Genomic DNA, 57671 nt, shown 5'->3' on the forward strand with positions numbered 1-57671 from the left:
CGGAGACAATGATGCGACATACAAGGGGTTAGGGGAGAGGGCAGGAGGTTCTGCTTGCCGATTGTCGAAATTGGAACCGCTGGCCCTCTCCCCCGCCCCTCTCCCACTGCGCGGGAGAGGGGAGAAAACAAGTAGCAAGCCGGAAGCCTCAACCCGCCTTGGCGTGCGCAACCCCCGTGGACCCAAACCCACCGGCCCCACGCTCCGAATCCTCAGAAAACTCTTCAACCGTCGTGAACACCGGGCGCAGCACGGGCACGAACATCATTTGAGCGATGCGCTCGCCGGGCTGGATGACGATCGGCTCGGTGCCGGGTGCATTGCGGTTCCAGACGCTGACCATGATCTGGCCCTGGTAGTCGGCATCGATCACGCCGACGCAATTGCCGAGCACCAGACCTTTCTTGTGGCCCAGGCCCGAGCGCGGCACGATGGTCGCGCACATGAACGGGTTGCCCATATGCACGGCGATGCCGGCGGGGACGAGTTGCGCGGGCGAGCCGGGTGCAATCGTCACGGGGCCGTCGACGCAGGCGTGCAGGTCGATGGCGGCGGCCATGTCGCTCTGGTAGGCGGGCAGGCCCCAGTCGTTGAGGCGGGCGTCGAGGACCTTGATTTCGACGGTGGGATTCGCGGCTACGGTCATGGATTCGGAGAGTGGTCAGAGCAAGGCGGCATGATACCGCGCCGCCCATGCTTATCCGCCACCCGGGAACATCAACCGCGCAGGTCGAACGCTTCGGCCAGCAGTTCGTAAGTGCGCCGGCGCGCGGCATAGGACGCCGCCACGCTGAGCACCACCAGTTCATCGGCAGCGAAACGGTCGCGGATTGCCAGCATGCGCTCGGCCACCTGGTGTGGCGTGCCGCAGATCGTGCGTGGGCGCTCGCGCTCGATGATGACCCGGTCGCGTTCGGTGGGCGTGTAGGTTTCCGCCTGTGCCAGCGAGGGAATCGGCGCGTTGACGCCATAGGCCATCTGCAGGCGGCGGATATCCACGGCCTGCTCCAGCGCAGTGGCTTCCGCTTCCGTATCGGCGCAGATCACGAAGATCGCGGCGGCGCTGTACGCGTGGTCGTGATAACCGGTCTCGAAATCGTCCCGATACTGCTGCGCCACGGCGTGGCCGCCATGGGCGCTGATGAAGTGCGCAAACGCAAAGCGCAGCCCCATGCGCGCCGCCAGTGCACCACCGAAATCGCTCGATCCCAGTACCCAGAGTTCAGGCCTTGTGTCGATGTCAGGCTGCAGCAGGACGCCTTCGGCCAGATGGTCGGGCGGCACCTCGCCACGCAGCAGGAAGGACAGGTCCTGCACCTGCTGCGGGAACTGGTCGCCACGGTTGTACTGGCCCATGGCGACGGCCTGCGCCGTGCGCATGTCGCCACCGGGCGCGCGGCCCACGCCGAGGTCGATCCGGTTCGGAAACAGCGCTTCGAGCATGCGGAACTGCTCGGCCACCTTGAACGGGCTGTAGTAGGGCAGCATCACGCCGCCCGAACCCAGCCGAATCCGCTTGGTGACGCTGCCGAGCCGCGCCAGCATGACTTCGGGCGCCGGATTGCAGACGCCGTGCAGCCCGTGGTGCTCGGCGCACCAGTAGCGCGTGTAGCCGAGATCGTCGGCCATCTGGGCCAGTTCGACCGTGGCGGCGATGGCGTCGCGCGCAGTGTGACCATGGATGACCGGGCTCTGGTCGAGCACGGACAGGCGCAGCTTGGGGCGGGTATCGCTCATGATGGGCGGTCTCGGGCAGTCTCAGACAGGCTTGCGCGGCAGGCGTTGGCCGATGGCGCCGATCAGTTCGCGGGCCAGTGACAGCTTGTCGGCGCGCGGCAGGCGCGTCATGCCGTTGGCGTCGAACAGGACGATCTCGTTATCGTCGAGGCCGAACGTGTGATGGCCGATGTTGCCAACGAGTAGCGGCACGCCCTTGCGCTGGCGCTTCTGCTCGCCGTACTGCTCCAGATTCTCGCTTTCGGCGGCGAATCCCACGCAGTAAGGCGCATCGGCGCGAGAGGCCACCGCAGCCAGGATGTCGGGGTTCTGCACGAACTGAAGGGCTGGCGTATCGGAATCGTTGGCTTTCTTGAGCTTCTGCTGCGACACCTCGGCAGGCCGCCAGTCGGCCACGGCGGCCACGGCCACGAACACATCGACATCGCGCAGTTGCGCCATCACGGCGTCGTGCATCTGCAGTGCGCTGCGCACGTCGGTGCGCACCACGCCACGCGGCGTCGGCAGTGCGGTCGGGCCGGAAACGAGCAGCACGTCGGCGCCGGCTTCACGCGCGGCACGCGCAATCGAGAAGCCCATCTTGCCCGACGAGAGATTGGTGATGCCACGAACCGGATCGATGGCCTCGAAGGTTGGCCCGGCTGTAATCAGTACGCGCTTGCCGGCCAGCGGCTTGGGCTGGAAGAACGCGATCAGGTCTTCGACGAGTTCTTCGGGTTCGAGCATCCGCCCATCGCCGATCTCGCCGCAAGCCTGATCGCCACTGCCCGGGCCGAGGATCGTCACGCCGTCCGCACGCAGTTGCGCCGCGTTGCGTTGAGTGGGCGCCGCGGCCCACATCTGGCGATTCATTGCCGGTGCCACGAGCAGCGGACATTCCCGCGCGATGCAGAGCGTGCTCAGCAGGTCGTCGCAGAGGCCATGGGCCAGCTTGGCCAGAAAGTCCGTGGAAGCGGGCGCGATCAGGATGGCATCGGCTTCGCGGGAGAGGTCAATGTGCGCCATGTTGTTGCCAACGCGCGCGTCCCATTGCGAGAGAAACACCGGGCGTCCGGACAGCGCCTGCATCGTGACCGGCGTGATGAAGTGCGTCGCCGCCTCGGTCATGGCCACCTGCACGGTGGCGCCGGCCTTGGTCAACAGCCGAACCAGCTCGGCCGACTTGTAGCACGCAATGCCACCGGTCAGGCCAAGGACGATGTGCTTGCCGCGCAGATCCATGGGGAAGGACTCTTCAGAATTCGGAGGTTCCGCATGATACCGCTGGCGGGGGAGGTGTGTCTTTGCTCCCCTCTCCCGCGAGCGGGAGAGGGGAGAAAACAAGCAGGAGAGCAAAGGCTCAGTGCCGCCGCACCCTTCTCAACTCATCCACGATCAACAGCACCGCACCCACCGTGATCGCGCAATCCGCCACGTTGAACGCCGGGAAGTGCATGTTGCGCAGGTGGAAGTCCAGGAAGTCGATCACGTGACCGTGGAGGATACGGTCGATCACGTTGCCGATGGCGCCGCCGAGGATCAGCGACACCGCCAGGCAAAACATCTTCTGTCCCGTGTGGCGATACAGCAGCCAGATGATGAAGCCGCCCACCACGACGGCCAGCAGCGTGAAGAACCAGCGTTGCCAGCCGCCCGCGTCAGCCAGGAAGCTGAACGCGGCGCCCTTGTTGTAGACCAGCACAAGGTTGAAAAAGCTGGTAACCGGGCGCGACTCGCCGTAGGTGAACGACCGCGAGATCACCACCTTGAAGAACTGGTCGAGCAGCACGACCAGCGCGGCAAAGGCCATCCACAGCAGTGGCGTGACGTTGGTGCTGCCTTTCTTCTTGCTGCGGGCCGGAGTGGTGCGCGTGGGACGCGTGGAGGACGATGCCATCAGGCGTGGCTCCTGTGTTCACCGGCGCCGAACAGGTTGCTGTCGCAGCGGCCGCAGAGGGTGGGATGGGCGGGGTTGTGGCCCACGTCGGCGCGGTAGTGCCAGCAGCGCTCGCACTTGGCGTGCTGCGACGGCGTGACCGTCACCAGCAGGTCACCGCCTTCGGGAGCCGGCGTGACCTTGGCGGCCGACGTCAGCAACACGAAGCGCAGGTCGTCGTCCAGGCTCTGCAGCGCAGCCAGCACAGGGCCACCGGCCGCGATCGTGACTTCGGCCTGCAGCGAAGAACCGATCTCGCCTTCCACGCGCACAGCTTCGAGCTGGCGCGTGACCTCGGCGCGGACCGTACGGATGTCGTGCCACTTCTGCAGCAGGTTGTCCGCATCGTCCACACTCGGCACGTCGTAGTACGTGCTCGTGAAGATGGTGTCCGTGTGCTCGGTGCCGTGGGCAAAGATCTGCCACGCTTCCTCCGCCGTGAACGAGAGGAACGGGGCCATCCAGTGCAGCATGGCCTGCGTGATGTGGTAGATCGCGTTCTGCGCCGCGCGGCGGTCCTTCGAATCAGGCGCCGAGGTGTACAGACGATCCTTGAGCACGTCGAGGTAGAAGCCGCCGAGGTCCTCGGAGCAGAACGTCTGCAGCTTGGCCACCACCGGATGGAACTCATACTGCTGGTAGTGCGACAACACTTCCTTCTGCAGTCGCTCGGTCAGCGCCACGGCGTAGCGGTCGATCTCCAGCCATTCCGACGCCGGCAGGGCATGCTTGCCGTGGTCGTAGTCGGTCAGGTTGGCCAGCAGGAAGCGCAGCGTGTTGCGGATGCGGCGATAGCCTTCCACCACGCGCTTCAGGATCTCGTCGGAGATCGACAGCTCGCCCGAATAGTCGGTCGAGGCCACCCACAGGCGGATGATCTCGGCGCCCATCTTGTTCGAGATGTCCTGCGGCGCCACCGTGTTGCCCACCGACTTCGACATCTTGCGGCCTTCGCCATCGACCGTGAAGCCGTGCGTCAGCAGTGCCTTGTACGGCGGCTTGCCATACAGCATCGACGCGGTCAGCAGGGACGAGTGGAACCAGCCGCGGTGCTGGTCCGAACCTTCGAGGTACAGGTCAGCCAGGCGGCCATCGGGCTGGTCGGCGGATGCGTCGTACAGTTCGTCGCGATGCGAGCCGCGGATCACGGTCCAGTGCGTGGTGCCGGAGTCGAACCACACGTCGAGCGTGTCGCGGTTCTTCTCGTACAGGGCGGCTTCCTCGCCGAGCAGTTCCTTCGGGTCGAGCGATTGCCACGCCTCGATGCCGCTCTTTTCCACGCGCTTGGCCACTTCTTCCAGCAGCGCGGGCGTGTTCGGGTGCAGCGCGCCGGTTTCCTTGTGGATGAAGAATGCCATCGGCACGCCCCACTGGCGCTGGCGCGAGAGCGTCCAGTCCGGGCGGTTGGCGATCATGTTGTGCAGGCGCTGCTTGCCCCAGGCCGGGAAGAACTCGGTGTTGTCGATGCCGGCCAGCGCGGTCTCACGCAGCGTTGCCGAATTGTCCACCGGGGTCACGTCCATGCCCGCGAACCACTGCGACGTGGCGCGGTAGATGATCGGCGTCTTGTGACGCCAGCAGTGCATGTAGCTGTGCTCGTACTTGTGCGAGTTGAACAGGTTGCCCGATTCGCGCAGCACTTCCACGATCTTCGGGTTAGCGGCCCAGATCGACAGCCCGCCGAACAGCGGCAGCGTGCTGGCGTAGACGCCATCGCCCATCACAGGGCTGATGATGTCGGCGTCGGCCATGCCATGCGCCTTGCACGACTGGAAGTCTTCCACGCCGTAGGCCGGTGCCGAGTGGACGATGCCGGTGCCGGTATCGGTGGTCACGTAGTCGCCCAGGTACACGGGCGAGGTGCGTGCGTAGCCGGCATCCATCTTTGCCAGGGGATGGTGGAAGCGCACCTCGGTCAGCGCATCGCCGCGTGCGGTGGCAACGATCGAACCTTCCAGCGCGTACGTCTTCAGTTGTTCTTCGACACGATCCTTCGCCAGGATCAGGAAGCCGCGCGGCGTATCCACCAGCGCGTACTCCACTTCCGGGTGCATGTTCAGCGCCTGGTTGGACGGGATGGTCCACGGCGTGGTGGTCCAGATCACCACCCAGCCCGGCTTGCCTTCGAGCGTGGCCAGCGGCACGTGGAATGCGTGGGCGATCTTGTCGGCTTCGGCAAACGGGAAGCCCACGTCGATCGACAGGTCGACCTTGTCCTTGTATTCCACTTCAGCTTCGGCCAGCGCCGAGCCGCAGTCGAAGCACCAGTTCACGGGCTTGAGGCCGCGGAACACGTAGCCTTTCTCCATGATCTTGCCCAGCGCACGCAGCTCGTCCGCTTCGTTGCTGAAGTTCATGGTCAGGTACGGATTGTCCCAGTCGCCCAGCACGCCCAGGCGCTCGAAATCCTTCTTCTGGCGGGCGATCTGCTCGGTGGCGTAGGCGCGCGCCTTGGCCTGGACTTCCTGCACGGGCAGGCCCTTGCCGAACTGCTTCTCGATCTGGATTTCGATCGGCATGCCGTGGCAGTCCCAGCCCGGCACGTAGACCGCGTCGAGGCCGGTCAGGCCGCGCGCCTTGATGATCATGTCCTTGAGGACCTTGTTCACGGCGTGGCCGATGTGGATGTCGCCGTTGGCATACGGAGGGCCGTCATGCAGCACAAATTTCTTCGCGCCTTTACGGGCGGCACGGATCTTCTTGTAGAGCTGCTTGTCCTGCCACTGCTTGACCCACAGCGGCTCGCGCTTGGGCAGATCGCCGCGCATCGGGAACGGGGTATCCAGCAGGTTGACCGGATACTTGCTTTTTTCAGGCTTGGCGCGTTTGTCGTCGGACATGTTCGATTCTCGGGGCAATTCGTGAGGCGCGGCGCAGGGAAGCGCGCCGCGCGCGTGTCATTTCGGATGAGGCAGGGCGGGTCCGGCGGCGATGCATCAGGTGCACACGCGCTGCCGGCCGCTAGCTAATTCGGTCGGTGGCGGACGTGGCGAAGTCGCGCCGGCCACCCCCTGCCTCGGGCGCGCTCAGGCCGAAGAACGCACGCGCGTCCTCGGCGTCCTTGGCGATGGCGGCGGTCAGTGCGTCCAGCGAATGGAAACGCTCCTCGTCGCGTAGCTTCTTCATGAACTCCACGCGCACGAGCTTGCCGTACAGGTTCTGGTTCACGTCGAACAGATGCACTTCCAGCAGCACGCGGCCCGCATCCTCGACGGTCGGCCGCACGCCGATGCTGGCCACGCCGGGCAGCGGGTGGTCGGCAATGCCATGCACCTGCACCACGAAGATGCCGTTCACGGCAGGCCGCTTGTGCGAGATCTTGAGGTTCAGCGTGGGGAAGCCGAGGTTGCGCCCCAGCTTGCGGCCGTGAATCACGTGCCCGCTGATGGCGTAGCCGTGGCCCAGCAGCCGGCGTGCGTGTTCGAGATCGCCGTCGGCCAGCGCCTGGCGTACGGCGGAGCTGGAGATGCGGATGCCGCCTTCGGACACCGAACCCATCTGCTCGACATCGAAGCCGAATTCGCGACCGGCTTCCTTCAGGTAGCTGAAGTCACCGGCACGACGGGCGCCAAAGCGGAAATCGTCGCCCACCAGCACCCAGCGCGCGTGCAGGCCGTTCCACAGCACGTTCTCGACGAACTGTTGCGGCGACTGCGCGGCGAAATGGGCGTTGAAGTGCTCCACGACCACCCGATCCACGCCATTGCTACGCAGAGCGTCGAGCTTGTCGCGCAGCAGGGCGATGCGGGTAGGGGCGTGCTCCGGCGCGAAAAATTCGCGCGGATGCGGCTCGAATGTCATCACGCACAGCGGCAGGCCACGCGCATCGGCGGCCGCACGGGCGCGCGCGAGCAACGACTGGTGGCCGCGATGCACACCGTCGAAATTACCGATGGTGAGCGCGCAGGGCGCCCGGCTTTCGGCGTTGGGCAGGCCGCGGAAGACTTTCACGAGGACGGCGGACGAGCGTTTTAGGGAAAGCGAGCATTATAAGGCGAATGGCCCGCGTTGCCCCCTGCCTGGCCGAATTGCCGACTCGACGCCGATGGGGGTGTGGGCAAGCTGCCAAAAATGGCGAATTTATGGCGAATTGCACCGCCGGGCGATGGCGTGAGGCGGAGAAAGGCGGCATGATATGCGCCATTCGGAACATGAACCGCACGATTCCTGCAACGGTCAGCCCCGTCCAACCCTGTTCGCGGGAAGCTTTTTGCAGTGGGCTGTCGTCGCCACGATACCGGGCCACTCCACTCTTGAACGCGCTGCTCAACAAGCTCCTGCCGCCCCCCGGACCGCAACTGGACACCGAGACCCGGGCCAAGCTGCTGGTCACCGTCCATCGGGTTTCGCCCACGGCCATTGCGTCCTCGGTGCTGCTCCCCGGCCTGACCGCCTGGACGTTCTGGTACGAAGCCAACCAGGTGGCGCTGCTGCTCTGGTGCGCCATCATGCTGGTGCTGACCGTCGCCGGTAGCTGGTTTTACGTAGGCTTCAAACGCGACAGCGGCAAGATGAGCCGCTCGGCGCACACGCGCAAGTGGTGGAACAACATGCGCGCCATCGCCTTCCTGACAGGCCTGACCTGGGGAAGCTCCGCGCTGCTGCACCTCTACACCAGTTCGATGGTGTTCTCCGCCGTGCTCTACCTGCTGACGCTCGGCGTGCTGGCGGGGGGCGCCACATCTCAATCGCCCATTCCGTCGAATCTTGTCTTCGCCGGGGTGCCGATCCTGGTGCCGAATATCCTGCTGGCCGATTTCGCCTTCCCCGGCCATGGCGGGTACGTGCAGATCCTGCTCGTGATCTACGCGCTGATGCTGGCGCGCCACTCGTTGAATCTGCAGCACACGCTGGTGCGCGCCATCCAGCTGGAATCGGAAAGCCGGCGGTTGGCCAAGCAGTTCCAGGAGGAAAAGGAGCGGGCGCTTCATGCCAGCGAGGAAAAATCGCGTTTCCTGGCTGCGGCAAGCCATGACTTGCGCCAACCCGTGCATGCGCTGGTGATGCTGGTGGAGGCACTGCGGGCCCGGAACCAGTCAACTGCGTTACACCCCTTGGTGGAGCAGGTGGCCGCCGGCACGCAAACCATCGACCTGCTGTTCCGCTCGCTGCTGGATCTGTCGAAGCTCGAAGGCCGCAAGGTGCTGCCCACGATGGAACCGTGCGAACTCAATGCACTGGTGAACGACGTGATGAGCCAGTTTGCTGCCGATGCGCGCGAGAGCGGCCTGACGCTGACGCCGCGCGTGCCTGACGAACTCTACGCGATGGCCGAGCCGGTACTGCTGCGCCGGGCGCTCTTCAACCTTGTGCAGAACGCGCTGCGGTACACAAAGCGCGGCGGCATCCTGGTGACAGCACGGCAGCGCCGCAAGCACGTGCGCGTGGAGGTGTGGGATACCGGCGCGGGCATCACGCCCGAGCATCTGCCGGAAATCTTCTCGCCGTACTACCAGGTTCACAATCCGCAGCGCGATCCGTCGCAAGGGCTCGGCCTGGGCCTGGCGATCTTCAAGGAATGCGTGCGTCTGATGCGCGGAACCTACGGCGTGCGTTCGGTGCCCGGCAAGGGTTCGGTATTCTGGTTTGCATTGGCGCCCGTGCCGGACGAGACCGTGGCCAGCGTGCGCGCGATGCGCAAGAATGCGCAGGCCGAGGAGGCGCGGCAGGATCGGCTGCGCGGCACGGTACTGGTCGTCGATGACGACAGTCAGATCCGCAAGGCGTGGATTGCGCTGATGGAGGCGTGGGGAATTCGTGTCGCGTGTGCCGCGCACGGGCAGGAGGCCGACGCGTTGTTCGCCAAGGGGCTGAAGCCGGACATCATTTTCTGCGACCTGCGCCTGCCCGGCAACGAAAACGGACTGGATCTGCTGGAACGCTGGCAGACCACGCAACCGCAGGCGCGCAGCGCGCTGCTGACGGGCGACCTGAAATCCGCGGCGCTGTTGGCGGCCGAGGACGCGGGCTACTTCGTGCTGCCCAAGCCCGTGGACCCCGCCAACCTGCGCATGCTGCTGCGCCGCTGGCTGACTGCGGTCTGAGAAGCGCTGGACGAGGAGCCGGCGCTTACTGGCGCAGGCGGAACCGCTCCATTCGCGACATCACCTGCATGCGCGTGCGTACGCCAAGACGTTGCAGGATGGCGGATACGTGTTCCTTCACCGTGTTCTCGGTCAGGCCGAGCTTGCGCGCGATGACCTTGTTCGGCAGTCCTTCCAGCACCAGTGCCAGCACGGAGCCCTGACGCGGCGTCAGGCCCAGTTCGGCGGGCGTGACCGGAATGCCGTGGGCGGGTCCGAAGGCCTGCGAGCGGCCCGACAAGGCTTCATCGGTCGGAAAACTCGTATCGCCAGCCAGAACCTTTCGCACGGCGGCCGTGAAGGCGTTGGCATCGAGGTGCTTGCCAACGAAGCCGCAAGCGGACAGCGCGCGTGCACGGCCCACGATCTCGGGCGTGGCTTCGGCGGACATGAAGATGAAGCGCGCGCCGGGAATCACGGTCTTGAATGCCTGCATGGCGTCGAAGCCAGTGCCGTCATTCAGCCAGATATCCAGCAACACGATATCGGGACGGAGTCCCTGGTTCAGCGAGTGGAGAGCTTCCTTGGCGCTACCGGCAGCATGTACTGCAACGTCGGGCATCACCTCCGCGAGGAACGCGGTGGTGCCGGAAAGAGCCATAGGATGATCATCGACCACCAACAGAGTCGGTGCAGCGTTCGACATGCGTATTCCCGTCTAATTTCCCATTTCGCCCTTGTTGTCACCGTTTTCCTAGAAATCGGCGCGTGGACGTAAAGCCCACTCTAACAGAGCGGGGTGCGCGTCACAATCGGTCGCAACATGGTGTTTCTTGTTGCATACGTCCCCAAAAGCGTTGTCCCGTGCGCGTTTCGCGGTAATTAAGTGCCTAATGTGCATGCTTTACAAGCGTTTGCACCACAGCTTGGTAGAATCGCGGCGATGAAAAATATTGTCATATTGATTTCCGGGCGTGGCTCCAATATGGAAGCGATCGTCCGGGCCTGCGCAGCCGAGCGATGGCCGGCGCGCGTGGCTGCTGTATTGTCGAACCGGCCCGATGCGTCGGGGCTCGCGTTCGCTGCCGATCACGGTATCGCCACAGGCGTGGTGGACCATAAGCTGTTTGCCGACCGTGCTGCATTCGATGCCGCGATGCGCGACGCCATCGAGGCGTACCAGCCCGATATCGTTGTGCTGGCGGGGTTCATGCGCATTCTGACGACGGAGTTCGTCGAGCACTTTGCCGGCCGCATGCTCAACATCCATCCCTCGCTGTTGCCGAGTTTTCCGGGCATGCATACGCATCGCCAGGCGCTGGACGCGGGGGTCAAGTTGCATGGCGCGACCGTGCACTTCGTCACGCCGCAACTCGATCATGGCCCGATCGTGATACAAGCTGCACTCGATGTACTGCCAGGCGACACACCCGAGTCCCTGGCCGATCGTTTGCTCGATAGCGAACATGTCATCTACCCGCGCGCTGTGCGCTGGTTTGTCGAAGACCGCCTGCAATTGCAGAACGGCGTTGTTCAAGTTCAACCGGCCGAACCCCAATGGTTCATGGCCATCTCGCCCGAAGCGGCAGGAAAACAGCCATGAGTCGTAATCCCTCTTCCACCCCGGACAATCGCCAGCGCCCCCGCACCAACAAGGGCAAGGGCAGCCCGATTCGCATGGCGCGCCAGCCTGGCACCGATGGCCCGCGCAATCCGGGTGGCCTGCAGGCCTTCCACTTGCAGCACATCGAGCGACTGCTCGGCAAGGTGCTGCTTTTCGCGCGTCCTTCGGATGCCGTGGTCAGCTACTACTTCCGAGAAAATAACAAACTTGGCCATCGTGACCGCGGAATCATTGCGGAAGCGATTTTTGCAGTGTTGCGTAGACGCGTCGAATTTGGTCAATTTGCGGAAAGCGGCACAGGCTCCGCCACCCGCCGCCTTGGTCTGCTGGGACTGGCCTCGACGCTTGGCCGCGACGTGCTGACGCCGTTCCTGTATCCCGATGAAGCCGAGTGGCTGGATCGCCTGACGACGATCGAACGCTCGAGCCTGGCGCCGCGCGTGCGTGCCAACTTGCCGGAGTGGCTTTACGACGATCTGGTTGCGCATCATGGCGAGCCGTTCACGGCTGCCATCGGCGATGCCTGGCTGCGTCCGGCGCCGCTGGACCTGCGTGTGAACACGGCCAAGCTGTCCCGCGAGGAAGCGCTGGCCGAACTCGAAACCGCCGGGATTGCCGCGGAACCTGCACCAATGGCGCCGGCCGGTATCCGCCTCAAGGGCAAGCCCGCGCTGAACCAGCTGCCGCTGTTCATCAACGGTGGCGTGGAAGTGCAGGACGAAGGCAGCCAGTTGCTGTGCCATCTGGTGGCACCGAAGCGTGGCGAAATGGTGGTGGACTTCTGCGCAGGCGCGGGCGGAAAGACGCTGGCGCTGGGCATGCAAATGCGTTCGACCGGCCGGCTCTATGCCTTCGACGTTTCCGAAAAGCGACTGACCAACCTGAAGCCGCGTCTGGCACGTAGCGGCCTGTCCAATGTGCATCCCGTGCTGATCGATTCGGAACGCGACGCCAAGGTCAAGCGGCTGGCTGGCAAGATCGATCGCGTGCTGGTGGATGCACCTTGCAGCGGCCTCGGCACCCTGCGTCGCAACCCCGATCTGAAATGGCGCCAGTCGCCAGAGTCGATCATCGAGCTGACCGCCAAGCAGGCAGCCATCCTCGAAGCAGCCGCCAAGCTCGTGAAGGGTGGCGGACGGGTCGTGTACGCCACTTGCAGCGTGCTCGAAGCGGAAAACGAAGCCATCGTCCGCGATTTCCTCGCCAAGAACGAGAATTTCCGACTGGTGCCGGCCGCCGAAATCTTTGCCGAACAGAAGATCGAGGTGCCCAACTTGCCGGCAGAAAGCGGCATGTTGGCGCTTTATCCGCACGTTCATCAGACCGACGGTTTCTTCGCTGCCGTGCTGGAACGCACGCGTTGATATCCCGTTGAACGCTGATCCGTGCCGATGAACCCTACCACGCTGGCCGAGCTGACGAACTCGCATTCCGTTCTGGGCAAGTTGCTCGACGATCTGATCCACGATGCCGGAGGGCCGGGTTTCTTCTGGCAGATCGGCGTGCTGGTCGGCAGCCTTGCCGTGGCATGGCTGCTGGCGCGATTCGTCGTGCGGCGTCTGGAATCGCGCCACGAAGACGCGAGCTTCGCCCTGCGGCTGGCCGCTGTCAGTCTCGAAAAGGCGATGTTCCCGCTGTTCGGCTGGCTGCTGGTGCTGGTGGCGCGTTTTGCGCTGGCGCCGTTCGTTTCGGTCAGCGTGCTGCGCCTCGCCCTGGTACCGCTGTTTGGCATCACGTCGCTCTATATCGCCTTCTACGTCCTGCGCCGCGTGATATCCGCCAACGGCCAGTTGCACGGCATGCTTGTGCTGGTCGAGAAAGTGCTGACGACGCTGGTGTGGGTGGGCATGGCGCTGTACGTCACCGGCGTGCTGCCCGACGTGATCCGCTGGATGGAGGAGATGCGCTTCCCGGTGGGCGGTAAGCACCCGATCAGCGTGGCCGATGCACTGATGGGCGTGGTCTGGATTCTGCTGACCGTGCTGGTGGCGATGTGGTTCGGCTCGTGGCTGGAGGAGCGTCTGATGCGCGCTCGCAGCCTCGATGCCAATCTCAAGGTGGTGCTGACGCGCGTGGCCAAGGCGCTGCTGCTGCTGGTTTCGCTGCTGCTCAGCCTGTCGCTGGTGGGAATCGACCTGACGGTGCTGTCTGTGTTCGGTGGCGCACTGGGTGTCGGTCTTGGCCTGGGTTTGCAGAAGATCGCCAGCAATTACATCTCGGGATTCATTATCCTGCTGGACCGCTCGGTGACGCTGGGTGACCAGATCACCGTAGACAAGTACACAGGCATCGTCTCGCAGATCCGCACGCGCTATACCGTAGTGCGCAACGGCGATGGCGAGACGCTGGTGCCAAACGAGCAACTCGTCGCCCAGGCGGTGCAGAACCATTCGTTCTCGGGCACCAATGTCCGCGTGGCGGTGCGCGTGCAGGCCGACTATGCGACCGACCCGGAGACTGTGATCGGCCTGCTCGAGACTTGCGCGGCCGATATCCCGCGCGTTCTGGTGGAACCGAAGCCGGCGGCGTTCCTCGTCATGTTTGGCGATAGCGGTATCGAGTACGAATTCGCGGTCTACATCGCTGATCCTCAGAACGGCAAGCTGGGCGTCCAATCCGCAATGAATCGTGCAATTTGGCGGACCTTCCAGGCAAATGGCGTGTCTATTCCCTATCCGCAACGTGAGTTGCGTGTGCTTAACGACACTTCTTTGCCCACGGCGGCAGTCATTGCATCCAGCTAGGTAGCCTCTGGGCCACCTTCGGGAACATTTGGCAGATTGGGTTATCGAAGTCGGGGAAATAGCGGATGTCCCCTCCGCGCCAATCCGGTAGAATGCCGGGTTGTCGTGGGTATACGAACTTCGATATCCGCCACCCCCACACCAGACAACCGCCAGATTGCAGCGGTTCGTGCCTCGGCCTGGCGCCCCTCAAGGTTCCGCCCGCGCCAGAAAGCTATCGCAATCGATGATTTTGCAGTCTTTTTTCTGCGCGACAGGTGCGCCGCACAGTGGTGCCGCGCTGCAAACACTCGTTTTACGACGGAGAACATAGTTTGTTCGACACAATTCTTGACTGGGCCGCCAACGGCCTCGCCAACTGGTCCTGGTGGGAGATCGTGATCTACACGCTCGTGATGACCCACATCACGATCGCAGGCGTGACCATTTTCCTGCACCGCTGCATGGCGCACCGGTCGCTGGATCTGCACCCGATTGCCCAGCATTTCTTCCGATTCTGGCTGTGGATGACCACGGGCATGGTGACGAAGGAATGGACCGCCATTCACCGTAAGCACCACGCCAAGTGCGAGACCGAGGACGATCCGCACAGCCCGCAGACGCGAGGTATCCGCAAGGTGCTGCTGGAAGGCGCCGAGCTGTATCGCGCCGAGTCCAAGAACAAGGAAACGATCGCCAAGTTCGGTCATGGCACGCCCAATGACTGGGTCGAGCGCAACGTGTACTCGCGCTTTGGCTGGCAGGGCGTTGGCCTGATGCTGATCATCGACCTCGCGCTGTTCGGCGTGATCGGCATGACCGTGTGGGCCGTGCAGATGCTCTGGATCCCGATCCATGCCGCCGGCATCATCAACGGCCTGGGTCACTGGTGGGGCTATCGCAACTACGATTGCGAGGATGCTTCGACCAACGTGTCGCCGTGGGGCTTCATCATTGGTGGCGAGGAACTGCACAACAACCACCACACGTACCCGACGTCGGCCAAGTTCTCGATCAAGTGGTACGAAATCGATGTGGGCTGGTGGTACATCCGCGCGATGCAGTCGGTTGGCCTGGCCAAGGTCAAGAAGACTCCGCCGAAGGCTCGCCTCGTGGAAGCGCGCGAAGTGGACCACAACACGCTGGAAGCCATCATCGCCAACCGCTACGACGTGATGGCGCGCTATGCCAAGGCGCTGAAGGCCGCGTACCGCGACGAACTGCGCAAGCACAAGGAAGGCGGCTCGCCGGAATACACGCACTACAAGCCGGCGCGCAAGTGGTTCCATCGTGAAGAGATGAAGCTGGGTGTGCCGCAGCGTCAGCAGTTGGCCACCATCACCGAGCAGAACAAGATGCTGCACACGTTCGTGGAAATGCGTCGCGAACTGGCCGTGATCTGGGGCCGCTCGAACATGACGCGCGAGCAGTTGCTGGCGCAGTTGCAGGCCTGGTGCCATCGCGCCGAAGCCAGTGGCATCCAGGCGCTGCAGGAGTTTTCGCTGCGCCTGCGCCGATACGCCTGATACAATCGGCAGCACGCCCGTCATGGCTAGAAAGCCCCGCCCTCGGCGGGGCTTTTTCTTTTTGCTGCACGCCCCATGTTGTTGGCAATAGACCGCGTGATGCAAAGCGCGGCGGCAACTGGGTGCCCCGAGGAGTATGTGAAGAGATGACCCCCCAAACGATCAAGACCGTCGAGTTCGAGAAGCCGAACCTGACGGATGCCGAAAGCGCTGCCAGCGGCAGTTGTGTGGCCCATGCCTGGGCCAAAGTGCCTCCCGCGATCACCCCGGACGAACGTGCCGCGCTGAAGGACCGCATTCGCAGACTGCTCAAGGAGCGCAACGCGGTGCTGGTTGCGCATTATTACGTCGATGCCGACTTGCAGGATCTGGCAGAAGAGACGGGCGGCTGTGTGTCGGACTCGCTGGAGATGGCTCGCTTCGGCCGCGATCACGCCGCACAGACGCTGGTGGTGGCCGGGGTCCGCTTCATGGGCGAGACCGCCAAGATTCTGAGTCCCGAGAAGACCATCCTGATGCCTGACCTTGATGCGACATGCTCGCTCGATCTCGGCTGTCCGGCGGATGAGTTCACCGCGTTTTGTGACGCTCACCCCGATCGCACCGTGGTGGTCTACGCGAACACCAGTGCCGCGGTGAAAGCTCGCGCGGACTGGATGGTGACGTCGAGCATCGGCCTGAAGATCGTCGAGCACCTGCATGCGCAGGGCAAGAAGATCCTCTGGGCGCCGGACAAGCATCTGGGCAGCTACATCCAGAAGGAAACCGGCGCCGACATGCTGCTGTGGCAGGGCTCGTGCCTGGTGCATGACGAGTTCAAGGGCATCGAACTGGACCTGCTGCGCCGCGAGCATCCGAAGGCGAAGATCCTCGTGCATCCGGAGTCGCCGGCCAACGTGGTGGAACAGGCCGATGTCATCGGCTCGACGAGCCAGTTGATCGCCGCCGCGCAGAATCTCGATGCCAATGAGTTCATCGTGGCCACCGACAACGGCATCCTGCACAAGATGCGGATGGCCGCGCCAGGCAAGGTCTTCATCGAAGCCCCGACAGCGGGCAACAGCGCAACGTGCAAGAGCTGCGCGCACTGCCCGTGGATGGCGATGAATGCCCTCACGAATCTGGCGGAAGTGCTGGAGACGGGGCGCAACGAGATCCACGTCGATCCAGTCATTGGCCGCAAGGCGGTGGTCTGCATCGATCGCATGCTCGATTTCGCCGCCGCGCAGAAGGTCAATGTACGTCCCGCTGCCGACCTCGCCACGGAAGGCGCGCTGTTCCAGGGAGTGGGTCCGGCATGAGCGTGAATCCGATTTTCGATAGTTACGGTCCCGCGCTGGCGGTGGCGCTCGACGCCAATGTGAAAGCGGCCATCGCCGAGGATGTGGGTTCCGGTGACTTGACCGGTCTGCTGGTGCCGGCCGACAAGCTGGTGCAGGCGCGCGTGATCGTGCGTGAATCGGCAGTGCTGTGCGGACGGCCATGGTTCGAGGCCAGCATGATAGCCGTGGACGAACGGCTGCGCGTGACGTGGCACAAGGAAGAGGGCGCGCGGATGTCGCCCGACGAACTGGTGTGCGAAATCGCGGGTCCGGCGCGCGCGCTGCTGACCGCCGAACGTCCGTCGCTGAACTTCCTGCAACTGCTCTCCGGTGTCGCCACGGCCACGCGTCGTTATGCAGATCTGATTGCCGGCACGCGCGCACGCGTGCTCGATACCCGCAAGACCCTGCCGGGCCTGCGGCTCGCACAAAAATATGCGGTGAAGGTGGGCGGCGGCGAGAACCAGCGGCTGGCGCTCTATGACGGCATCCTGATCAAGGAAAACCACATTGCCGCTGCAGGCAGCATCACGGCGGCGGTGCAGGCTGCGCTAGCACTGGGCGCCGATGCCTCGATCCAGGTCGAAGTCGAATCGATTGCCGAATTGCAGGAAGCGCTGGAGGCTGGTGCGAGATCCATCCTGATCGACAACTTCACCGTGGACATGATGCGCGAAGCCGTAGCGGTCAATCGCGAACGTGCATTGCTGGAAGTGTCGGGTGGCGTGAACTACGAATCGATCCGCCAGTTCGCCGAAACCGGCGTGGACCGTATCTCGGTGGGCGCGCTGACGAAGGATGTCAGGGCGACGGACTACTCGTTGCGGGTGGTGGGGTAGGTAGTTTCTTCCCCTCCGCAGTTTTGGCTCCCCTCTCCCGCCGTGCGGGAGGGGGGAGAAAACAATTGGTGGGGCGAAAGGTTAACGCCGGCTCGCCCGTCCCGCTCGCCCACTCAACGGCTGCAACACCGAAGGCAGCGCCTTCGGCAAGGTGTCCGGATAGTCGCGGCTGAAATGCAATCCGCGACTTTCATGGCGTGAATACGCGCTTTCCACGATCATCGACGCCACTTCCACAAGATTGCGTAGCTCCAGCAGGTCGCGCGTCACGCGGAAGTTCGCGTAGTACTCGGCAATTTCCTCACGCAACAACCCGATGCGATGTTGCGCACGTTCCAGCCGCTTGTCCGTGCGCACGATGCCGACGTAGTTCCACATCATCCGGCGCAGCTCATCCCAGTTGTGCGACACCACTACTTCCTCATCCGCATCGGACACGCGGCTCTCGTCCCAGGCGGGCAAGGCGATGTCCGGCGCGCCTGCCTTGCCATGCGCAGCGATGTCGACGGCCGCAGCCTGGCCGATTACCATGCATTCCAGCAGGGAGTTCGATGCGAGCCGGTTGGCCCCGTGCAGGCCGGTGCAACCGGTTTCGCCCACGGCATACAGGTTGCCGATGTCGGTGCGGCCCGCCGTGTCGGTCACCACGCCGCCGCAGGTGTAGTGCGCAGCCGGTACGACGGGAATGGGCTGTTTCGTGATGTCGATGCCCAGTTCAAGGCAGCGCGCGTGAATCGTCGGGAAGTGTTCCTTCAGGAACGATTCGGGCTGATGTGTGATGTCGAGGTAGACGCAATCGAGGCCGCGCTTTTTCATCTCGAAGTCGATGGCGCGCGCCACCACGTCGCGCGGCGCCAACTCTGCGCGGTCGTCGTGGGCAGGCATGAACCGCGTACCGTCAGGCAGCTTGAGCAGGCCGCCTTCGCCGCGCACCGCCTCCGAAATCAGGAAAGACTTTGCGTACGGATGGTAGAGGCAAGTCGGGTGGAACTGGATGAACTCCATGTTCGCCACGCGGCAGCCCGCGCGCCACGCCATGGCGATGCCATCACCGGTAGCGGTATCGGGGTTGGTCGTATAGAGATAGACCTTGCCGGCGCCGCCAGCAGCCAGCACGGTTTGCGTGGCGGTGATCGTGTGGACTTCGTCGGTCGCCGCGTCGAGTACGTAAAGACCGTAGCAGCGGTTGCCGGGCAGGCCCAGTTTTGCCGACGTGATGAGATCGATCGCGAACTGGTCTTCGAGGATCGTGATGTTCGGATGCTTGCGCGCCTGCTCGGTGAGCGTGGAGACCACGGCGTGACCGGTGGCATCGGCGGCGTGGATGATGCGTCGATGGCTGTGGCCGCCTTCGCGCGTCAGGTGGAAACCAAGTTCGGCCTGGGCGTCGCGCGTGAACGGCACGCCTCGGTCGATCAGCCACTGGATCGCATCGCGGCCATGTTCGACGATATAGCGCGTGGCCTCCTCATCGCAGAGTCCTGCGCCAGCGACCAGCGTGTCCTGCGTATGCTCGGCGTGACTGTCGCCGGAGTCCAGTACTGCAGCGATTCCACCCTGCGCCCAGTCGCTCGCCCCGGCTGTCATGCTGCGCTTGCTCAGGATAACTACCTTGTGGGTATCGGCAAGTTGCAGCGCGACGGTAAGGCCGGCCAGACCGCTGCCGACAATCGCGACATCGAAGTTCATGGTGCGGGGGATCGCCTGGGGCGAATGGGCGTGTGGGGACCGGGAAGTCTACACCCGACTGCCACAATCCTGACATCTTTCCCTTGTACGACAAGGGTTGCAGGGTGCGGCAGGCTCGGAAAGCGCGTCCCCACAATGCAAAAAGCCTCGCGGATGCGAGGCTTTCGGCTGGATACCACGGATCAATTACTTGATCTTGGTTTCCTTGTAAGGCACGTGCTTACGGGCGACGGGATCGAACTTCGAGATCTCCATCTTTTCCGGCATGGTGCGCTTGTTCTTGGTGGTCGTGTAGAAATGACCGGTACCTGCGGTCGATTCCAGCTTGATCTTGTCGCGTCCGCCTTTGCTGGCCATGGTGTACTCCTAATTAGACTTCGCCACGTGCGCGCAGATCTGCGAGCACGGAGTCGATGCCTTTCTTGTCGATCAGGCGCAGACCGGCGTTCGAGACGCGCAGGCTCACCCAGCGGTTTTCCGATTCAACGAAGAAGCGGCGGTTCTGCAGATTGGGCAGAAAACGGCGCTTGGTCTTGTTGTTTGCGTGGGAAACGTTGTTGCCGACCATCGGCGCTTTCCCGGTCACTTGACAGACGCGTGCCATGAAGCACTCCTAAATCTTATTCGTGGACAATGTTCGCAACAGATCAACAAAAGGCGCGCGGGCCCGGACTGCAGCGGATTGGTAATTCAGCAAGACGAACATTATAGACCGGAAACAAGCGGCGAATCAATGCCTTCCGATGGGTTCGGAAGAAGACTGTTGCGCTGTGCCGCCAGCATCACGTTGCAAGTGGTGCGTCGGAAAGCCGGTCTGGTTCTGGACATCGCACTGACTGATGCGTACTGCGATGCGGGCCACACTGTAATAGGGGAACCGGGCAATGTCCAGCGCCAGAGCGCCGGAGTCGCATACAATGGCGGCTGTTGACTGGTTGACTCACATGACTCTGCAAACTGCTGCACCGGCCGCGGCCCCCAGCGGCACCGCCGCACGCAAGACCGTACAGGTCGATTCCTTCCTGACGCTTCACTACAGCATCTCCCTCGAGAACGGTACCGAAGTTGTCAGTACCTTCGAGGAAAAGCCCGCCACGCTGTTGCTGGGCCAGGGGCAGTTTGCCCCGACGCTCGAACAGGCATTGCTCGGCATGCCCGAGGGCGAGCGCATGACTTACCGTCTGGCGCCGGAGTTGGCGTTTGGCCCGCGCAATCCCGAACTGCTGCAGTGGGTCTCGCTGGCCACGCTGCGCGAGAACAGCTCGTTCGAAGAGGAATACAGTCCCGGCGATCTCGTCGAATTCAATGCACCCGGCGGCGGCAAGTACGCTGGCGTGCTCAAGGAATACGGCGACACTGCGGCACTCTTCGACTTCAATCACCCGCTGGCCGGACAGACGATTCTGTTCGACGTCCAGCTGATCGGAATACTCTGATGTCTGCCGTGGCAATGGAACGCAGCATGACCGATACCACCACCTCCGCCGATGCGGAGATCCTCATGGCGCAACCGCGCGGCTTCTGTGCTGGCGTGGACCGCGCCATCGAGATTGTCGAGCGCGCGCTGGCGCTGTTCGGTGCGCCGATCTACGTGCGTCACGAGATCGTGCACAACGCCTACGTGGTGGCCGACCTGCGCAAGAAGGGCGCAATCTTCATCGACGAACTGGAGGAAGTCCCCTCCGGTTCGACGGTCATCTTCAGTGCGCATGGCGTGTCCAAGGAAGTGCGCGCCGACGCGGCGCGTCGCGGCCTGACGATATTCGATGCCACCTGCCCGCTGGTGACCAAGGTCCACGTCGAGGTGGGCAAGATGCGCGCGGAAGGTTGCGAGATCATCATGATCGGCCACAAGGGGCACCCCGAAGTGGAAGGCACGATGGGGCAGTCCGAGGCGGGCATGCTGCTGGTGGAGTCCGTCGAGGACGTGCAGGCGCTGACGGTGGCAGACCCGACGCAACTGGCCTATGTCACGCAGACCACGCTGTCGGTAGATGAGACCGCGGAGATCGTGCTGGCGCTCAAGGCGCGGTTTCCGCAGATTCGCGAGCCCAAGAAGCAGGACATCTGCTATGCCACGCAGAACCGCCAGGATGCCGTGAAGTTCATGGTGCCCCAGGTGGAAGTCGTGATCGTGGTGGGCAGCCCGAACAGCTCGAACTCCAATCGCCTGCGTGAACTGGCAGACCGCCTGGGTGTGCCGGCCTACATGGTCGACGATCCTGACCAGCTCAAGCCGGAGTGGGTCGCGGGCAAGCGCCGTATCGGCCTGACCGCCGGTGCATCGGCGCCCGAGGTGCTGGCGCAAGCCATCGTCGAGCGCCTGCGCACGTTTGGCGTGAAGTCCGTGCGTGCCCTGGAAGGCGTCGAGGAGAACATGTCGTTCCCGCTGCCGCGTGGATTGGCGAACCTGACGCCGGGCGCCTGACCACGCCAGGGCGCTCCGTGCGCCCATCTGCTTACGAACGCCGCTGCGCCTCCGCCAGCGGCGTTTTTGTTTTTGCGCTGTGCCGTGTGACGACTGTTTGATGCGGGCGCGTGCCCGTCGCCCATGCCGCGCACCGACGCGGTGCGCGCCGCTATTGCGCTATACAACAGACATTCAAAGCCGCTTTCGCGCGCGGTTATTTGTCCAAATCCCCGCAAACCCGCATTCCACCGTCGGAATTCTCCGATTAATAGCGGAATAACCCCATGCTTGACCAAACAATATCAGGGTAATCCCGATGACTGGGGTTTTCCCTATTATGGTGCGCCGTTGCATTCTGCACATTAGAGATGTTGCTCGATATATGAAATGAAATGCCTAATTAATTAAGCGGGCATTATGGGTGGCGCTGGAGAAGCTTCATCCGTGCCGAATGCGCCTCTGCAGGCGCTGTAGGCACGATTCTTGAAAGGGAAGGAGACGGGTCCGCCAAGTTGGCTTTGATTGCCCCAATCTGTGCATTGGGGAAATTCCCTAGCTCATTTGGTGGGTAAAAGGTTCAGGTTGTTGCGTCGCGTATTGCATCCTCAAAGAAAGGGGATACAATGCGCGCGTTTCAAATTGAAACTAATCAAAGGCGGTCCAGGGATTACGTCCGGGAGGCGTAACTAAAACCCTGTTTTTGTGAATCCTAGGAGATCACTCATGCAATTCACGTTTGCCAAGATTCTGCCGATCGCGGCCGCTGTGGCGCTGGTCGCTGCATGTGGCAAGAAAGAAGAAAAGCCGGTTGACACGGCAGCCTCCGCACCGGCCGCTGCGGCCCCCGCAGCAGGTGGTGGCGATGTCGTCGTCAAGATCGGCCACGCCGCTCCGCTGACTGGCGGCATTGCCCACCTTGGCAAGGACAACGAAAACGGCGCGCGCCTGGCCGTCGAGGAAGTGAACAAGGCCGGCCTGGAAGTCGGCGGCAAGAAGATCAAGCTGGAACTGGTGGGCGAAGATGACGCCGCCGATCCGAAGACCGGTACCGCCGTGGCCCAGAAGCTCGTGGACGCCAAGGTCGTGGCCGTTGTGGGCCACCTGAACTCGGGCGTGTCGATTCCGGCCTCGAAGATCTACAGCGATGCCGGCATCGTCCAGATCTCGCCGTCGTCGACCAACCCCGACTACACGAAGCAGGGCTTCAAGACCACGTACCGCGTGGTGGCCACCGATGCCCAGCAGGGTCCGGCACTGGCCAACTACGCCGCCAAGAGCCTGAACGCCAAGAGCGTGGCCATCGTCGACGATGCCACCGCCTACGGCAAGGGCCTGGCCGACGAGTTCGAGAAGACCGCCAAGGCTGCAGGCGTGAATGTGGTGGCACGTGAAGCCACCAACGACAAGGCCACGGACTTCAAGGCCATTCTGACCAAGATCAAGGGCAAGAAGCCGGACGTGATCATGTACGGCGGCATGGATGCCACCGGTGGTCCGTTCACCAAGCAGGCCAAGGAACTGGGCATCACCTCGAAGATCGTGGGTGGCGACGGCGTTTGCACGGACAAGGTGGCCGAACTGGCTGGCGATGCCGTGACGAACCTGATCTGCTCGGAAGCAGGCCTGGCCCTGTCGAAGATGGAAAACGGCGCCGACTTCCAGAAGCGCTACCAGGCTCGTTTCAACGCACCGGTGCAGATCTACGCACCGTTCACCTACGACGCCGTGATGGTGATCGTGGACGCGATGAAGCGTGCCAACTCGGCTGAACCGGCTGCCATCCTGGCCGAAATGCCCAAGACGAACTACAAGGGCGTGATCGGCAACATCGCCTTTGACGAAAAGGGCGACATGAAGGAAGGCACCATCACGCTGTACGAGTACAAGGACAAGAAGAAGTCCGTCCTCGACGTCGTGAAGATGTAATCCGGGCTTACCGGCCCACCTGAACGGCACCGTGATGACATTGCGGTGCCGTTCTTTTTAGTCTCGCCAACGTGTTAGCGGCATCCTTACCATGGATGGAACAGGGCGGGCAGCACACCAGCAACTGAGTACAACCTACCCTTACCATCCACATTACCGTCCCATCCACGGCATCCACACCATGCCGGCCGGAGCGGGGCCGAAGCAGGAGTTTTCATGGATATCTTTATCCAGCAGATCGTGAACGGTCTGGTGCTCGGCAGCATCTACGCGCTGATCGCACTGGGCTACACCATGGTCTACGGCATTCTGGGCATCATCAACTTCGCTCACGGCGATGTGCTGATGATTGGCGCGCTGACCGCATTGTCGGCAATTCTTGGGCTGCAGAAATTTGCACCCGGCCTGCCCGAATGGCTGACGCTGGTGATCGCCACGCTGATCGCCATGCCTGTCTGTGCAGTCCTCTCGTACACCATTGAACGCGTAGCCTACCGGCCGTTGCGCAATGCGCCGCGCCTGGCTCCGCTGATCACCGCGATCGGCGTCTCGATCATCCTCCAGACCGTGGGGATGCTGATCTGGTCGCGCAACCCGCTCACGTTCCCGCAACTGCTGCCCTCGGAACCGATCGACATCGGCTCTACTGGCGCCACCATCACCGGCAAGGAAATGGTCATCATCGGCCTGGCCGTGATGGTCATGTCCGGCCTGCTGGCCCTGGTGAACCGCACCAAGCTCGGCCGCGCCATGCGCGCCACCGCCGAGAACCAGAAGGTGGCGGGCCTGATGGGCGTGAACCCCAACTTCGTGATTTCGGCCACGTTCATGATCGGTGCCGCGCTGGCAGCGCTGGCAGGCGTGATGATGGCGACGAACTACGGTAATGCGCACTTCTACATGGGTTTCATCCCCGGCCTGAAGGCGTTCACCGCCGCAGTGCTGGGCGGCATCGGCAACCTGGCAGGCGCCATGGTGGGCGGCATGCTGCTGGGGCTGATCGAGGCACTGGGTGCCGGCTACATCGGTGATCTGACGAATGGTGTGTTCGGCTCGAACTACCAGGACGTCTTTGCGTTCATCGTGCTGATCATCGTGCTCGTCTTCCGTCCGTCCGGCATCATGGGCGAACGCGTGGCCGACCGCGCCTGAGGGAGGAGACCGAATCATGAACGCTCCAATCCAATCCGCAGCCGTGGCCGCGCCGTCGCGCGTCCCGGCCAAGACCCTGGCAGCCCTGCTGGGATTCCTCGTCATCGCGCTGTGCGCACCGTTCTTCGTCCAGACATTCGGCGGCAACTACTGGGTGCGCGTGCTGGACTTCGCGCTGCTCTACATCATGCTGGCGCTGGGCCTGAATATCGTGGTGGGCTTTGCCGGCCTGCTCGACCTGGGCTACATCGCGTTCTACGCGGTAGGCGCCTACTGCATGGCGCTGCTCGGCTCGCCGCACCTGGCCAACCAGTTCGAGTGGATCCAGCAGCTGTTTCCGAACGGCATCCACCTGACGATGTGGCTGGTGTTGCCAATAGCGATTCTCGTGGCGGCCACGTTCGGCGTGCTGCTGGGGGCGCCTACGCTGAAGTTGCGGGGCGACTACCTGGCCATCGTGACGCTGGGCTTCGGTGAAATCATCCGTATCTTCATGAACAACTTGGACCGTCCGGTGAACATCACCAACGGGCCCAAGGGCATCACGGCGGTGGACCCGGTCCACATCTTCGGATTCGACTTCTCGAAATCGCACGAGATCTTCGGGATGAAGTTCACGCCGGTGTTCATGTATTACTACCTGCTGGTGTTCCTGGTCATCGTGATCGTGTTCGTCTGCCTGCGCCTGCAGAACTCGCGGATCGGACGCGCCTGGGTGGCCATCCGTGAAGACGAGATCGCGGCCAAGGCCATGGGCATCAACACCCGCAACATGAAGCTGCTGGCGTTTGCCATGGGCGCATCGTTCGGCGGTGCCTCGGGTGCCGTGTTCGGCGCGTTCCAGGGCTTCGTGTCGCCGGAATCTTTCACGCTGTGGGAATCGATCTACATCCTGGCCATCGTGGTGCTGGGCGGCATGGGCCATATCCCGGGCGTGATCCTGGGCGGCATCCTGCTGGTGGGCTTCCAGGAACTGCTGCGCGTGGTGGCGGAGCCGATGCAGACGGGCCTGTTCGGCCATGTGATCGTCGATGCGGAAGTGCTGCGTCAGCTGCTGTTCGGTCTGGCCCTGGTGGGTGTGATGCTGTATCGCCCGGCGGGCCTGTGGCCGTCGCCGCGCAAGGAAGATCGTCCGGTGGTGCGCCGGGCGGGCAGCGTGGGCCGTTTCTGAACAGGGGGATAACATGAGCAATTCCGATTTCCTCCTGTCCGTTCAGGGGGTCAACAAGCGTTTCGGCGGCCTGCAGGCGTTGTCCGATGTGGGCCTGCAGATCAAGCCCGGTGAAATCTATGGCCTGATCGGCCCGAACGGTGCGGGCAAGACCACGTTCTTCAATGTGATCACGGGCCTGTACACGCCGGATTCCGGCGAGTTCGTGCTGGGCGGCAAGCCGTACCAGCCCACGGCCGTGCATGAAGTGGCGCGGACCGGCATCGCACGTACGTTCCAGAACATCCGCCTGTTCGGCGAGATGACCGCGCTGGAAAACGTCATGGTGGGCCGCCACGTGCGGACCAAGGCCGGCATCTTCGGCGCCGTCTTCCGTCCGCCTTCGGTGCGTCGTGAAGAAGAAGGCATCGAGGACATGGCGCACGACCTGCTGGATTACGTGGGCATTGGCAAGTACGCCAACTTCACGTCGCGCAACCTGTCGTACGGCCACCAGCGCCGTCTGGAGATCGCCCGCGCGCTGGCTACCGAGCCGAAGCTTCTGGCGCTGGACGAACCGGCAGCCGGCATGAACGCCACCGAGAAGGTGGAGTTGCGCGGCCTGCTGGAGAAGATCAAGAACGATGGCAAGACCATCCTGCTGATCGAGCACGACGTGAAGCTGGTGATGGGTCTGTGCAACCGCCTGACCGTGCTCGATTACGGCAAGGTCATCGCGCAGGGCCTGCCGCACGAAGTCCAGAACAATCCTGCCGTGATCGAGGCTTACCTCGGCGCGTCGGCGCACTAAGGCCAGAAAGGCAGGAGCAAAGCAAATGACACAGACGATCCTGAAGATTTCCGGCCTGAAGGTGGCCTACGGCGGCATCCAGGCCGTCAAGGGCGTGGACCTGGAGATCCACGACGGCGAGCTCGTCACGCTGATCGGTGCCAATGGTGCCGGCAAGACCACGACCATGAAGGCCATCACCGGTCTGCAGGGCTGGGCGGGCGGCGACGTGGAGTACATGGGCAAATCCATCAAGGGCGTACCCAGCTACAAGCTGCTCAAGCAGGGGCTGGCGATGGTGCCGGAAGGCCGCGGCGTGTTCGCGCGCATGACCATCACCGAGAACCTGCAGATGGGCGCGTACACGCGCGACGACGAGGCCGGCATCAAGGCTGACATCGACCGCATGTTCGAGACCTTCCCGCGACTCAAGGAGCGTGCGAACCAGCTGGCCGGCACGATGTCCGGCGGCGAGCAGCAGATGCTGGCGATGGCGCGTGCGCTGATGAGCCAGCCGAAGCTGCTGCTGCTGGATGAACCGTCGATGGGTCTCTCGCCAATCATGGTCGAGAAGATCTTCGAGGTGGTGCGCACCGTCTCCGCACAAGGCGTGACCGTGCTGCTGGTGGAGCAGAACGCGCGCCTGGCGCTGCAGGCTGCGCATCGCGGCTACGTGATGGAGTCGGGCTTGGTGACGATGAGCGGTGACGCCAAGCAGATGCTGGATGACCCGAAGGTGAGGGCGGCGTATCTGGGGGAGTGAGCTCCCTGCCGCTGGGTTTCTCCCCTCTCCCACAAAGTGGGAGAGGGGAGCAAACAATCGGTCGACCTCTCGGCAATGAAAAAACCCGCTTCGCAGCGGGTTTTTTCATTCTTACGCCAACTTCTTCAGCAGCTCGCGCAGCATGCCGATCATCTGGTCGATCTCCTCGCGGGTCACGTTCAGGGCCGGCATGAAGCGCAGCAGGTTGGGGCGCGGGGCATTCAGCAGCAGGCCGGTCGGGTTCATCTCGCGCGCTTCTTCCACGATCTGCGGACCGATGTCCTTGCCCAGCACCAGTGCGCGCAGCAGACCTTCACCGCGCTCGCCGCCGAGGCCGAACTCGGCCGACAGCGCCAGCAGTTGCTCGCTCAGGTAGGCGGACTTGGCCTTCACGTCGTCGAGGAAGCCCGGCGCGGTCAGTTGCGAAATCACCGAGCTGCCCACGGCGGTCATCAGCGGGTTGCCGTTGTAGGTGCCGCCCTGGTCGCCGGCTTCGAAGCTGGCCACATCGCTCTTGCACAGCAGGGCCGACAGCGGCACGCCGCCGCCGATGCCCTTGCCCAGCGTCATGATGTCCGGTTCCACGCCCGAGAGTTCGTAGGCGAACAGCGTGCCGCAGCGGCCGCAGCCGGTTTGCACTTCATCGACGATGAACAGCAGCTTGTGCTTGTCGGCCAGCGCGCGCAGGCCCTGCATGAACTCGCGCGTGGCGGGGATCACGCCGCCTTCGCCTTGCACCGGTTCCAGCATGATGCCGACGGTCTTGTCGGTGATCAGTGCCTCGACCGAAGCCAGGTTGTTCAGCTCGGCCTTGGGGAAGCCCGGCACCTGGGGTGCGAAGATCGTGTCCCAGCCAGCCTTGCCCGAAGCGCTCATGGTCGCCAGCGTGCGGCCATGGAAGCTGTGGTCCATCGTGATGATCTCGAACGCGCCGTTCTTGTGCTTGCGGCCCCACTTGCGCGCCAGCTTGATCGCGCCTTCATTGGCTTCGGCGCCGCTGTTGGCGAAGAAGACCTTGTCGAAGCAGCTGTTGTCGGTCAGTTGCTGGGCGAGCTTCAGCATCGGCTCGTTGTAGAACGCGGGGCTCGGGTTCAGCAGCTTGCGCGCCTGCTTTTCCAGCGCCTCGATCATGCCTTCGTTCGAATGGCCCAGCGAGTTGACGGCCCAGCCCTGCACGAAGTCCAGGTATCGCTTGCCGTTATGGTCCGTCAGCCACGAGCCCTTGCCTTCGGTGAAGACCAGCTCGGGACGGTTGGTGATGTACATCAGGGACTGGACGGGGAACTCAGCAAATGCCATGGCGGACTCCTGGGGTCGGCATGAAACGATGGACGGAGAAAAGCAAAAAGCCACGGGGGTTGCCCGTGGCTTGTCGACCTGAACAGACGCTATCTGCGGTCAGCCGCGCGGCACCCCGGTGGGGAGCAACGTACGTGCGCGGCGTCGGATGATGGCGGTGTTCATGGCGGCCAATATAAGGCGCATGCGCCCGGGTGTCAAAGCGAAATATGGCAGACCCGGGTGGCATTGTTGTGTCGGCGGAACGCGCGCGGCCCGGCTTAGGCCGCGCCGGCCGGGTGCAGATCGGCCTCGGACGTGAACGAATCGGCGAAGAACGCGTCCTCGTGAAGCTTGCACTGCGCGGAGAAATCCGTGCGTGCGGCGTTGACCATGACTGGCGCACCGCAGGCGTAGACCTCGTGGTTCGACAGATCCGGATGGTCGGCCATCACAGCCTGGTGCACGAAGCCCGTGCGACCGGACCAGTTGTCCTCGGCCGTGGCGTTCGAGATCACGGGCACGTACTGGAAGTTCGGCAGATCGCGGGCCCATTGCTCGCACAGCGCGTGCATGTACAGGTCCTGCGGACGGCGCCCGCCCCAGTACAGCGTCATCGGGCGCGTGATGCCGGTATAGGCGGCGTGCTCGACGATGGCCTTGATCGGCGCGAAGCCGGTGCCCGACGCCAGCAGGACGATGGGCTTGTCCGAATCCTCGCGCAGGAAGAAGCTGCCCAGCGGACCTTCGAAGCGCAGGATGTCGCGCTCCTTCATGGCCGGCATGCCTTCCTTGGCGCCGAACACGTAGTCCGTGAACGTGCCGCCCGGCATGTGGCGGATGTGCAACTCGATCGGGCCTTCCTCATGCGGAGGCGTGGCGATGGAGTAGCTGCGGCGCTTGCCGTCGCGCAACAGGAATTCCACGTACTGGCCGGCCAGGAACTGCATGCGCTCGGTGGCGGGCAGTTGCAGCTTGATGGCGATGACGTCGTCGGCAAGGCGCTCCAGCGAGGCGACGCGGCACGGCACCTTCTTGATGGGAATGTCACCGGCGCCGTGGACTTCGCGGCACTCGATGGTGATGTCCGACGTGGCGTTGGCGCAGCAGAAAAGGGCGCGGCCCTCGGTCTTTTCCTGCGCCGTCAGTGCCGAGGCGGCGTGGTCGCCCTGGTGGATCGTGCCTTCGGTCACGCGGCCCTTGCAGGACCCGCATGCACCGTTCTTGCAGCCGTACGGCAGGCCGATGCTATGGCGCAGCGCGGCGCCCAGGATGGTTTCGTCGGCAGCCACTTCGAACTTGTGGCCACTCGGCATGACGGTAACTTGATAAGCCATAATCGGGTCTATGAACCAAATTCTGTCGCCGCAAGCGGCGTTGTCTTCCCCGGGTGTGCGGCACGCGCGGCAGGGGCGCCGGCTGGGCCGTCCGCGCCTGCTGATCGTGGGCTGCGGTGACGTCGGCACGCGCGTCCTGCGCCTCCTGTCCACGCGGATGCGTGTGTTCGCCGTCACATCTCAGCCCTCGCGCCGGGACGCGCTGCGTCAGGCCGGTGCAGTGCCGCTGGTAGCCGATCTGGATCAGCCCGCCACGCTGTCACGCCTGGCGCATCTCGCGAGTCGCGTGATGAACCTGGCGCCGCCGCCCGGTCAGGGCGATGGCGATCCACGGTCGCGCGCGTTGCTGGGGACGTTGCGGCGCGCGGCCTGGCGCCGGGCGCGGACCATGCGTTATGGCACCAGTCCCGGCGAGGCCGCCATTCTACCCGAGCGGGGCTGGCACCGCGCGTTTGAGGCGTCCACGCGCCACCGCGCCAACGGGGCGTACATCTACGCCAGCACGACCGGCGTCTATGGCGACCGCGGCGGGGCCCGCGTCAAGGAATTCCACGCGGTCCGGCCGCAGACTGCCCGTGCGCGCCGACGCGTGGCGGCGGAGTCGGCGGTGCGGCGCTTTGGGCGCGATGCGGGCTGGCGCGCAAGCATCGTCCGGATTCCCGGCATCTACGCCGAAGACCGCTTGCCGGTGGCCCGCCTGAACAAGGGCACGCCGGCGTTGGCGCCCCAGGACGATGTCTACACCAGCCATATCCACGCCGACGATCTGGCCCGCACGATGATCGCATCGCTCTGGCGCGGACGTCCCCAGCGCGTGGTCCATGCCAGCGACGACACGGAACTGCGCATGGCCGACTACTTCGACCTCGTGGCCGACCGCAAGGGTTTGCCACGCCCGCCTCGCATCAGCCGCCAGCAGGCGCGCGAGACCATCGACGCCAACCTCCTGAGCTTCATGAGCGAATCGCGCCGACTGGACAACGGTCGGCTGAAGCGGGAATTGCGGGTGAGGTTGAAGTATCCGACGGTGGCGGCGTTTTTTGATCGCTGAGGTCTGAATCTCCGGTGGTTTCTCCTCTCTCCCGCGAGGTGGGAGAGGGGCGGGGGAGAGGGCCAGCGGTGCAAATTGTGATGTGGTCGGCAAGCAGACCCTCCCGCCCTCTCCCCTAACCCCTCTCCCACTTCGCGGGAGAGGGGAATAACACAAGCGGGTTTGTGAGGCATGGCTCTTGCTCTTCTCTCCGTCTAGCCATCCTGTCTATACAACATTGGTGCATCCCTGCGCCCAATCGTCCATTTCCGGTGCACGTCCTCAGGTAAACCCCGGGTTTGACTTGTATATACAGGCTGGTACATTGCCCGTCAGGTCCAGGGAGACGGGACCCCCACTACCCAGAACGACGCCCACAGGGAGCCGACAGCATGAAGCTGCACCGCCGCGCCGCATTGATCGTTACCTCCGCGCTATTTGCCACAGCCGCCCACGCCCAGAACACGCCGGTGACCATCGGCATGAGCGGATGGACGGGTTTTGCGCCGCTGACGCTGGCCGAGAAGGCCGGCATCTTCAAGAAGAACGGTGTCGATGTGGAGATCAAGATGATCCCGCAGAAGGACCGGCATCTGGCGCTGGCGTCGGGCGCGATCCAGTGCGCAGCCACTACGGTGGAGACGCATGTGGCGTGGAATGCCAATGGCGTGCCGATCACGCAGATCGTGCAGCTCGACAAGTCGTATGGTGCCGATGGCCTGGCCGTGCGCGGCGATGTGAAGGGATTCGCCGACCTCAAGGGCAAGACGATTGGCGTGGATGCGCCGGGCACCGCGCCGTACTTCGGACTGGCCTGGATGCTCAAGAAGAACGGCATGACGCTCAAGGACGTGAAGCTGACCACGCTGTCGCCGCAGGCCGCCGCGCAGGCGTTCGTGGCCGGGCAGAACGATGGCGCGATGACCTATGAGCCGTATCTGTCGACGGTGCGCGCGAATCCGGACAAGGGCAAGATCCTGGCCACCACGCTCGACTATCCGATGGTGACCGATACGCTGGGCTGCGCGCCGAAGTGGCTCAAGGACAATCCCAAGGCTGCGCAGGCACTGGTCGACAGCTATTTCGAAGCGCTGGAGATGATCCGCAAAGACCCGGTGAAATCCAACGAGATCATGGGTGCGGCCGTGAAGCAGACCGGCGAACAGTTTGCGAAATCTTCCGCTTACCTGCGCTGGCAGGACAAGGACGCCAACAAGACCTTCTTCGCGGGAGAACTGGCCAGCTTCAGCAAGGAAGCGGCCGATGTGCTCAAGGACATCGGCGTGATCCGCCAGGTGCCCGACGTGACGGCGCTCTATGACGCCCGGTTCCTCAAGTAAGCAGGAGGCAGGCATGTCGCAATCGCCTACGCCGACGATGACCACGCGCGCCCCCGCGCCCATTGTCTCCGCGTCCAACGACCGCGCACCGCGCGCGCGTCATCCGTGGCTGTCGCCGCTGGTGCCGGTGTCGTCGCGGGCGCGCTGGGTACTCGGCCTGTCGTTCTTCGTCCTGTTCTTTGCGGTCTGGGCGATGGCGACGCTCGGCGGTTTTGTCTCGCGCACGTTCCTGGCCGATCCGCTGACGATGGCGCGCGAAGGCTGGGCGCTGTTCACCGAGTACGGTTTCATCGGCGATATCGGCATGACGGTCTGGCGCGTGCTCGGCGGCTTCATGCTGGCTGCCGTGCTGGCCGTGCCGCTCGGCATCCTGATGGGTGCCTACAAGGCGGCCGAGGCATTCTTCGAGCCGTTCGTGTCGTTCTGCCGATACCTGCCGGCGTCCGCATTCATTCCGCTGCTGATCCTGTGGGCCGGCATCGGCGAGACGCAGAAGCTGCTGGTGATCTTTATCGGATCGTTCTTCCAGATCGTGCTGATGGTGGCCGTGACGGTGGGCGGCGCGCGCAAGGATCTGGTGGAGGCCGCTTACACGTTGGGCGCCACGCCGCGCGGCATCGTGCGGCGCGTGCTGATTCCGGGTGCGGCGCCGGACATCGCGGAAATCCTGCGACTCGTGCTGGGTTGGGCGTGGACCTACGTGATCGTGGCCGAGTTGATCGGTTCGTCGTCGGGCATCGGACACATGATCACGGATAGCCAGGCGCTGCTCAACACCGGACAGATCATCTTCGGCATCATCGTCATCGGCTGCATCGGCCTGATCTCCGACCTCGTCTTCAAGCTGGCCAACCAGCGCCTGTTTCCCTGGAGTGCCATCAAATGAGCGCGCTGTCGATCCAGCAGGTATCGCGGACCTTTGCCAACCCGAACGGTGGCAGCACGCAGGCGTTGCTGCCCGTCGATTTCGAGGTACGCGACAACGATTTCGTGACGATCCTCGGTCCCTCGGGCTGCGGCAAGTCCACGCTGCTGCGCATTGTGGCGGGACTCGATACGCCGAGCGGCGGACGCGTATTGCTCGATGGGCAGGCGGTGGCCGGACCGGGCGCGGATCGCGGCATGGTATTCCAGTCGTACACGCTGTTTCCGTGGCTGACCATCGAACAGAACGTGCGCTTTGGCCTGCGCGAGCGCGGCATGAGCGAGGCCGAGCAGAAAGAGCGCAGCGATTTCTTCATCGCGCGCGTGGGGTTGCGCGGTTTCGAGCAGCACTTCCCGAAGCAGTTGTCGGGTGGCATGCAGCAGCGCACGGCTATTGCGCGGGCGCTGGCCAACGATCCCAAGATCCTGCTGCTCGACGAGCCGTTCGGTGCGCTCGACAACCAGACGCGCGTGCTGATGCAGGAGTTGCTGCTTGGCATCTGGGAGTCGCATCGCAAGACGGTATTATTCGTGACGCACGATATCGACGAGGCCATTTTCATGGCGAACCGCGTGGCGGTGTTTTCCGCGCGGCCGGGTCGGATCAAGAGCGAGATCGCGGTGGATTTCCCCCATCCGCGCCATTACACGATCAAGACGTCGCCTGAATTTTCCGTGCTCAAGGCGCGGCTGACGGAAGAGATTCGCGCCGAGGCCATGGCTTCGGCGGAGCACTGAGCGACACCCCAACGCATCATGAACGCATCCGCCAATCAGGCACCTTCCCCCGCATCGCCGAACGGTCCCGCTGCGCTGTACCAGCAGGTCAAGGCGTATATCGCGACCCAGATCCAGAGCGGCGCGTGGCAGCCCGGCGACCGTGTGCCGTCGGAGCAAGAGCTTGTGAACCGCTTCTCGGTATCGCGCATGACGGTCAACCGTGCGCTGCGCGAGTTGTCGGAGCAGGGCAGGGTGGTGCGCGTGGCTGGCGTTGGCACTTTCGTCGCGGAGCACAAGCCGCAGTCCACGCTGCTGTCGGTGGTGAATCTGCAGGACGAGATCCGCCTGCGCGGCCATGACTATGCGTGCGATGTGATTCTGGTGGAGCGCGTTTCGGCATCGATCGAAGTGGCCGCGGCGCTGGAGTTGCGTACGGGTGAGTCGGTGTATCACTCGATCTGCATTCATCGCGAGGATGGCGTGCCGGTGCAACTGGAAGACCGCTACGTGAACCCGCGCGCGGCGCCCGACTTCATCGCGCAGGATTTTTCCGATACGCAGCCCGGCGAGTACCTGCTGCGCAACGTGCCCTACGATCAGGTGGAGCATGTGGTGGATGCGATTGCTGCCACGCCCGAGCAGGCCGTGCAGCTTGAGATGCCGCCCACCCAGCCCTGCCTGCTGCTGACGCGCCGCACCTGGACGCATGGCGTGCCCGTGACCTTCGTGCGCTGCCTGCATCCCGGTAACCGGTATCGGCTGGGCAGCCGTTTTCGTGCCGACGGCAATCCCGCCTTCGGCTAGGACAGTAGCCTGAGGCCAACCAAAAGTTGGTCCCAGGTTTTATTTTCGACTAACCTGTATAGACAGGCGCATACAAGGCGTCTGACATGACAACACAGACCATGACGCAAGATTCCCGCTCTCTCCTGACCCTCCATCCTGGCCACGTCTCGCTGGACGATCTGCGCCGCATCCATCGTGGCGAAGTGCGTCTGTCGATGGCCGACAGTGCGTGGGCCGGGGTGCGCGCCGCGCAGGCCACGGTGCAGGACATCATTGATGCCGACGCGGTGGTCTACGGCATCAATACCGGCTTCGGCAAGTTGGCCCAGTCGCGCATCCCTCACGACAAGTTGGCCGAGCTGCAGCGCAATCTGGTGTTGTCGCATAGCGTGGGCACGGGCCCGGACCTCGCGCCCGATACCGTGCGGATGATCCTGGTCATCAAGGCCGTGAGCCTCGCGCGTGGACACTCGGGCGTGCGTCCGGAATTGATCGAGGCGCTGCTGGCACTCGCCAATCACGGTGTGACGCCATGCATCCCGGCCAAGGGATCGGTCGGTGCGTCGGGCGATCTGGCACCGCTTGCGCACATGTCTTGCACGCTGATCGGCGTGGGCGATGTGATGATCGACGGTCAGCGCGTCAGCGCCGCGCAAGGACTGGAGCACGCGGGCCTGCAACCGTTCACGCTGGGACCGAAGGAGGGGCTGGCGCTGCTCAACGGCACGCAGGTCTCCACGGCGCTGGCGCTGGCCGGATTGTTCGCCGCCGAAGATGCATTCGCGGCGGGACTCGTGGCGGGCGCGCTGTCGCTGGAAGCGATCAAGGGGTCGGTCAAGCCGTTCGATGCACGCATTCACGAAGCACGGGGTCAAGTCGGACAGATCGCCGTGGCCGGTGCGGTGCGCGCGATGCTCGACGGTAGCGATATCGTCGATTCGCACAAGGCATGTGGCCGCGTGCAAGATCCGTATTCGATTCGCTGCCAGCCGCAGGTGATGGGCGCGTGCCTCGACAACCTGACTCACGCCGCGCGCATCCTGCGTATCGAAGCCAACGCGGCATCGGACAACCCACTGGTGTTTGCCGAGCAGGGCGATGTGGTGTCGGGTGGCAACTTCCATGCGGAACCAGTGGCATTTGCGGCCGACATCCTTGCACTCGCCATCGCAGAGATCGGCGCGATCTCCGAGCGCCGCCTGGCACTGCTGCTCGACACGGGACTGTCGGGTTTGCCACCGTTCCTCGTGCGCGATGGCGGCCTGAACTCGGGCTTCATGATCGCGCAGGTCACGGCAGCGGCGCTCGCATCCGAGAACAAGTCGCTCTCGCATCCGTCGAGCGTGGACAGCCTGCCAACTTCGGCCAATCAGGAAGATCACGTATCGATGGCGACGTACGGCGCGCGTCGTCTCGGCGAGATGGCCGCCAACACGGCGGTGATCGTCGGCATCGAAGCGATGGCCGCTGCGCAAGGCATCGAATTCAGCCGGCCGCTGAAGTCATCGCCGCTGATCGAACAGGAACTGGCGCGCATCCGCAGCCGCGTGGCCTTCGTGGAGTCGGATCGTTATCTCGCGCCCGATATCGAGGCGATGAAGCAATGGGTAGTGCAGGGTGATGCGGGGGCGGGGTGGCCTGAGGCGGTACGCGAGATCTTGCCGACCAATACGGGTGTTTGAACCGCCTGCCCTCTCCCCCGCCCCTCTCCCGCTTGCGGGAGAGGGGAGAAAACCGAACGCATATTGAAAGAGACAACCATGAACGCTAACGAACGTCAATTCAGCACCGCGCGCGGCCAGCGCGAAATCCGCGCCCCGCGTGGCACGCAACTGCACTGCAAGAACTGGCTCATCGAAGCGGCCTATCGCATGCTGCAGAACAACCTCGATCCCGATGTGGCAGAGCGTCCGCAGGATCTCGTGGTCTATGGCGGCATCGGCAAGGCTGCGCGCAACTGGGAGTGCTTCGACGCCATCCTCGACAGCCTGCGTCGCCTCGGTGAAGAAGAATCGCTGCTCGTGCAATCCGGCAAACCGGTGGGCGTGTTCCGCACGCATGCCGATGCGCCGCGCGTGCTGATCGCCAATTCGAACCTCGTGCCGCACTGGGCCAACTGGGATCACTTCAACGAACTCGATCGTGCTGGCCTGATGATGTACGGCCAGATGACGGCGGGTTCGTGGATCTACATCGGCACACAAGGCATTGTGCAGGGCACGTTTGAGACGTTCGTCGAAGCGGGCAATCAGCACTTCGGCGGCAACCTGACCGGCAAGTGGATTCTGACTGCGGGGCTCGGCGGCATGGGCGGCGCGCAGCCGCTGGCCGGTGTGCTGGCCGGTGCGTGCGTGCTGACGATCGAGTGCCAGGAGTCGCGCATCGACTTCCGCATCCGTACCCGCTATCTCGACAAGAAGGCGACCACGCTAGATGAAGCACTCGCGATGATCGACACCGCGACGAAGAATGGCGAAGCGATCTCCGTGGGTTTGCTCGGCAACGCGGCGGAGATCGTGCCGGAACTCGTGCGTCGTGCGCAGGCCGGTGGTATCCGTCCGGACATCGTCACGGACCAGACCTCGGCCCATGATCTCGTCAATGGATACCTGCCTGAAGGCTGGACCGTCGCGCAATGGGAAGACCTGCGCCAGCGCGATCCGAAGGCGGTGGAAGCGGCAGCGCGCGCATCCATCGTCAAGCATGTGAATGCGATGCTCGCGTTCCAGCAGATGGGTGTGCCCACGCTTGATTACGGCAACAACATCCGACAGGTAGCGTTCGACGAAGGCGTGAAGAACGCGTTCGATTTTCCGGGCTTTGTGCCGGCGTATATCCGTCCGCTGTTCTGTCGCGGCAAGGGGCCGTTCCGCTGGGTGGCGCTGTCGGGCGATCCCGAGGATATCTACAAGACCGATGCCAAGATGAAGGAGCTGTTCCCCGAGGACAAGCACCTGCACCGCTGGCTCGACATGGCGCGCGAGCGCATTGCGTTCCAGGGCCTGCCTGCGCGCATCTGCTGGGTGGGTCTCGACGAACGCCATCGCGCCGGTCTCGCGTTCAATGAAATGGTGAAGTCGGGCGAGCTGAAGGCGCCGGTCGTGATCGGTCGCGATCATCTCGATTGCGGCTCGGTGGCGTCACCGAATCGCGAAACGGAATCGATGCGCGATGGCTCCGATGCGGTATCCGATTGGCCGCTGCTCAACGCGCTGCTGAACACAGCGGGCGGCGCGACGTGGGTGAGCCTGCATCACGGCGGTGGCGTCGGCATGGGCTTCTCGCAGCATTCGGGCGTGGTCGTCGTCTGCGATGGGACCGACGCCGCAGCCAGGCGCATCGAGCGCGTGCTCTGGAACGATCCAGCCACTGGCGTGATGCGTCATGCCGATGCGGGCTACGACATCGCCATCGATTGCGCGAAGGAGAAGGGACTCGACCTGCCAATGGTGAATCGCTGATGGCTTTGAAGACGTTTGCGCTGGCCGACATTGCTCCCACGCCGTGGAAGAACGGTGGCGGCACCACGCGCGAGATTGCGGTGTGGCCGCCAGGTGCGGGCATGGAGAGTTTTGCGTGGCGCATCAGCGTGGCCGATATCGCGAGCGATGGTCCGTTTTCGGCGTTCCCCGGCATCGATCGACAGATCGTGTTGCTCGATGGCAATGGCGTGCATCTGCAAGCGCATGACGATTCGTTCTGCCACAAGCTCGTGCGCGTGGGTGAACCGTTCGCGTTCTCCGGCGATACCGATGTGCATGCCGCGCTGGTGGATGGCGCCACGCGCGACTTCAACGTGATGACCCGCCGTGGCGTGTGCCGTGCGGAGATCAACCTGAAACGCCAGCCGTTCACAGTTGTACCCACCGATGCCATGGCGCTGCTGCTGGTATTGCGCGGCACGTGGAACGATGGCGATGGCATGCAACTCGCCGAGGGCGAGGGCGTATGGTTGCCGCTCGGCACACCGGCCCTCACCATGACGCATACGGATATTGCCGCGCTATGCCTGCGTGTGACCCTGCATATGGAGCCGTAACGATGACTCGCACCGACGCGCCGTCTGCCGACGGCATCTGGCATCACTGCCACCTGCTGCCCGATGGCAACATCGATCGCGCCATACGTGATGGGGCGCTTGTCGTTGAGGCGGGTCGCATTGTGTGGCTGGGGCCGCTGGCAGCGTTGCCCGATGGACTTGCACACCTCCCGCGTCATGATGCGAACGGCGCCTGGATCACGCCCGGTCTGGTCGATTGTCATACGCACCTGGTCTATGGCGGCCAGCGCGCCGACGAGTTTGCGATGCGGCTGGCGGGTGCCAGCTACGAAGACATCGCGCGTGCGGGTGGCGGCATCGTCTCCACCGTGCGTGCCACGCGCGAGGCCGATGAAGCCACGCTGTTCGCACAGGCCGCGCCGCGTCTCGAAGCCCTGCTGGCCGAAGGCGTGACGGCCATCGAGATCAAGTCTGGTTATGGCCTGTCTCTCGATGCCGAACGCAAGCAATTGCGCGTGGCGCGGCAACTTGGCGAGGCGTATGGCGTGTCGGTGTACACGACGTTCCTCGGCGCCCATGCGCTGCCGCCCGAGTACGCGGGGCGAGCCGATGACTATATCGATCTCGTCTGCAACGCGATGCTGCCCGCGCTGGCAGAAGAAAAGCTGGTCGATGCCGTCGATGCGTTCTGTGAAGGCATCGGCTTCTCGCCCGCGCAGACCACACGAGTTTTCGACGCCGCCGCGCGATACGGCTTGCCGGTCAAGCTGCATGCGGAGCAACTGAGCAACCTCGGCGGTGCTGCGCTCGCTGCACGGCATGGGGCATTGTCCGCCGACCATCTCGAACATCTGGACGAAGCCGGTGTGGCAGCGATGGCCGAGGCCGGCACGGTAGCGGTGTTGCTGCCGGGCGCCTACTATTTCCTGCGGGACACGCATCTGCCGCCGCTCGCACTGCTGCGTCAGTACGGCGTGCCCGTGGCGATTTCCACTGATCACAATCCGGGCACCTCGCCCACTACGTCGCTGCTGCTGATGATGAACATGGCCTGTACGTTGTTCCGCATGACCGTGCCCGAGGTGCTGGCCGGTGTGACCACTCACGCGGCGCGCGCACTTGGGGCTTCGGATCGTCACGGCGCGCTGGCCGTGGGACGTAGCGCCGATTTCGCGCTGTGGCAAATCGCTTCACCGGCCGAGCTGGCGTACTGGTTCGGCCGCAATCCGTGCGTGGGCGTGGTGCGGCAAGGCAAGGTGTATCGATGAACGATGGCAAGCTCTTTGCATCGTGGGCGCTGCTGCCCGAAGGCTGGGCACAGGACGTGCTGCTGACATGGGATGCGCAGGGTGCGCTTGCATCGGTCGACACCGGAGTGACACCCGATGCGTCAGTGCCACGCGCCGTCGGCCCGATATTGCCCGGCATGCCGAACCTGCACTCGCACGCGTTCCAGCGCGGTTTTGCAGGACTGACCGAATATCGTAGCGTGGCACCGGGCGACGATCCTGCAGGGGGCGACTCGTTCTGGAGCTGGCGCACGCTGATGTACCGCTTCGCACTGCGGCTCTCGCCCGATGCACTGGAAGCCATTGCCACGCAGCTGTATATCGAGATGCTGCGCGCCGGCTACACCAGCGTGTGCGAATTCCACTACGTGCATCACGATGCCGATGGCAAGCCCTATGCCGACCGCGCGGAGATGTCGCTGCGCTTGCTGCGCGCGGCGCAGGCTGCCGGTATTGGCATGACACTGCTGCCGGTGCTGTACCAGACGGCCGGGTTTGGCGACAAGCCCGCGCAGGCCGATCAGCGCCGCTTCCTGAACGATGTCGATACCATGCACACGCTGCTCGAACGTCTGGCGCCGCATTGCGCGGCCTATGGCGCGCGGCTGGGTCTGGCGCCGCATTCGCTGCGCGCGGTGCCGCCGCAGAGCCTGAAGCATGCGGTGACGGCGCTGCACGCAGTGGATGCCACGGCACCCATACACATCCACATCGCCGAGCAACAAAAAGAAGTGGACGATTGCCTGGCATGGTGTGGTGTGCGTCCCGTGCAATGGCTGCTCGACCACATGCCGGTGGATCAGCGCTGGTGTCTGGTCCACGCCACGCATATGGATTGGGAGGAACGGCGGCGGCTGGCGCAGAGCGGCGCGGTGGCTGGCATCTGCCCGACCACCGAGGCCAACCTGGGAGATGGCGTGTTTGACGCAGCGCCGTACCTTGCACTGGGCGGCGCCTGGGGCGTGGGTTCGGACAGCCATGCGAGCGTGAGTGCGGCAGAGGAACTTCGGACTTTCGAATACGGCCAGCGTCTGGGTCTGCAACGCCGCAACGTGCTGGCGTCTGAGCGTCACCCACAAGTGGCGGACCGTCTGTGGCTCGATGCGGTGGCGGGCGGCACGCGCGCAGCGGCACGCAATGTGGCGGGACTGGCAGTCGGGCAGCGCGCCGACTTCCTCGTGCTCGATGGCGCGCATCCGGCGCTGGCGGGACTCGACGGACCGCGTGCACTAGCCACGCATGTGTTCGCGAGCCACGGGCATGAGACACTTGCGGAAGTCCGCACGGGCGGCGTGCGTCGCGTGCAACATGGCGCGCATCCGCTCCAGGCCGAGGCCGGACGGTTGTTCGCCGAAGCGCGCACACGCCTGCTGGCCGACTGAATCGCACGAATTTTTCAGCACCCAAGCATTTCCAAGCGCCCCTGAAATACGATGTCCGCCTTTACCACCGATATCCCCGCTTTCACCCTGCAGCGCGGCACGCGTCCGCTGCTGATCTCGATGCCGCACGTCGGCACGCATGTTCCTGCGCAACTGGCGTCGCGCTTCACGCCCGAGGCGCGCACCGTGCCCGACACCGACTGGCACATGGATCGCCTCTACGATTTCGCGCGTGAGTTAGGCGCGTCGATCCTGATGGCGACGCACTCGCGCTACGTGGTGGACTTGAACCGCCCGCCCGATAACGCGAATCTCTATCCGGGCCAGGACACTACGGGCCTGTGCCCGGTCGATACGTTCGACAAGACGCCGGTCTATGCCGATGGCACGCATGGTCCCGACGATGCCGAGATCGCGCTGCGCCGCGACGCCGTCTGGCATCCGTACCACAACGCGCTGCAGGAAGAACTGAAACGCCTGCGCGATGCGCACGGCACCATCGCATTGTGGGATGCACACTCGATCCGCTCGGTGCTGCCACGTTTCTTCGAAGGCAAGCTGCCCGACTTCAACCTGGGCACCGCCGATGGCAAGAGTTGCGATGCAGCGCTTGCTGCCAGCCTGTTCGAGATCGCGAACGGTGTGCCGAATCACACCGCCGCGCTGAACGGCCGTTTCAAGGGCGGCTACATCACGCGCCAATACGGCAAACCAGCGGATGGCATCCACGCCATCCAACTGGAACAGACACAGTCTTCCTATATGGAAGAGATCTACCCGTTTGCCTACGACGAGGGCAAGGCCGCGAACATCCGCCCGGCCATCCGCCAGATGCTGGAGACGGTGTTGGGGTTCGTGGAAGCGCGCTGAGCCAGCCAGGGATTGCTCACTGATAGCTCATTGTGAAGGTGGCAAGCCCGACGACCGTGCCCGGGGTCACCGCGCCCGTGGCGACATATTCCGCGATGAACAAAATATCCGAGGTCGTCTCGGATGGCCCCACCAGGAACTGATTGAAGTTCCGGGGGTTCGGGGAGTCTGGTCCGTAGCGCACGGCCCGTCCCGATGGTCCCGTGATCTGCAACCGCACGCCTCGGGCGGTGGAGTCTGGTGTCAGCGTCAGCCGATCTGTCCGGTTGCCGGGAGTGGTGACATCGCTGAATGTCATATACACCCGCACCCGGGAATCGCTCGGGCATGCGATGTTGATGCGGAAAGGTGTGGCGCCAGCCGCAGCGCCGCCTTGGACTAGCGACGCTCGGGAGACGGTTGGCATCGAAACACCGACGCTGGGCGTGGTGACGCTGCAGGATCTGGCAGTGATGTTCGAATTGACGATGGCTACCGACGACAGCGTCGGGGATGTCACGTCATACGGGATGTTGTGGCTGACCAGCCGGAAGAGTTCCCCGATCGACAGCGGTCCGCTGACGGTTATCGAGCCGGTCTTGATCAGCTGGTAAGTGAATGTGGCATGGCCGGAGACACCGGCCGCGTTGACGCGTCGCGTGAAGTTGTTCGGTCCAAATGAACGCAATGACGACATGACCGTGTCGTATTCCACGCTGACGACCCGTATCCCGATGCCGGGCATGCCGGTTTCCCAGGAACTGGGAACGGTGAGGGAGACCGGGCGTTGCGTATACATCTGCAGGAAGAAGCCCGGGTACCTGCCCCACATCCACCAGGGCGCATTCGGCGGGCAATTGAAGGTGGTTACGCTCGAGCGAATCTCGCTTAGCGGCGCACCTATGGGCGCGTCGCGCGCGATGTTGATGTCATTGAAGGTGATCGTCGTCGGCGTGGTCGACAATGTGCACTGCAACGGCGGCGGATATTGGGCGTGCGCACCTGGGGACATTCCCAGGCAGCCCAAAGCCATCATCAGTGATGCCGGCATGGATAGCCAGCCGCTACGAACTGGATTGAACAAGGCCAACTCCGCAGGACGCGATGAGGCCAAAGTCTATGAAACGTCGCTTGTTACAGATATCGTCAATCAACGAAATCGGAAGTCTTCCGAGTTCTTTCTGGTGTGGGGTTGCTGCAGCCGGGCTACTGATAGCTCATCGTGAAGGTGGCCAGCCCGGTGACAGTGCCGGGTGTCACTGCGCCCGTGGAGATGTATTTCACACTGAACGGCATATCGATGACCGGCTGGGAAGGTCCGATCTCGAACTGATTGGTGGTTTCGGCCGCGGAGCTATCCGCGCCGAAGCGCACGACCTGACCCGTCGGACCTGTGATTTGCAACTGCACGCCCTGGGCGGTGGAGGCACGCGTCAGCGTCAGCATGTCCGTGCGGTTGCCGGGCGTCGTGGCGTCGCTCAGTGTCATGTGCACCTGCAGCCTGGCGTCGTTCTGGCATGACACGCCCACGCGAAAGTAGGTGGTGCCCGCCGTGTCCCCGACCCTGTCGAGCGCGGTGCGGTTGACCGTTGGCATCTCGACATTCACGGCGGGCGTGGTGGCGGTGCAGGATCTCGACATGATGGTGGTGTTGCCAATCCCTATAGCCGATAGCGGCGGCGATGACGTCTGGTTACGCGGAATGTTGTGGCTGACGAGCTGAAGCAGTTCACCCATCGACACCGATCCGCCAATGGCCCCAGTGTCCACGCGGCCAGTCTTGATCAACTGGTACGTGAATGTGGCACTTCCGGAGTACCTGTCTGCACCGACATTCGGCGCGAAGTCGTCCCATCTGCCGAGCGGAATTTCCGACAGTACCTTGTTGTCGTAACTCGTACTGATGACCCGCACGCCGACGCCGGGAATGTTGGTTTGCCAGACATCGGGAACGGTAGTGGAGACTGCGGCGCGTGGAAAATACTGCAGGTAGAAGCCAACACTTCTACTGCCTTGCCATACGTTTCGCGGGCAATTGATCGTTGTCACGCTGGATCGGATAGCGCTCAGCGGTGTGCCGACGGGTGCGTCCCGGGCGACACTGATCGTGCCGAAAGAGATTGTCGATGGCGAGGTCGACATCGTGCATTGCAATACCGGCGGCCGCGGCGGTGGCTGAATCTGGGCGTACGCACCTGGACTGATGCCCCAGCATGCCAGGACGACGAACAGTGATGCCGACATCGCGTGGCGGCCGCGACGAACCGCATTGAGCAGGTATTTCATGATGCAAAGCAATCGAGTGTATCTAGTTGGACGTCCTCGGGGGGGAGGCGGTACCGCACCGAAATCCGATGTGGCATCGCCAAGTCTATGGATGGGAGATCGACCAAGAAATGGCTGATCGACGAATTTAGGAATTTTCTGAGATTCGTTGGGAAGGGGTGCCGCCAGGGACTACTGGTAACTCATCGTGAACGTGGCGATTCCGATGACCGTGCCGGGTTGCACTTCCCCCGTGGCCACATAGTCGACGCTGAATGGAATATTGTCGGTCGTGCTGGATGGCCCGATCAGAAATTGATGGGTGTTCAGCGTCGTTGCGGCGTCCGGTCCGAAACGTACCGCGTCTCCCGAGGGGTTCGTGATCCGCAACCGTACGCCCTGGGCCGTGGAGCCGCTCGTCAGCGATAGCAGGTTTGTCCGGTTGCCCGGCGTCGTGGCATCGGTCAACGTCATATGCACCTGTACGTTCGTATCCTGCTGGCAATTGATGCCGATGCGGAAGGCGGTCCTGCCTGCCGTATCCCCCACGTTGCCTAGTGTCGACCGCGAAATCGTGGGTAGTGGTACATCCACGCTGGGCGTGGTCACAAGACAGGAGCGCCCTGTGACAGTGGTATCGCCGAGCCCGACCGAAGACAGTGTGCCCGACGTGACATTCGTGTTGCCGTTGGCACTCACCAGCCGGAACAGCCTGCCGACCTGCATTGTTCCGGTGCCGGTGACCGGCCCCGTCTTGACCAACTGGTAGGTGAACTGGGCGATGTAGGTGTCGGGTCTTGAGCCGGTGTTCGGAAGAAAACTCTGGAAGCTGCCGCTGCTCACATTGGAAAGCACGCGATTGTCATAAGTTCTGCTGCGCACGCGTATGCCGACACCGGGGTAGCCCGTTTCCCATACGTCGTTGACCGTGGACGATGTGGGAAGGGTCGCGTAGGCCCGCAGGCTGAAGCCCCCGTGGAGGACATAGCAGGATTCTCGTTGGCCGGCGACGGTTATGCATTGGATACGTCCGAGATTCGCGGGACAAGTTACCGTCGTGGTCGACGTCCTGACCTCACTCAGTTCGGCGCCTACCCGTGCATCCCGTGCAGTACTGATGCTGCCGAAGGAAATCGTTGCAGGCGATGTCGACATGGTGCATTGCTGTGCCTGTGCACCCGGGCTGAATCCCCAGATCCCAAGGAGAAAGACAAGTGCCGCGGGGAACATGGACCGGGCACGACGCAACGATATGAGGGTCGTGGTCATGGCGCAAAAACGTGAGGCATGGTGTCCGAAGGCGTTGGCATGACTTCGACGCGAGACCGGGCGACGTCACGAGCGGAAGTCTAGGGACCGGCTGCCCCCTCAGAAATCGCTGAATGACGAAATTGAGATGTTTCTGATTTGCGAACGAGCGTGAAGTGGAAAGCTGTGCAGCGAGGGAGACATCCCCGGTGAAACCGGGAAGAAGTGTGACGAGCGAGAGGCAGGTGAAGGAGAGGTGAAGGAAAGGTGCGGAGCAGGCGCCCCGCACCGTGCTTGCGGCAAAAGACTTACGACTACTACTTTTTGGTGACCTTCGTATCGGTCTTGCTGCCCGTGGCCTTGTTGTACTGCGCTACATATTCCTCGAACAGTTTGCGGATCGATTTGCCGATCTTCTGGTAATCCGATTCGTTAAGGTTGGCCAGCGAGACACGGCCAGACGGATGGCGTGTGCCAAAGCCGCGTCCGGGCAGCAGCACCACACCCGCCTCCTCGGCCAGGCGGAACAGCAATTCCGCCGGTTCGGCCGATGCCAGCACCCATTTCACAAATTCGGGTCCGATGGCTTTGCCGCCGAGTTGCTCGATATCGAGCAGCGTGTAGTAGTCCACCACGTTGGGGTCCACCGCATCATCGGGCGCGATGCCGATCTCGCGGTACAGCGCGGCCTTCCGACTACGGATCAGCCGCTTCATCGCCTGCTTGTACGCGTCGGGCGTATCCATCAGCGAGAACAACGAGAACAGCACCATCTGCACCTGCTGCGGCGTGGACAGCCCCGCCGTGTGGTTCAGCGCCACGGTGCGGCTGTCGGCCACGATGCGGTCGATGAACTTGAGCTGGTCCGGCGTGGTGGTGATCGAGTGGTAGCGCTTGTGGAGTTGCTCGCGCTGGTCCTTCGGCAGCTTGGCAAGCTTGTCGTCGAAGATATTCTCGCGATGCGTGGCAATGACACCGAGCCGCCAACCCGTGGCACCGAAGTACTTCGAGAACGAATAGACCAGGATGGTGTTGCGCGGGCACAGCGCGAACAGCGAAACGAAGTTGTCGGCGAAGGTGCCGTAGACATCGTCAGTCAGGATGATCAGGTCGGGACGTTCCTCGATGATCGACGCCAGGTACTCCAGGCTTTCATCGCTCATGCGCACCGACGGCGGGTTGCTCGGATTGACGAGGAAGAACGCCTTGACGCTGGGGTCGCGCAGCTTGTCGAGTTCCTTGTTGGAGTACTGCCAACGCGATTCGGGGTCCGCATCGATCGACAGTTCCACAAGCTGGTAATCGTTCAGTTCCGGAATTTCGATATACGGCGTGAAGATCGGCATGCCCAGCGCGATCTTGTCGCCCGCCTTGAGCAGGTGGTTCTCGCGCATCGAATTGAACAGGTACGTCATGGCGGCTGTGCCGCCTTCCACCGCGAAGAGATCGAAGTCGCCGATGAACGGGTGGTTGCCGATCATCTCCTTGCGGATGTACTGGCCGACGATCACCTCGCTCAGCTTGAGCATGCGGTCCGGCACGGGGTAGTTGCACGCCAGGATGCCCTCGCACATCTCGTAGAGGAAATCGCCGGCGTTCAGGCCAAGCTGGTCGCGGACGTACGACACCGCACCGGCCAGGAACTTCACGCCTGGCACGTCCTGGTGATCGCGTGCGAACAAATCGAAGCGTTCCTCGATGCCATCGCGGCGCGGAAAGCCGCCCACGCCTTCGGGCATGTACTGGAACGAGCGCTCGGACTCGCGCATCGCGAACAGGCCGAGCTGCCAGAAGCCATGGCGCGGCACCGTGGCAAGGAAGTTCGGGTTGCCGCGTCCGGCGTTGAGCATCAGGCGGTTGGAGTCGCTGCTGGCCAGCTTGATCAGTTCATCCTTCAGTTCGAACGGCGACAGGCTCGCCAGCTTGGAGAGATCCGGTTTGCTCATGGTGTGTAGCCTCCTGGGATTTCGATTGATCGACGAGTGAGGGGGATCGGCAGTCTGGTCAGACCAGGCCGACCACTAGTGGGCCAAGCAGTGTCAGCAGCACGTTGGCCAGGGCATAGGTAATGGCGAAGGGCACGGTCGGCACCGGGCTTTCGGCCTTGTCGAGGATGCCGCCGAACGCGGGGTTGGCGCTGCGCGAACCGGACAGCGCACCGGCCAGGATCGCGGCGTTGTCGTACTTGAGCACGTAGCGGCCGAACAGCATCGTCAGGAACAGCGGCAGCAGCGTGACCACGGCGCCAAGCAGGAAGATCTGCAGGCCGCTCTGGCGCAACGTGTCCACGGCCTGCAGGCCAGAGTTCAGGCCGACAATCGCGACGAACGCCGCCAGCCCGAAATCCTTGAGCAGCTGGCATGCGGCGGTAGGCATCGCGCCGTACATCGGATGCTTGGACCGCATCCAGCCGAAGACGAGACCCGACAGCAGCGCGCCGCCACCCGAACCCAGCGTGAGCGGGATGGAGCCGATGCGCACCACCAGCAGTCCGATCAGCAGGCCCACCAGTACGCCAGCGCCGAAGTACACGAAATCGGTCTTCTCGCTGGGCACCAGTTCATAGCCCGCGTGCTTGACGGCGCGCTTGGTGTCTTCGGGCGTACCGTAGAAGGTGAGGATGTCCCCATGCTGCAGCTTCAGGTCGGGCAGGATCGGCAGCGGATGGTCATAGCGTTCGATGCGCTCCACGTAGACGCCATGGCGCATGTCGCGGCCGACCTGGGCAATGATTTCGGTCACCGACTTGTTGTTCATGCCCTTGAGCGTGAACACGGCGCGTCGCGTCTGCATGACCATGCCCATGCCTTCGGCGTCGGCCACTTCTTCGCCGATCACAAGCGCGGTGGGCACCATCGCGTCGCGGCGGCCCACCAGCAGCACCAGGTCTCCGGCTTCGAGAACGGTGTTCTGATCGAACGCGAGGGGTTTGCCGCCGCGCTGGACCTTCTCTACCGTGACCAGGTCCTCTCCGCCCACTTCGATGTCCTTGACCGACTTCCCGGCGGCGCCGGTGACGCGGAACAAGCGGCCCACGAGCCGGGGCAGCGCGCCAGCCTGGCCTGGACCAAACTGCGGCAGGCCGCCGTGCATGGCGGCCTCCATCTTCTTGGCATCGGTCTTCAGGTCCGAACCCATGAAGCGCGGCAGGATGTTCACGCAGACGATGATGGCGCCGAGCGAGCCGAACACATAGGTCACCGCGTAGCCGATGGCCACGTTGGCCTGCATGGTCTTCACCACGTCAGGCGGCAGCCCTAGCTTGGTGATGGCGTCGCCCGCCGTGCCGATGATGGCGGACTGCGTCATGCCGCCCGCTGCGAGCCCTGCGGCCAGGCCCTTGTCGAGATGGAACAGCTTGGCCAGCACTACCACGGTGACGAGACCGGCCACGGCCATGAACACGGCCATCGCAATCTCGCGCAGCGAACTGCGGTTCAGCGAGTTGAAGAACTGCGGTCCGCTTTCATAGCCCACCGCATAGATGAACACGGCGAACATCACGGCCTTTACGCCGTTGTCGATCTCCACGCCCACCTGGCTGATGATCACGGCGGCCAGCAGCGAGCCAGCGACGCCGCCCAACTGGAATTTCCCGAAGGTGATCTTGCCGATGGCGTACCCGATGGCCAGCGACAGGAACAGCGCTGACTCGGGTGATTTCTGGAAGATGGCATGTAACCAATCCATGGAACCTCCTTAAAGCGTGACGCGGATGAGGGGGCGCATGATCCGGTGCGCGAGGCGCCGGGCATGCCGGACACAGCTACTGCGGCACCATGCCGCGGCTGACCATCGCGCAACTAGCCAAACGGCCACGCAATGGCGTCGGGGAGAGAGGATTGGAATCGAGGAAGGCTGGGCCGCTCACGGCGTGGCCGGACTGCGGGGCGGATACGGATGGCATGACGCGACGCGGGCCTCCCTATGGCTCATGGCAAGCCTGCGGCCGTGCGGCAGGCGAGAGCCATTATCAGCGTGGGGTCGCGACGTGCGTACTGAAAGCTTTTGACAGCGTATTAAACGGGATCGTAAATCCTTCAATTATTCTGCTCCGCGCAAGAAAAAGCCCCGCATGGGCGGGGCTGGGGTGTTGCAGTTGGCGCGGATTCAAAGCGGCCGATGCGGCCACCCATTACTTACCCATCACTTTCCGCTGTTGAGTCGATCCTGGATGTGCTTGGCGCGTGCATCGGAACCAGGGTGTGAGCTCAGCATGCTCGACTTGCCGCCATCGAGCTTGGCCAGTTTCTGGAACGCGGTCACCAGCGCTTGCCGGTTGGCCCCGTTCTTCGTGAGCAGGTCGAACGAGTAATCGTCGGCCGCCGACTCCTGGCGCTGCGAGAACTGGGCATTGATAAACGTCTCGCCCAGTTCCCCGATCTGCGACGACGACAACGCGGTCAGCGCCGTGTTGCCCGTGGAGCCGAGCAGCCCGCGCGCCGCCGCCGTGGTGTATGCCACCTGCATGGCTGCCTTGGTGTGGCCCAGCGCCACGTGTCCGATTTCGTGGCCGAGCACGCCGCGCACTTCGTCGTCGGTCATCAGGTCCATCAGTCCGCTGTAGACGCGAACACAACCATTGGCCATGGCCCACGCATTCACGTCCTTGGTCACATAGACCTTGGCATCGAGGGGCAGGCCGGTGTTCTTCAGGCCGCTCATGATGTTCACCAGGCGTTTTGCGTAGGTGCTGTCGGCTGCGGCGAGCGTGTTCTTCTTGTCCATCTCGGCGCAGGACTGGTCGGAGAGCTGCTTCACGCTGGCATCGCTGAGCGTGGCGGCCGTGAACAGGCTGCCGCCGGCCTGGGTCAGGCTATCCATGTTGGCACCTGCACAGCCGGCAAGCAGGGCGGCGCAGCCGAGGGCCGCAGCGGTGGCGGTGGCATTGGCGAGGAGTCGCTTCATGGTCGGTTCCCTGTATCGATGTGTTCTGGTTGGAGCCTCGAAGGATAAGCAAGCGCAACCGCACTCGCCAGCGGTTTATGTCTGACATGGCAAAGGTTTGATTTGACTCCGCCAGATGCCCCGGCGACACCCTGCGACGGCAGCGTGGCGCAGGCCACATACCGCGCGGCGGGGGCTGTGAGAAGGTCTGTCCATCCGGATTCCACCCGGCGTGAAACAACGAGCGGCACCGCACATATCGGCACGGGTGTAGGCCGCAACATGCAGGTATGGCAGTAGTTGAATGTATGCCAAGAAAAACAAAAAAGCATTTGTCGACACTGGAACGGGGCTTGGTTGGGCGCAGGGTCAGAAACTTTCTGTGATGTGCTTCAAGCTCCATTCCCATCGAAACCCGACTATTGGGAAGACCGGGAGCTTGTGACATGCGCAGCCTGATCATCAATGCCGACGATTTCGGATTTGACCAAGAGACGTGCGCCACCACGGTGGATTGCTTCGAAGCGGGCCTGCTGACCAGCGCCACCATCATGGTAGGTTGCGAGGGTTCCAAAGCCGCCTACGAATACGCGCGCGAAAACCGCAAACGCTTTTCGTTCGGCCTGCACTTCAATATCGTGGATGGCTTCGCGCCGGCAGCCAACCAGGCCAATTCGCTATGCGACGAAAGCGGCAGCTTCCGCGAAAGTGACGACCAGCGCCTGGCGGCCATGTGGGGCAGGCTGACGGTGGCCGACATCCGGCGCGAATTCCGTCTGCAACTGGAAGAACTGCGCGACAACTACGTGGAGGTCACGCACATCGACAGCCACGGCCACCTGCACAAATTCCCCGCAATCATTTATTCGCTGCGCTCCGAAATGCGCCGCGCCGGCGTGACCTGGGTGCGCCGTCCGCAGAACGTATTCCTGCGCCCCAACGGCAAACGCCGCGTGATCAACAACGTCTTCGCCATCCCGTTCTGGGGGTTGATGCGCACCGACTACTACTGCGCCGTGGACAGCGGCGACGAGATGTGGGCCAAGCGCCTGCCCGAACTGCTGCCCGAAGGACTGACCGAGGTGTCCGTCCACCCAGGCCGCAACGAGGCGTGGCGCTACAACGAAGCCAGCCCGTTGCTCAAGCCGGACGAATTCCGTCGCGCGCTGAACGAAGCGGGGATCGAGTTGACGAGGTATCGGGCGTTTGGATGAGGGGTGCAGAAAACAGAAAACCCCGCAGCGTTGGTGCTTGCGGGGTTTTTTATGAAATGCGCGGAAAGCTTTGGTGCCCGGGGTCGGACTCGAACCGACACGCCTTGCGGCGGGGGATTTTGAGTCCCCTGCGTCTACCTGTTTCACCACCCGGGCATGGGTCTGGCAACGGCCGGGAAGGGCGTCACGCGACGATGAAACGCGGATTATGCCGGATTTTCGGGCGCCTCACAACCGCTGGGCGCTGCGTCGGCCACACGGGCGCAATCGGGCGGTCACGGCAGTTGGGGTAGGATAGCGCGCAGCCGCGTCATGCGGCCACGCCGTGTTTCTTACCGGAGCCGAGTGCCATGTCCGCCGAGCCGACCCTCGACCTCACCGTAGCCGCCAGCCTTGCCGCGCTGGCCGCCTTGCCTTCGCAGGACCCCGCGTTCTACGCCCAGGCGTATGACAACCGCGCCAACGTGCCGGACAACGCCGTGCATATGGCGCGATGGGCGGCGGATTCGGCGCTGGTGCGCGCGGGTGCCGTCACGTATTTCGAGGATCTGGCTTACGGCGATGCCGCCAGCGAGACCCTCGACTACTTTCCCGCCAATTCCCTCGACGACGATCATCCGCCGCCGCTGCTGGTCTTCGTGCATGGCGGCTACTTCCGCGCGCTGGACAAGCGCGACCATAGTTTCGTGGCGAACGTGCCCACGCGCCGTGGGGTGTCCGTGGCCGTGGTCAACTACGCGCTATGTCCGGCGGTGAGTGTCGAGACGATCGTCAGTCAGGTGTTGCAGTCGGTGGCATGGCTGTATCGCGAGGCCGAGCGGCTCGGTCATGATCGGCGTCGCATTTTTGTGGCCGGACATTCGGTGGGCGGACATCTGGTGGCGATGCTGATGGCGGCGCGCTGGCCGGACGTCGGTGCCGACCTGCCGGTGGATCTGATCAAGGGTGGTTTGTCGATCAGCGGCCTGTACGACATGGAGCCGCTGCGTCGCACGGGTTTTTTGCAGTCGGATCTGCAACTGACCGAAGCCGCTGTGGCACGGCTCTCACCGGCTTATATGACGCCGGCTACGGGCGCGCCATTGATCACGGCGGTAGGTGAGCTGGAATCGAGCGAGTATCACCGACACAATGCGCTGATCCGCGCCGCATGGCCGGACAACGCACGCGAAGACATCGCGCTGCCGGGCAAGCACCATTTCACGGCGATGGATGATTTGATGCGCGATGACAGTGTGTTGAGCCGGGCGCTGTTGGGGATGATTGCGGGGGTTTGAGCTTCGATTCCCGCTGATGGTTTATTCCCCTCTCCCGCTTGCGGGAGAGGGGTTAGGGGAGAGGGCAGGCGCTTCGTCTGCGATAGACGTGGTTAGAGCTTGAAGCTCTGGCCCTCTCCCCCGCCCCTCTCCCGCACGCGGGAGAGGGGAGAAAGATCAGGGCGGGAGAGGGGAGTGAACACAGGGCGATCAACTACCCCTTCAACTCCAGCACCTTCAGCAACGACGACGTATCGTCTTTCCCCCAGTCCTGACGCATCAGCTCGACCAATTGCGCCGACGTAGCCCGCATCGCAGGCAGGTCGATACCCAACTCCCCCGCCAGATCAGCCGCCAGGCCGAAATCCTTCGCATGCAACCGCGATTCGATGCCGGCGGCGAAATCGCGTGCCACCATCTTCGGGCCCATCAGGTCGAGCATGCGGCTGCCGGCCATGCCGGTGGACATTGCCTGGAAGACCTTGCCGGTATCCACGCCCTGCGCGCCTGCGAAGCGCATCGCCTCGGCAATGCCCTGGATGTTCACCACTTGGGCGATCTGGTTGCACAGCTTGGCCACTTGTCCGGCGCCGTTGTCACCAATATGCGTGATGGTCTTGCCAAGGCACTCCAGCATCGGCCGCACTTTCTCCAGGTTCTCTGCCTTGCCGCCGACCATGATGGTCAGCGTGCCCGCCTGAGCGGCGGTCGTGCCGCCCGATACCGGGCAGTCCAGCGCTTCGATACCCTTGGCGGCCAGCGCCTGCGCGATCTCGCGCGTGACCACCGGCGAGATCGTGCTGTGGTCGACGCAGATGGTGCCGGGTGCGGCGCCTTCGATCACGCCGTTCTGGCCGAGCAGGACTTCGCGCACGTCTTCCGATGTGGTCACGTTCGTGAATACCACCGCCGCGCCGCGCGCGGCCTCAGCGGGTGTGAAGAACGGTTCCGCGCCCAGCGCGCGGGCAGCGTCGGCGGCCTGGGGGCGGCGTACAAAGGCGCGCACCGTGTGGCCGGCGCGGATGAGGTGGCCAACCATCGGAGCGCCCATCGCGCCCAGGCCGATAAAAGCTACGGTCGTCATGTTTGCGGACTCGATTGAAAAGGGTTACTTCGCGGCCAGCCGCCACAGCGACGTGACTTCGGCCTTGCGTGCGGCGTGCAGCGGATCTTCGGCATCGGCGGCCTTCGGATGGCGCGGACGCACATCCGAGCGGCCCAGTACCTTGAGACCAGCGGCATCGATCCAGCCCAGCAGTTCCTCGCGGGAGCGCAGGCCGAGATGCTCGGCAAAGTCCGACAGGATCAGCCAGCCTTCACCGCCCGGCTCCAGGTGCGCCGCCAGCCCGGTCAGGAAACCGCGCAGCATGCGGCTTTCCGGATCGAATACCGCGTGCTCGATGGCGGAACTCGGACGCGCCGGCACCCAGGGCGGATTGCAGACGATCAGCGGGGCGCGGCCTTCGGGGAAGAGGTTGGCGTCGATGATTTCCACATCGTCATCGAGACCCAGCCGTTCGATGTTCTCGCGTGCGCAGGCCAGCGCGCGCGGGTCCTGATCGGTGCCGATCACACGCCGCACGCCTCGCTGGGCCAGCAACGCGGCCAGCACGCCGGTGCCAGTGCCAACGTCAAACGCCAGCGTATCGGACGGCAGCGGCGTCTTGGCCACGAGTTCGAGATACTCGCCGCGCACGGGCGAGAACACGCCGTACCACGGATGAATGCGCTCGCCGAGCATCGGAATCTCGACTCCCTTCTTTCGCCATTCATACGCGCCGATCAGGCCGAGCAGTTCGCGCATCGATGCCACGTAAGCCGCATCGGCCGGGCCGTAGACCTGTTCGCAGGCTTCCTGCACATCGGGCGCACGGCGTAGCGGCACCACATGGCCCGCCTCGAACGGCAGCAGCAGCATGCCGAGCGTGCGGGCGCGCTGCGATTGGGCCAGGCGGTGCTTGTGGAAGGATTCGGTGATGCTGACGGGCGTCTTGTCCGCATTGCGGGACTTGCGTTGCGGCTTCTTGTCCACACGGCGCGCCATGGCTTGCAGCAACTGGCGCGCGTTCTGAAAATCGCCGCGCCAGAGCAGGGCGGTGCCTTCACTCGCCAGCCGGTAGGCAGTATCGGCCGGCGTCTGGTCATCGGCGATCACCACGCGCTTGGGCGGCGGCAGGCCGGACTCGGAACGCCAGAGCGCGCTGTGCTCGGCACCGTCTTCGGTCCAGTGGATGGTGGGGAGGGGTTGGGCAGGAGACATTGCTTATATATATGTACGTGTGGTGAGCTTACAGCTCATATGCCTCGTGATCACCGGACATCGCTTGCTCCACGAGCTTGCGGTTCAGCGTCGGCGAGAACAGTTCGATGAAGGTGTAGACGAAGCTGCGCAGATACGCGCCTTGCTTGACGGCCAGATGGGTGACATTGGTGCCGAACAGGTGGCCCACAGGAATCGCGCGCAGATTGCGGTCCCGCTCGGGATCGAAGGCCAGTCCAGCCACGATGCCGATACCCAGGCCGATCTCGACATAAGTCTTGATCACGTCGGCGTCGATGGCTTCGAGGATGATGTCCGGCTCCAGCTGGCGCAATTCGAATGCCTTGTCGATCTTGGGGCGCCCTGCGAAGTTCACGTCATACGTGATCAGCGGATAGGCGGCCAGATCGTCGAGCGTCAGGTGCTTCTTCTCTAGCAGCGGATGATCGGCTGGTGTAATCGCCACATGCTGCCACTGGTAGCCGGGCAGGGAGACCAGCGCCTTGTCGCGCGTGATGCCTTCCGTGGCGATACCGATATCGGCCTGGTCGTGCAGGATCATGTCTGCGATCTGAGCCGGCGTGCCCTGCTGGATCGACAACCGCACCTTGGGGTACCGCTTGGTGAACTCCGCGATCACGCGCGGCAGGGCGTAGCGCGCCTGCGTGTGCGTAGTGGCGATGGTGAAGTTGCCCTGGTCCTGCGCGGCGTAATCCTTGCCCACGCGTTTCAGGCTTTCCACTTCCTGCAGGATCTTTTCGACCGAGACAAGGATGCGGCGGCCCGGCTCGGTCAGGCTGCGGATGCGCTTGCCGTGCCGCGTGAAGATATCGACACCCAGCTCTTCCTCAAGCTCGATGATGGCTTTGGAGACGCCAGGTTGTGATGTGTAGAGCGCTTTTGCGGCTTCGGTCAGGTTGTAATTCTGGCGGACGGCCTCGCGCACGAAGCGAAACTGGTGGAGATTCATATAACTTCGCTCGTATAAACAAACAACTTCTTATTAGTTTGAGATATGAGGCGAGTTTATTACGATTCTCGAACTTTGTTAAACGCCCGCCTGCCCGAATTGCGTCCGCATCTTGCCTGCCCCAGGTGAAGTTGGCGCCCCAGGCGGGCCCAAGTCGAGAAAAAGTCCCCGATGTCCCTAGCCTTCACCGTCTCCGGTCTGCTGGTAGGTATCCTGGTTGGCCTGACCGGGGTAGGCGGGGGTTCGCTCATGACGCCGCTGCTCACGTTGCTGTTCGGCTTCTCGCCGGCTACCGCCGTGGGCACCGATCTGGCCTTCGCGGCCATCACCAAGGGCTTCGGCACCATCGCCCATCGTGCGCATGGCCATGTGCAATGGGCCGTGGTGCGCCGCCTGTGCCTCGGCAGCCTGCCTACCGCCGTGATCGCCATCCTCGTGCTCAAGAGCGCGGGTGAGCTGAACGCGCAATGGCTGCATGCCATCCGCCTGACGATTGGCGTCTCGGTGCTGCTGACCGTGGTGTCGCTGCTGTTCCGCAAGCAGATGCTGGCGTGGCTCGAACGCAATCCGCGCTTCCAGTTGCATGGCCGCCGCCAGGTGGTGGCGACCGTGGCAGTCGGCGCCGTGATCGGCGTGCTCGTCACGGTGTCGTCGATCGGCGCGGGCGCCGTGGGCGCGACGCTGATCCTGCTGCTGTATCCCCACATGAAGCCCGCCGAAGTGGCTGGCACCGATATCGCCTACGCCGTGCCGCTTACGGCCGTGGCCGGGCTGGGCCACGTGTGGCTTGGCACCGTCGACTGGAATTTGTTGCTGGCGCTGCTGGTGGGCTCGATCCCCGGCATCTGGCTTGGCGCGCAATTGTCACGAAAGCTGCCCGAGCGGCTCGTGCGCGCCGCACTCGCGACTACGCTCACGCTGGTCGCCATCAAGCTCGTTTCCTAAGCATTCACGAATACTGAACGGACCCCGCCATGTATCAGTACGATCAATACGACCAACGCATCGTCCAGGAACGCGTCGCGCAGTTCCGCGACCAGGTTCGCC

Annotated in this window: 50 protein-coding genes and 1 tRNA gene (1 of these 51 running past the window's edge); 29 read left to right on the plus strand and 22 right to left on the minus strand. The window is 63.5% G+C overall.

Annotated elements, in window-relative coordinates:
- Nucleotides 1-148 precede the first annotated feature (148 nt).
- The 6 genes from dut to ABDB81_RS00030 all read right to left on the minus strand — a co-directional run bounded on the left by dut (nucleotide 149) and on the right by ABDB81_RS00030 (nucleotide 7603).
- Nucleotides 149-646, minus strand: a complete 498-nt coding sequence (gene dut, locus ABDB81_RS00005; protein WP_346809224.1) for a dUTP diphosphatase — start codon at nucleotides 644-646, stop codon at nucleotides 149-151.
- A 71-nt stretch (nucleotides 647-717) separates the two neighbouring features.
- Entirely contained in the window at nucleotides 718-1737 is a 1020-nt protein-coding gene (locus ABDB81_RS00010) for an LLM class flavin-dependent oxidoreductase (protein WP_137928624.1), read from the minus strand.
- Nucleotides 1738-1758: 21 nt separating this feature from the next.
- Nucleotides 1759-2958, minus strand: a complete 1200-nt coding sequence (gene coaBC / locus ABDB81_RS00015; RefSeq protein WP_137928625.1) for a bifunctional phosphopantothenoylcysteine decarboxylase/phosphopantothenate--cysteine ligase CoaBC — start codon at nucleotides 2956-2958, stop codon at nucleotides 1759-1761.
- Nucleotides 2959-3076: 118 nt separating this feature from the next.
- Entirely contained in the window at nucleotides 3077-3613 is a 537-nt protein-coding gene (gene lspA, locus ABDB81_RS00020; RefSeq protein ID WP_137928626.1) for a signal peptidase II, read from the minus strand.
- Nucleotides 3613-6492: an isoleucine--tRNA ligase gene (ileS, locus tag ABDB81_RS00025; RefSeq protein WP_346809226.1), complete on the minus strand. Its 2880-nt coding sequence runs from the start codon at nucleotides 6490-6492 to the stop codon at nucleotides 3613-3615. The genes lspA and ileS overlap by 1 nt, the downstream gene beginning before the upstream one ends.
- A gap of 121 nt (nucleotides 6493-6613) precedes the next feature.
- Complete coding sequence (locus ABDB81_RS00030) at nucleotides 6614-7603, minus strand: bifunctional riboflavin kinase/FAD synthetase (protein WP_137926098.1); 990 nt, start codon at nucleotides 7601-7603, stop codon at nucleotides 6614-6616.
- 302 nt (nucleotides 7604-7905) lie between these two features.
- Here ABDB81_RS00030 and ABDB81_RS00035 point away from each other — a divergent pair, with 302 nt between their 5' ends.
- On the plus strand, nucleotides 7906-9696 hold the full coding sequence (locus ABDB81_RS00035) for a hybrid sensor histidine kinase/response regulator (protein WP_137926099.1): 1791 nt from the start codon (nucleotides 7906-7908) through the stop codon (nucleotides 9694-9696).
- Between the two features lie 25 nt (nucleotides 9697-9721).
- Here ABDB81_RS00035 and ABDB81_RS00040 read toward each other — a convergent pair whose 3' ends face one another.
- The gene (locus ABDB81_RS00040; protein ID WP_137926100.1) at nucleotides 9722-10381 is read right to left on the minus strand and encodes a response regulator transcription factor; all 660 of its coding nucleotides are present in this window, start codon (nucleotides 10379-10381) and stop codon (nucleotides 9722-9724) included.
- 237 nt (nucleotides 10382-10618) lie between these two features.
- On the opposite strand from ABDB81_RS00040, the gene purN reads away from it, so the two are divergent.
- The 6 genes from purN (at nucleotide 10619) to nadC (ending at nucleotide 17709) form a co-directional block, all read left to right on the plus strand.
- On the plus strand, nucleotides 10619-11278 hold the full coding sequence (gene purN, locus ABDB81_RS00045) for a phosphoribosylglycinamide formyltransferase (RefSeq protein ID WP_137926101.1): 660 nt from the start codon (nucleotides 10619-10621) through the stop codon (nucleotides 11276-11278).
- Nucleotides 11275-12663, plus strand: coding sequence for an RsmB/NOP family class I SAM-dependent RNA methyltransferase (locus tag ABDB81_RS00050; protein WP_346809229.1), 1389 nt, complete (start codon nucleotides 11275-11277; stop codon nucleotides 12661-12663). Before purN ends, ABDB81_RS00050 begins: the two co-directional genes overlap by 4 nt.
- A 27-nt stretch (nucleotides 12664-12690) precedes the next feature.
- Nucleotides 12691-14043: a mechanosensitive ion channel domain-containing protein gene (locus ABDB81_RS00055; RefSeq protein ID WP_346809231.1), complete on the plus strand. Its 1353-nt coding sequence runs from the start codon at nucleotides 12691-12693 to the stop codon at nucleotides 14041-14043.
- Between the two features lie 314 nt (nucleotides 14044-14357).
- Nucleotides 14358-15548 (plus strand): acyl-CoA desaturase, encoded by a 1191-nt coding sequence (locus ABDB81_RS00060; protein WP_137926104.1) that lies wholly within the window; start codon nucleotides 14358-14360, stop codon nucleotides 15546-15548.
- 146 nt (nucleotides 15549-15694) lie between these two features.
- The gene (gene nadA / locus ABDB81_RS00065) at nucleotides 15695-16849 is read left to right on the plus strand and encodes a quinolinate synthase NadA (RefSeq protein ID WP_346809233.1); all 1155 of its coding nucleotides are present in this window, start codon (nucleotides 15695-15697) and stop codon (nucleotides 16847-16849) included.
- Nucleotides 16846-17709, plus strand: coding sequence for a carboxylating nicotinate-nucleotide diphosphorylase (gene nadC / locus ABDB81_RS00070; protein ID WP_346809235.1), 864 nt, complete (start codon nucleotides 16846-16848; stop codon nucleotides 17707-17709). The genes nadA and nadC overlap by 4 nt, the downstream gene beginning before the upstream one ends.
- Before the next feature lie 81 nt (nucleotides 17710-17790).
- Here nadC and nadB read toward each other — a convergent pair whose 3' ends face one another.
- The 3 genes from nadB to rpmB all read right to left on the minus strand — a co-directional run bounded on the left by nadB (nucleotide 17791) and on the right by rpmB (nucleotide 20002).
- Nucleotides 17791-19398, minus strand: coding sequence for an L-aspartate oxidase (gene nadB, locus ABDB81_RS00075; protein WP_137926107.1), 1608 nt, complete (start codon nucleotides 19396-19398; stop codon nucleotides 17791-17793).
- A 186-nt stretch (nucleotides 19399-19584) separates the two neighbouring features.
- Nucleotides 19585-19755 carry a 50S ribosomal protein L33 gene (gene rpmG, locus ABDB81_RS00080; RefSeq protein ID WP_008644909.1) on the minus strand — a complete coding sequence of 57 codons (171 nt, stop codon included), beginning with the start codon at nucleotides 19753-19755 and terminating at the stop codon, nucleotides 19585-19587.
- Between the two features lie 13 nt (nucleotides 19756-19768).
- Nucleotides 19769-20002, minus strand: a complete 234-nt coding sequence (gene rpmB, locus ABDB81_RS00085) for a 50S ribosomal protein L28 (RefSeq protein WP_006575661.1) — start codon at nucleotides 20000-20002, stop codon at nucleotides 19769-19771.
- A gap of 340 nt (nucleotides 20003-20342) precedes the next feature.
- On the opposite strand from rpmB, the gene ABDB81_RS00090 reads away from it, so the two are divergent.
- The 7 genes from ABDB81_RS00090 (at nucleotide 20343) to ABDB81_RS00120 (ending at nucleotide 27589) form a co-directional block, all read left to right on the plus strand.
- The gene (locus ABDB81_RS00090; RefSeq protein ID WP_160472922.1) at nucleotides 20343-20834 is read left to right on the plus strand and encodes a peptidylprolyl isomerase; all 492 of its coding nucleotides are present in this window, start codon (nucleotides 20343-20345) and stop codon (nucleotides 20832-20834) included.
- 26 nt (nucleotides 20835-20860) lie between these two features.
- Nucleotides 20861-21826: a 4-hydroxy-3-methylbut-2-enyl diphosphate reductase gene (ispH, locus tag ABDB81_RS00095; protein ID WP_171020437.1), complete on the plus strand. Its 966-nt coding sequence runs from the start codon at nucleotides 20861-20863 to the stop codon at nucleotides 21824-21826.
- 705 nt (nucleotides 21827-22531) lie between these two features.
- Complete coding sequence (locus ABDB81_RS00100) at nucleotides 22532-23734, plus strand: branched-chain amino acid ABC transporter substrate-binding protein (protein WP_137926110.1); 1203 nt, start codon at nucleotides 22532-22534, stop codon at nucleotides 23732-23734.
- Nucleotides 23735-23950: 216 nt separating this feature from the next.
- Nucleotides 23951-24886, plus strand: coding sequence for a branched-chain amino acid ABC transporter permease (locus ABDB81_RS00105; RefSeq protein WP_137926111.1), 936 nt, complete (start codon nucleotides 23951-23953; stop codon nucleotides 24884-24886).
- 16 nt (nucleotides 24887-24902) lie between these two features.
- Nucleotides 24903-26057, plus strand: coding sequence for an ABC transporter ATP-binding protein (locus ABDB81_RS00110; RefSeq protein WP_137926112.1), 1155 nt, complete (start codon nucleotides 24903-24905; stop codon nucleotides 26055-26057).
- A 13-nt stretch (nucleotides 26058-26070) separates the two neighbouring features.
- Complete coding sequence (locus ABDB81_RS00115; RefSeq protein ID WP_137926113.1) at nucleotides 26071-26847, plus strand: ABC transporter ATP-binding protein; 777 nt, start codon at nucleotides 26071-26073, stop codon at nucleotides 26845-26847.
- A 25-nt stretch (nucleotides 26848-26872) separates the two neighbouring features.
- Nucleotides 26873-27589, plus strand: coding sequence for an ABC transporter ATP-binding protein (locus tag ABDB81_RS00120; RefSeq protein ID WP_137926114.1), 717 nt, complete (start codon nucleotides 26873-26875; stop codon nucleotides 27587-27589).
- Nucleotides 27590-27700: 111 nt separating this feature from the next.
- Here the strand turns inward: ABDB81_RS00120 and ABDB81_RS00125 are convergent, their stop codons facing one another.
- Both ABDB81_RS00125 and ABDB81_RS00130 read right to left on the minus strand, forming a co-directional pair.
- The gene (locus ABDB81_RS00125; protein ID WP_137926115.1) at nucleotides 27701-28888 is read right to left on the minus strand and encodes an acetylornithine transaminase; all 1188 of its coding nucleotides are present in this window, start codon (nucleotides 28886-28888) and stop codon (nucleotides 27701-27703) included.
- Nucleotides 28889-29148: 260 nt separating this feature from the next.
- Nucleotides 29149-30204, minus strand: a complete 1056-nt coding sequence (locus tag ABDB81_RS00130; protein WP_137926116.1) for a CDP-6-deoxy-delta-3,4-glucoseen reductase — start codon at nucleotides 30202-30204, stop codon at nucleotides 29149-29151.
- Between the two features lie 10 nt (nucleotides 30205-30214).
- Here ABDB81_RS00130 and ABDB81_RS00135 point away from each other — a divergent pair, with 10 nt between their 5' ends.
- The 11 genes from ABDB81_RS00135 to hutG all read left to right on the plus strand — a co-directional run bounded on the left by ABDB81_RS00135 (nucleotide 30215) and on the right by hutG (nucleotide 42545).
- Nucleotides 30215-31255, plus strand: a complete 1041-nt coding sequence (locus ABDB81_RS00135; RefSeq protein ID WP_346809240.1) for an NAD-dependent epimerase/dehydratase family protein — start codon at nucleotides 30215-30217, stop codon at nucleotides 31253-31255.
- Between the two features lie 371 nt (nucleotides 31256-31626).
- Nucleotides 31627-32574: an ABC transporter substrate-binding protein gene (locus tag ABDB81_RS00140; protein ID WP_160472921.1), complete on the plus strand. Its 948-nt coding sequence runs from the start codon at nucleotides 31627-31629 to the stop codon at nucleotides 32572-32574.
- 13 nt (nucleotides 32575-32587) lie between these two features.
- Nucleotides 32588-33460 (plus strand): ABC transporter permease, encoded by an 873-nt coding sequence (locus tag ABDB81_RS00145; protein WP_346809242.1) that lies wholly within the window; start codon nucleotides 32588-32590, stop codon nucleotides 33458-33460.
- Entirely contained in the window at nucleotides 33457-34236 is a 780-nt protein-coding gene (locus ABDB81_RS00150) for an ABC transporter ATP-binding protein (RefSeq protein ID WP_346809244.1), read from the plus strand. Before ABDB81_RS00145 ends, ABDB81_RS00150 begins: the two co-directional genes overlap by 4 nt.
- An 18-nt stretch (nucleotides 34237-34254) precedes the next feature.
- A complete protein-coding gene (gene hutC, locus ABDB81_RS00155; RefSeq protein ID WP_137926121.1) occupies nucleotides 34255-35022 on the plus strand; it encodes a histidine utilization repressor in 768 nt (255 codons plus the stop codon).
- Between the two features lie 86 nt (nucleotides 35023-35108).
- Nucleotides 35109-36686, plus strand: coding sequence for a histidine ammonia-lyase (gene hutH / locus ABDB81_RS00160; RefSeq protein ID WP_346809246.1), 1578 nt, complete (start codon nucleotides 35109-35111; stop codon nucleotides 36684-36686).
- Nucleotides 36687-36764: 78 nt separating this feature from the next.
- Complete coding sequence (gene hutU, locus ABDB81_RS00165; protein ID WP_346809248.1) at nucleotides 36765-38465, plus strand: urocanate hydratase; 1701 nt, start codon at nucleotides 36765-36767, stop codon at nucleotides 38463-38465.
- Complete coding sequence (locus ABDB81_RS00170; RefSeq protein ID WP_346809250.1) at nucleotides 38465-39043, plus strand: HutD family protein; 579 nt, start codon at nucleotides 38465-38467, stop codon at nucleotides 39041-39043. Before hutU ends, ABDB81_RS00170 begins: the two co-directional genes overlap by 1 nt.
- A 2-nt stretch (nucleotides 39044-39045) precedes the next feature.
- Complete coding sequence (hutI, locus tag ABDB81_RS00175) at nucleotides 39046-40272, plus strand: imidazolonepropionase (RefSeq protein WP_346809252.1); 1227 nt, start codon at nucleotides 39046-39048, stop codon at nucleotides 40270-40272.
- Complete coding sequence (locus ABDB81_RS00180; RefSeq protein WP_346809254.1) at nucleotides 40269-41675, plus strand: formimidoylglutamate deiminase; 1407 nt, start codon at nucleotides 40269-40271, stop codon at nucleotides 41673-41675. The genes hutI and ABDB81_RS00180 overlap by 4 nt, the downstream gene beginning before the upstream one ends.
- A gap of 51 nt (nucleotides 41676-41726) precedes the next feature.
- Nucleotides 41727-42545: an N-formylglutamate deformylase gene (hutG, locus tag ABDB81_RS00185; RefSeq protein WP_137926127.1), complete on the plus strand. Its 819-nt coding sequence runs from the start codon at nucleotides 41727-41729 to the stop codon at nucleotides 42543-42545.
- A gap of 16 nt (nucleotides 42546-42561) precedes the next feature.
- On the opposite strand, the gene ABDB81_RS00190 is transcribed toward hutG, so the two are convergent.
- The 6 genes from ABDB81_RS00190 to ABDB81_RS00215 all read right to left on the minus strand — a co-directional run bounded on the left by ABDB81_RS00190 (nucleotide 42562) and on the right by ABDB81_RS00215 (nucleotide 50945).
- A complete protein-coding gene (locus ABDB81_RS00190) occupies nucleotides 42562-43608 on the minus strand; it encodes a fimbrial protein (RefSeq protein WP_137926128.1) in 1047 nt (348 codons plus the stop codon).
- Between the two features lie 122 nt (nucleotides 43609-43730).
- Nucleotides 43731-44573: a fimbrial protein gene (locus ABDB81_RS00195; RefSeq protein ID WP_346809256.1), complete on the minus strand. Its 843-nt coding sequence runs from the start codon at nucleotides 44571-44573 to the stop codon at nucleotides 43731-43733.
- A 408-nt stretch (nucleotides 44574-44981) separates the two neighbouring features.
- Nucleotides 44982-45944, minus strand: a complete 963-nt coding sequence (locus ABDB81_RS00200; protein ID WP_346809257.1) for a fimbrial protein — start codon at nucleotides 45942-45944, stop codon at nucleotides 44982-44984.
- 410 nt (nucleotides 45945-46354) lie between these two features.
- Nucleotides 46355-47983, minus strand: a complete 1629-nt coding sequence (locus ABDB81_RS00205) for a bifunctional aspartate transaminase/aspartate 4-decarboxylase (RefSeq protein WP_346809259.1) — start codon at nucleotides 47981-47983, stop codon at nucleotides 46355-46357.
- 58 nt (nucleotides 47984-48041) lie between these two features.
- Nucleotides 48042-49727, minus strand: coding sequence for an aspartate-alanine antiporter (aspT, locus tag ABDB81_RS00210; protein ID WP_137926132.1), 1686 nt, complete (start codon nucleotides 49725-49727; stop codon nucleotides 48042-48044).
- A gap of 456 nt (nucleotides 49728-50183) precedes the next feature.
- Nucleotides 50184-50945, minus strand: coding sequence for a M48 family metallopeptidase (locus tag ABDB81_RS00215; protein ID WP_137926133.1), 762 nt, complete (start codon nucleotides 50943-50945; stop codon nucleotides 50184-50186).
- 425 nt (nucleotides 50946-51370) lie between these two features.
- On the opposite strand from ABDB81_RS00215, the gene ABDB81_RS00220 reads away from it, so the two are divergent.
- Entirely contained in the window at nucleotides 51371-52138 is a 768-nt protein-coding gene (locus tag ABDB81_RS00220; protein ID WP_160472910.1) for a ChbG/HpnK family deacetylase, read from the plus strand.
- 71 nt (nucleotides 52139-52209) lie between these two features.
- Here the strand turns inward: ABDB81_RS00220 and ABDB81_RS00225 are convergent.
- Nucleotides 52210-52294 (minus strand) — tRNA-Leu (locus tag ABDB81_RS00225).
- Between the two features lie 194 nt (nucleotides 52295-52488).
- On the opposite strand from ABDB81_RS00225, the gene ABDB81_RS00230 reads away from it, so the two are divergent.
- The gene (locus tag ABDB81_RS00230) at nucleotides 52489-53415 is read left to right on the plus strand and encodes an alpha/beta hydrolase (protein ID WP_346809261.1); all 927 of its coding nucleotides are present in this window, start codon (nucleotides 52489-52491) and stop codon (nucleotides 53413-53415) included.
- A 193-nt stretch (nucleotides 53416-53608) separates the two neighbouring features.
- Here the strand turns inward: ABDB81_RS00230 and ABDB81_RS00235 are convergent, their stop codons facing one another.
- Genes ABDB81_RS00235 through ABDB81_RS00245 form a run of 3 tightly spaced genes read right to left on the minus strand, consistent with a single transcriptional unit; the run spans nucleotide 53609 to nucleotide 56624 of the window.
- A complete protein-coding gene (locus ABDB81_RS00235; RefSeq protein WP_346809263.1) occupies nucleotides 53609-54478 on the minus strand; it encodes an NAD(P)-dependent oxidoreductase in 870 nt (289 codons plus the stop codon).
- Between the two features lie 24 nt (nucleotides 54479-54502).
- On the minus strand, nucleotides 54503-55654 hold the full coding sequence (locus tag ABDB81_RS00240) for a class I SAM-dependent methyltransferase (RefSeq protein WP_346809265.1): 1152 nt from the start codon (nucleotides 55652-55654) through the stop codon (nucleotides 54503-54505).
- A gap of 28 nt (nucleotides 55655-55682) precedes the next feature.
- Nucleotides 55683-56624, minus strand: coding sequence for a CysB family HTH-type transcriptional regulator (locus ABDB81_RS00245; RefSeq protein WP_137926138.1), 942 nt, complete (start codon nucleotides 56622-56624; stop codon nucleotides 55683-55685).
- A 171-nt stretch (nucleotides 56625-56795) separates the two neighbouring features.
- On the opposite strand from ABDB81_RS00245, the gene ABDB81_RS00250 reads away from it, so the two are divergent.
- A complete protein-coding gene (locus ABDB81_RS00250) occupies nucleotides 56796-57569 on the plus strand; it encodes a sulfite exporter TauE/SafE family protein (protein WP_137926139.1) in 774 nt (257 codons plus the stop codon).
- Nucleotides 57570-57598: 29 nt separating this feature from the next.
- On the plus strand, nucleotides 57599-57671 hold the start of the coding sequence (locus tag ABDB81_RS00255) for a nitrite/sulfite reductase (protein ID WP_137926140.1). 1610 nt of this gene lie beyond the right edge of the window; only the first 73 of its 1683 coding nucleotides appear in the window; it begins with the start codon at nucleotides 57599-57601; its stop codon lies beyond the right edge, outside the window.

This window comes from Cupriavidus sp. DL-D2 (assembly GCF_039710735.1).
Lineage (GTDB): Bacteria > Pseudomonadota > Gammaproteobacteria > Burkholderiales > Burkholderiaceae > Cupriavidus.

Coding starts and splice junctions, on each gene's coding strand:
- dut (WP_346809224.1), bottom strand. CDS start 646: ATGACCGTAGCCGCGAATCCCACCGTCGAAATCAAGGTCCTCGACGCC.
- ABDB81_RS00010 (WP_137928624.1), bottom strand. CDS start 1,737: ATGAGCGATACCCGCCCCAAGCTGCGCCTGTCCGTGCTCGACCAGAGC.
- coaBC (WP_137928625.1), bottom strand. CDS start 2,958: ATGGATCTGCGCGGCAAGCACATCGTCCTTGGCCTGACCGGTGGCATT.
- lspA (WP_137928626.1), bottom strand. CDS start 3,613: ATGGCATCGTCCTCCACGCGTCCCACGCGCACCACTCCGGCCCGCAGC.
- ileS (WP_346809226.1), bottom strand. CDS start 6,492: ATGTCCGACGACAAACGCGCCAAGCCTGAAAAAAGCAAGTATCCGGTC.
- ABDB81_RS00040 (WP_137926100.1), bottom strand. CDS start 10,381: ATGTCGAACGCTGCACCGACTCTGTTGGTGGTCGATGATCATCCTATG.
- purN (WP_137926101.1), top strand. CDS start 10,619: ATGAAAAATATTGTCATATTGATTTCCGGGCGTGGCTCCAATATGGAA.
- ABDB81_RS00050 (WP_346809229.1), top strand. CDS start 11,275: ATGAGTCGTAATCCCTCTTCCACCCCGGACAATCGCCAGCGCCCCCGC.
- ABDB81_RS00055 (WP_346809231.1), top strand. CDS start 12,691: ATGAACCCTACCACGCTGGCCGAGCTGACGAACTCGCATTCCGTTCTG.
- nadA (WP_346809233.1), top strand. CDS start 15,695: ATGACCCCCCAAACGATCAAGACCGTCGAGTTCGAGAAGCCGAACCTG.
- nadC (WP_346809235.1), top strand. CDS start 16,846: ATGAGCGTGAATCCGATTTTCGATAGTTACGGTCCCGCGCTGGCGGTG.
- nadB (WP_137926107.1), bottom strand. CDS start 19,398: ATGAACTTCGATGTCGCGATTGTCGGCAGCGGTCTGGCCGGCCTTACC.
- rpmG (WP_008644909.1), bottom strand. CDS start 19,755: ATGGCCAGCAAAGGCGGACGCGACAAGATCAAGCTGGAATCGACCGCA.
- rpmB (WP_006575661.1), bottom strand. CDS start 20,002: ATGGCACGCGTCTGTCAAGTGACCGGGAAAGCGCCGATGGTCGGCAAC.
- ABDB81_RS00090 (WP_160472922.1), top strand. CDS start 20,343: ATGACTCTGCAAACTGCTGCACCGGCCGCGGCCCCCAGCGGCACCGCC.
- ispH (WP_171020437.1), top strand. CDS start 20,861: ATGACCGATACCACCACCTCCGCCGATGCGGAGATCCTCATGGCGCAA.
- ABDB81_RS00100 (WP_137926110.1), top strand. CDS start 22,532: ATGCAATTCACGTTTGCCAAGATTCTGCCGATCGCGGCCGCTGTGGCG.
- ABDB81_RS00105 (WP_137926111.1), top strand. CDS start 23,951: ATGGATATCTTTATCCAGCAGATCGTGAACGGTCTGGTGCTCGGCAGC.
- ABDB81_RS00110 (WP_137926112.1), top strand. CDS start 24,903: ATGAACGCTCCAATCCAATCCGCAGCCGTGGCCGCGCCGTCGCGCGTC.
- ABDB81_RS00115 (WP_137926113.1), top strand. CDS start 26,071: ATGAGCAATTCCGATTTCCTCCTGTCCGTTCAGGGGGTCAACAAGCGT.
- ABDB81_RS00120 (WP_137926114.1), top strand. CDS start 26,873: ATGACACAGACGATCCTGAAGATTTCCGGCCTGAAGGTGGCCTACGGC.
- ABDB81_RS00125 (WP_137926115.1), bottom strand. CDS start 28,888: ATGGCATTTGCTGAGTTCCCCGTCCAGTCCCTGATGTACATCACCAAC.
- ABDB81_RS00130 (WP_137926116.1), bottom strand. CDS start 30,204: ATGGCTTATCAAGTTACCGTCATGCCGAGTGGCCACAAGTTCGAAGTG.
- ABDB81_RS00135 (WP_346809240.1), top strand. CDS start 30,215: ATGAACCAAATTCTGTCGCCGCAAGCGGCGTTGTCTTCCCCGGGTGTG.
- ABDB81_RS00140 (WP_160472921.1), top strand. CDS start 31,627: ATGAAGCTGCACCGCCGCGCCGCATTGATCGTTACCTCCGCGCTATTT.
- ABDB81_RS00145 (WP_346809242.1), top strand. CDS start 32,588: ATGTCGCAATCGCCTACGCCGACGATGACCACGCGCGCCCCCGCGCCC.
- ABDB81_RS00150 (WP_346809244.1), top strand. CDS start 33,457: ATGAGCGCGCTGTCGATCCAGCAGGTATCGCGGACCTTTGCCAACCCG.
- hutC (WP_137926121.1), top strand. CDS start 34,255: ATGAACGCATCCGCCAATCAGGCACCTTCCCCCGCATCGCCGAACGGT.
- hutH (WP_346809246.1), top strand. CDS start 35,109: ATGACAACACAGACCATGACGCAAGATTCCCGCTCTCTCCTGACCCTC.
- hutU (WP_346809248.1), top strand. CDS start 36,765: ATGAACGCTAACGAACGTCAATTCAGCACCGCGCGCGGCCAGCGCGAA.
- ABDB81_RS00170 (WP_346809250.1), top strand. CDS start 38,465: ATGGCTTTGAAGACGTTTGCGCTGGCCGACATTGCTCCCACGCCGTGG.
- hutI (WP_346809252.1), top strand. CDS start 39,046: ATGACTCGCACCGACGCGCCGTCTGCCGACGGCATCTGGCATCACTGC.
- ABDB81_RS00180 (WP_346809254.1), top strand. CDS start 40,269: ATGAACGATGGCAAGCTCTTTGCATCGTGGGCGCTGCTGCCCGAAGGC.
- hutG (WP_137926127.1), top strand. CDS start 41,727: ATGTCCGCCTTTACCACCGATATCCCCGCTTTCACCCTGCAGCGCGGC.
- ABDB81_RS00200 (WP_346809257.1), bottom strand. CDS start 45,944: ATGTCGACATCGCCTGCAACGATTTCCTTCGGCAGCATCAGTACTGCA.
- ABDB81_RS00205 (WP_346809259.1), bottom strand. CDS start 47,983: ATGAGCAAACCGGATCTCTCCAAGCTGGCGAGCCTGTCGCCGTTCGAA.
- aspT (WP_137926132.1), bottom strand. CDS start 49,727: ATGGATTGGTTACATGCCATCTTCCAGAAATCACCCGAGTCAGCGCTG.
- ABDB81_RS00215 (WP_137926133.1), bottom strand. CDS start 50,945: ATGAAGCGACTCCTCGCCAATGCCACCGCCACCGCTGCGGCCCTCGGC.
- ABDB81_RS00220 (WP_160472910.1), top strand. CDS start 51,371: ATGCGCAGCCTGATCATCAATGCCGACGATTTCGGATTTGACCAAGAG.
- ABDB81_RS00230 (WP_346809261.1), top strand. CDS start 52,489: ATGTCCGCCGAGCCGACCCTCGACCTCACCGTAGCCGCCAGCCTTGCC.
- ABDB81_RS00235 (WP_346809263.1), bottom strand. CDS start 54,478: ATGACGACCGTAGCTTTTATCGGCCTGGGCGCGATGGGCGCTCCGATG.
- ABDB81_RS00240 (WP_346809265.1), bottom strand. CDS start 55,654: ATGTCTCCTGCCCAACCCCTCCCCACCATCCACTGGACCGAAGACGGT.
- ABDB81_RS00245 (WP_137926138.1), bottom strand. CDS start 56,624: ATGAATCTCCACCAGTTTCGCTTCGTGCGCGAGGCCGTCCGCCAGAAT.
- ABDB81_RS00250 (WP_137926139.1), top strand. CDS start 56,796: ATGTCCCTAGCCTTCACCGTCTCCGGTCTGCTGGTAGGTATCCTGGTT.